The organism is Desulfonauticus sp., assembly GCF_055126295.1.
Genome location: NZ_JBSRHE010000007.1, coordinates 1 through 57,671, shown reverse-complemented (window position 1 = coordinate 57,671; position 57,671 = coordinate 1). Strand labels below are relative to the sequence as shown.

At 38.0% G+C, this 57,671-nt stretch carries 52 protein-coding genes, 1 tRNA gene, 1 CRISPR repeat array and 1 riboswitch (1 of these 55 running past the window's edge); of the genes, 41 read left to right on the top strand and 12 right to left on the bottom strand.

What is annotated here, in order from left to right:
- From dnaG to ACTCIM_RS06055, 6 genes are all read left to right on the top strand, one after another.
- Positions 1-589, top strand: the end of a protein-coding gene (dnaG, locus tag ACTCIM_RS06080; RefSeq protein WP_472314475.1) for a DNA primase. Its footprint begins 1,109 nt before the window's first position; the window shows 589 of its 1,698 coding nt (coding positions 1,110-1,698); its start codon lies beyond the left edge, outside the window; its stop codon occupies positions 587-589.
- A 26-nt stretch (positions 590-615) separates the two neighbouring features.
- The gene (gene rpoD, locus ACTCIM_RS06075; RefSeq protein ID WP_029966576.1) at positions 616-2,367 is read left to right on the top strand and encodes an RNA polymerase sigma factor RpoD; all 1,752 of its coding nucleotides are present in this window, start codon (positions 616-618) and stop codon (positions 2,365-2,367) included.
- Positions 2,357-3,007 carry a thermonuclease family protein gene (locus ACTCIM_RS06070; protein WP_464278991.1) on the top strand — a complete coding sequence of 217 codons (651 nt, stop codon included), beginning with the start codon at positions 2,357-2,359 and terminating at the stop codon, positions 3,005-3,007. Before rpoD ends, ACTCIM_RS06070 begins: the two co-directional genes overlap by 11 nt.
- A 15-nt stretch (positions 3,008-3,022) precedes the next feature.
- Positions 3,023-3,223: a hypothetical protein gene (locus ACTCIM_RS06065; protein ID WP_464278992.1), complete on the top strand. Its 201-nt coding sequence runs from the start codon at positions 3,023-3,025 to the stop codon at positions 3,221-3,223.
- Between the two features lie 186 nt (positions 3,224-3,409).
- Positions 3,410-4,195 carry an HD domain-containing protein gene (locus ACTCIM_RS06060; RefSeq protein WP_472314472.1) on the top strand — a complete coding sequence of 262 codons (786 nt, stop codon included), beginning with the start codon at positions 3,410-3,412 and terminating at the stop codon, positions 4,193-4,195.
- Positions 4,192-4,584: a DUF3568 family protein gene (locus ACTCIM_RS06055; RefSeq protein ID WP_464278994.1), complete on the top strand. Its 393-nt coding sequence runs from the start codon at positions 4,192-4,194 to the stop codon at positions 4,582-4,584. The genes ACTCIM_RS06060 and ACTCIM_RS06055 overlap by 4 nt, the downstream gene beginning before the upstream one ends.
- On the opposite strand, the gene ACTCIM_RS06050 is transcribed toward ACTCIM_RS06055, so the two are convergent.
- Entirely contained in the window at positions 4,555-5,760 is a 1,206-nt protein-coding gene (locus tag ACTCIM_RS06050; protein ID WP_472314469.1) for a BPL-N domain-containing protein, read from the bottom strand. The genes ACTCIM_RS06055 and ACTCIM_RS06050 overlap by 30 nt on opposite strands.
- 150 nt (positions 5,761-5,910) lie before the next feature.
- Between ACTCIM_RS06050 and ACTCIM_RS06045 the strand changes: the two genes are divergently transcribed.
- From ACTCIM_RS06045 to ACTCIM_RS06025, 5 genes are all read left to right on the top strand, one after another.
- Positions 5,911-8,562: a valine--tRNA ligase gene (locus ACTCIM_RS06045; protein WP_472314465.1), complete on the top strand. Its 2,652-nt coding sequence runs from the start codon at positions 5,911-5,913 to the stop codon at positions 8,560-8,562.
- 9 nt (positions 8,563-8,571) lie between these two features.
- Complete coding sequence (gene cobA / locus ACTCIM_RS06040; protein ID WP_472314463.1) at positions 8,572-10,095, top strand: uroporphyrinogen-III C-methyltransferase; 1,524 nt, start codon at positions 8,572-8,574, stop codon at positions 10,093-10,095.
- Positions 10,096-10,773, top strand: a complete 678-nt coding sequence (purN, locus tag ACTCIM_RS06035) for a phosphoribosylglycinamide formyltransferase (RefSeq protein WP_464278998.1) — start codon at positions 10,096-10,098, stop codon at positions 10,771-10,773.
- A 98-nt stretch (positions 10,774-10,871) separates the two neighbouring features.
- A riboswitch (cobalamin riboswitch) is annotated at positions 10,872-11,059 on the top strand.
- A 61-nt stretch (positions 11,060-11,120) separates the two neighbouring features.
- On the top strand, positions 11,121-11,756 hold the full coding sequence (locus ACTCIM_RS06030; RefSeq protein WP_472314460.1) for an anaerobic ribonucleoside-triphosphate reductase activating protein: 636 nt from the start codon (positions 11,121-11,123) through the stop codon (positions 11,754-11,756).
- Complete coding sequence (locus tag ACTCIM_RS06025) at positions 11,741-13,789, top strand: ribonucleoside triphosphate reductase (protein ID WP_472314458.1); 2,049 nt, start codon at positions 11,741-11,743, stop codon at positions 13,787-13,789. The genes ACTCIM_RS06030 and ACTCIM_RS06025 overlap by 16 nt, the downstream gene beginning before the upstream one ends.
- 97 nt (positions 13,790-13,886) lie before the next feature.
- Here ACTCIM_RS06025 and ACTCIM_RS06020 read toward each other — a convergent pair whose 3' ends face one another.
- The 6 genes from ACTCIM_RS06020 to ACTCIM_RS05995 all read right to left on the bottom strand — a co-directional run bounded on the left by ACTCIM_RS06020 (position 13,887) and on the right by ACTCIM_RS05995 (position 20,122).
- A complete protein-coding gene (locus ACTCIM_RS06020) occupies positions 13,887-14,114 on the bottom strand; it encodes a glycosyltransferase family protein (protein WP_464279000.1) in 228 nt (75 codons plus the stop codon).
- Positions 14,115-14,133: 19 nt separating this feature from the next.
- Positions 14,134-15,168, bottom strand: coding sequence for a TIGR04282 family arsenosugar biosynthesis glycosyltransferase (locus ACTCIM_RS06015; protein WP_472314456.1), 1,035 nt, complete (start codon positions 15,166-15,168; stop codon positions 14,134-14,136).
- A complete protein-coding gene (locus tag ACTCIM_RS06010; protein WP_472314454.1) occupies positions 15,165-16,694 on the bottom strand; it encodes a mercuric reductase in 1,530 nt (509 codons plus the stop codon). Before ACTCIM_RS06010 ends, ACTCIM_RS06015 begins: the two co-directional genes overlap by 4 nt.
- Before the next feature lie 2 nt (positions 16,695-16,696).
- On the bottom strand, positions 16,697-17,350 hold the full coding sequence (locus tag ACTCIM_RS06005; RefSeq protein ID WP_472314452.1) for a TVP38/TMEM64 family protein: 654 nt from the start codon (positions 17,348-17,350) through the stop codon (positions 16,697-16,699).
- Positions 17,351-19,372, bottom strand: a complete 2,022-nt coding sequence (locus tag ACTCIM_RS06000; protein ID WP_472314451.1) for a methyltransferase domain-containing protein — start codon at positions 19,370-19,372, stop codon at positions 17,351-17,353. It lies immediately after the preceding gene.
- A 674-nt stretch (positions 19,373-20,046) separates the two neighbouring features.
- A tRNA-Phe gene (locus tag ACTCIM_RS05995) sits at positions 20,047-20,122 on the bottom strand.
- Positions 20,123-20,507: 385 nt separating this feature from the next.
- Between ACTCIM_RS05995 and ACTCIM_RS05990 the strand changes: the two genes are divergently transcribed.
- From ACTCIM_RS05990 to ACTCIM_RS05935, 12 genes are all read left to right on the top strand, one after another.
- Positions 20,508-20,657: a symporter small accessory protein gene (locus tag ACTCIM_RS05990; protein ID WP_464279005.1), complete on the top strand. Its 150-nt coding sequence runs from the start codon at positions 20,508-20,510 to the stop codon at positions 20,655-20,657.
- Positions 20,657-22,258 carry a sodium:solute symporter family protein gene (locus ACTCIM_RS05985; protein ID WP_472314448.1) on the top strand — a complete coding sequence of 534 codons (1,602 nt, stop codon included), beginning with the start codon at positions 20,657-20,659 and terminating at the stop codon, positions 22,256-22,258. The genes ACTCIM_RS05990 and ACTCIM_RS05985 overlap by 1 nt, the downstream gene beginning before the upstream one ends.
- Positions 22,259-22,418: 160 nt before the next feature.
- On the top strand, positions 22,419-22,541 hold the full coding sequence (locus tag ACTCIM_RS05980; protein ID WP_464279008.1) for a hypothetical protein: 123 nt from the start codon (positions 22,419-22,421) through the stop codon (positions 22,539-22,541).
- Positions 22,542-22,606: 65 nt separating this feature from the next.
- Positions 22,607-22,894, top strand: a complete 288-nt coding sequence (locus ACTCIM_RS05975; RefSeq protein ID WP_029969843.1) for an FmdB family zinc ribbon protein — start codon at positions 22,607-22,609, stop codon at positions 22,892-22,894.
- 82 nt (positions 22,895-22,976) lie between these two features.
- The gene (purB, locus tag ACTCIM_RS05970; RefSeq protein ID WP_472314446.1) at positions 22,977-24,272 is read left to right on the top strand and encodes an adenylosuccinate lyase; all 1,296 of its coding nucleotides are present in this window, start codon (positions 22,977-22,979) and stop codon (positions 24,270-24,272) included.
- Between the two features lie 2 nt (positions 24,273-24,274).
- Positions 24,275-24,841, top strand: coding sequence for an orotate phosphoribosyltransferase (gene pyrE / locus ACTCIM_RS05965; protein WP_472314444.1), 567 nt, complete (start codon positions 24,275-24,277; stop codon positions 24,839-24,841).
- Positions 24,834-25,409 carry a hypothetical protein gene (locus tag ACTCIM_RS05960; RefSeq protein WP_472314441.1) on the top strand — a complete coding sequence of 192 codons (576 nt, stop codon included), beginning with the start codon at positions 24,834-24,836 and terminating at the stop codon, positions 25,407-25,409. Before pyrE ends, ACTCIM_RS05960 begins: the two co-directional genes overlap by 8 nt.
- Positions 25,357-26,100, top strand: a complete 744-nt coding sequence (locus tag ACTCIM_RS05955; protein WP_472314439.1) for a L,D-transpeptidase family protein — start codon at positions 25,357-25,359, stop codon at positions 26,098-26,100. The genes ACTCIM_RS05960 and ACTCIM_RS05955 overlap by 53 nt, the downstream gene beginning before the upstream one ends.
- Positions 26,028-26,651 carry a L,D-transpeptidase Cds6 family protein gene (locus ACTCIM_RS05950; RefSeq protein WP_472314531.1) on the top strand — a complete coding sequence of 208 codons (624 nt, stop codon included), beginning with the start codon at positions 26,028-26,030 and terminating at the stop codon, positions 26,649-26,651. The genes ACTCIM_RS05955 and ACTCIM_RS05950 overlap by 73 nt, the downstream gene beginning before the upstream one ends.
- Positions 26,648-27,349, top strand: a complete 702-nt coding sequence (locus ACTCIM_RS05945; RefSeq protein ID WP_464279014.1) for a hypothetical protein — start codon at positions 26,648-26,650, stop codon at positions 27,347-27,349. Before ACTCIM_RS05950 ends, ACTCIM_RS05945 begins: the two co-directional genes overlap by 4 nt.
- Positions 27,315-28,937, top strand: coding sequence for a M99 family carboxypeptidase catalytic domain-containing protein (locus ACTCIM_RS05940; RefSeq protein ID WP_472314436.1), 1,623 nt, complete (start codon positions 27,315-27,317; stop codon positions 28,935-28,937). Before ACTCIM_RS05945 ends, ACTCIM_RS05940 begins: the two co-directional genes overlap by 35 nt.
- The gene (locus tag ACTCIM_RS05935) at positions 28,924-29,781 is read left to right on the top strand and encodes a sugar phosphate isomerase/epimerase family protein (RefSeq protein WP_472314434.1); all 858 of its coding nucleotides are present in this window, start codon (positions 28,924-28,926) and stop codon (positions 29,779-29,781) included. The genes ACTCIM_RS05940 and ACTCIM_RS05935 overlap by 14 nt, the downstream gene beginning before the upstream one ends.
- Here ACTCIM_RS05935 and ACTCIM_RS05930 read toward each other — a convergent pair.
- Both ACTCIM_RS05930 and ACTCIM_RS05925 read right to left on the bottom strand, forming a co-directional pair.
- Complete coding sequence (locus tag ACTCIM_RS05930; protein ID WP_464279017.1) at positions 29,773-30,639, bottom strand: RluA family pseudouridine synthase; 867 nt, start codon at positions 30,637-30,639, stop codon at positions 29,773-29,775. The genes ACTCIM_RS05935 and ACTCIM_RS05930 overlap by 9 nt on opposite strands.
- Before the next feature lie 30 nt (positions 30,640-30,669).
- A complete protein-coding gene (locus tag ACTCIM_RS05925) occupies positions 30,670-32,271 on the bottom strand; it encodes an FG-GAP-like repeat-containing protein (RefSeq protein WP_464279018.1) in 1,602 nt (533 codons plus the stop codon).
- Between the two features lie 89 nt (positions 32,272-32,360).
- Between ACTCIM_RS05925 and ACTCIM_RS05920 the strand changes: the two genes are divergently transcribed.
- The 4 genes from ACTCIM_RS05920 to ACTCIM_RS05905 are packed head-to-tail and all read left to right on the top strand — an operon-like array spanning position 32,361 to position 36,536.
- Complete coding sequence (locus ACTCIM_RS05920) at positions 32,361-33,551, top strand: NOL1/NOP2/SUN domain family protein (protein ID WP_472314432.1); 1,191 nt, start codon at positions 32,361-32,363, stop codon at positions 33,549-33,551.
- Between the two features lie 10 nt (positions 33,552-33,561).
- Complete coding sequence (locus tag ACTCIM_RS05915) at positions 33,562-34,314, top strand: class I fructose-bisphosphate aldolase (protein ID WP_464279021.1); 753 nt, start codon at positions 33,562-33,564, stop codon at positions 34,312-34,314.
- Positions 34,315-35,544 carry a molybdopterin molybdotransferase MoeA gene (locus tag ACTCIM_RS05910; protein WP_464279022.1) on the top strand — a complete coding sequence of 410 codons (1,230 nt, stop codon included), beginning with the start codon at positions 34,315-34,317 and terminating at the stop codon, positions 35,542-35,544.
- 11 nt (positions 35,545-35,555) lie between these two features.
- A complete protein-coding gene (locus ACTCIM_RS05905; RefSeq protein WP_472314430.1) occupies positions 35,556-36,536 on the top strand; it encodes a TIGR00341 family protein in 981 nt (326 codons plus the stop codon).
- A gap of 1 nt (position 36,537) precedes the next feature.
- Here ACTCIM_RS05905 and ACTCIM_RS05900 read toward each other — a convergent pair whose 3' ends face one another.
- Entirely contained in the window at positions 36,538-37,278 is a 741-nt protein-coding gene (locus tag ACTCIM_RS05900) for a class I SAM-dependent methyltransferase (RefSeq protein WP_472314428.1), read from the bottom strand.
- Between the two features lie 6 nt (positions 37,279-37,284).
- Positions 37,285-38,946 (bottom strand): dihydroxy-acid dehydratase, encoded by a 1,662-nt coding sequence (gene ilvD, locus ACTCIM_RS05895; protein ID WP_472314426.1) that lies wholly within the window; start codon positions 38,944-38,946, stop codon positions 37,285-37,287.
- A gap of 198 nt (positions 38,947-39,144) precedes the next feature.
- Here ilvD and ACTCIM_RS05890 point away from each other — a divergent pair, with 198 nt between their 5' ends.
- The 4 genes from ACTCIM_RS05890 to ACTCIM_RS05875 are packed head-to-tail and all read left to right on the top strand — an operon-like array spanning position 39,145 to position 42,558.
- Positions 39,145-39,963, top strand: coding sequence for an electron transfer flavoprotein subunit beta/FixA family protein (locus ACTCIM_RS05890; RefSeq protein ID WP_029967846.1), 819 nt, complete (start codon positions 39,145-39,147; stop codon positions 39,961-39,963).
- The gene (locus ACTCIM_RS05885; RefSeq protein ID WP_472314424.1) at positions 39,960-40,946 is read left to right on the top strand and encodes an electron transfer flavoprotein subunit alpha/FixB family protein; all 987 of its coding nucleotides are present in this window, start codon (positions 39,960-39,962) and stop codon (positions 40,944-40,946) included. Before ACTCIM_RS05890 ends, ACTCIM_RS05885 begins: the two co-directional genes overlap by 4 nt.
- Positions 40,947-42,260, top strand: a complete 1,314-nt coding sequence (locus tag ACTCIM_RS05880; protein WP_472314423.1) for an FAD-dependent monooxygenase — start codon at positions 40,947-40,949, stop codon at positions 42,258-42,260.
- Position 42,261: 1 nt separating this feature from the next.
- Complete coding sequence (locus ACTCIM_RS05875) at positions 42,262-42,558, top strand: ferredoxin family protein (protein ID WP_472314420.1); 297 nt, start codon at positions 42,262-42,264, stop codon at positions 42,556-42,558.
- On the opposite strand, the gene ACTCIM_RS05870 is transcribed toward ACTCIM_RS05875, so the two are convergent.
- The gene (locus ACTCIM_RS05870) at positions 42,497-43,540 is read right to left on the bottom strand and encodes a hypothetical protein (protein ID WP_472314417.1); all 1,044 of its coding nucleotides are present in this window, start codon (positions 43,538-43,540) and stop codon (positions 42,497-42,499) included. The two genes, ACTCIM_RS05875 and ACTCIM_RS05870, sit on opposite strands and share 62 nt — an antisense overlap.
- A 221-nt stretch (positions 43,541-43,761) precedes the next feature.
- On the opposite strand from ACTCIM_RS05870, the gene cas6 reads away from it, so the two are divergent.
- From cas6 to cas2, 10 genes are all read left to right on the top strand, one after another.
- The gene (gene cas6, locus ACTCIM_RS05865; protein WP_472314415.1) at positions 43,762-44,523 is read left to right on the top strand and encodes a CRISPR-associated endoribonuclease Cas6; all 762 of its coding nucleotides are present in this window, start codon (positions 43,762-43,764) and stop codon (positions 44,521-44,523) included.
- A gap of 129 nt (positions 44,524-44,652) precedes the next feature.
- Entirely contained in the window at positions 44,653-46,584 is a 1,932-nt protein-coding gene (locus tag ACTCIM_RS05860; protein WP_472314413.1) for a hypothetical protein, read from the top strand.
- On the top strand, positions 46,574-46,891 hold the full coding sequence (locus ACTCIM_RS05855; RefSeq protein ID WP_472314410.1) for a hypothetical protein: 318 nt from the start codon (positions 46,574-46,576) through the stop codon (positions 46,889-46,891). Before ACTCIM_RS05860 ends, ACTCIM_RS05855 begins: the two co-directional genes overlap by 11 nt.
- Complete coding sequence (locus ACTCIM_RS05850; RefSeq protein WP_472314408.1) at positions 46,884-47,252, top strand: hypothetical protein; 369 nt, start codon at positions 46,884-46,886, stop codon at positions 47,250-47,252. Before ACTCIM_RS05855 ends, ACTCIM_RS05850 begins: the two co-directional genes overlap by 8 nt.
- Positions 47,242-48,435 carry a type I CRISPR-associated protein Cas7 gene (locus ACTCIM_RS05845; RefSeq protein ID WP_472314406.1) on the top strand — a complete coding sequence of 398 codons (1,194 nt, stop codon included), beginning with the start codon at positions 47,242-47,244 and terminating at the stop codon, positions 48,433-48,435. The genes ACTCIM_RS05850 and ACTCIM_RS05845 overlap by 11 nt, the downstream gene beginning before the upstream one ends.
- 1 nt (position 48,436) lies before the next feature.
- Entirely contained in the window at positions 48,437-49,222 is a 786-nt protein-coding gene (locus ACTCIM_RS05840) for a hypothetical protein (RefSeq protein WP_472314403.1), read from the top strand.
- Positions 49,206-51,758, top strand: coding sequence for a CRISPR-associated helicase Cas3' (gene cas3, locus ACTCIM_RS05835; RefSeq protein WP_472314401.1), 2,553 nt, complete (start codon positions 49,206-49,208; stop codon positions 51,756-51,758). The genes ACTCIM_RS05840 and cas3 overlap by 17 nt, the downstream gene beginning before the upstream one ends.
- Positions 51,755-52,258, top strand: coding sequence for a CRISPR-associated protein Cas4 (gene cas4, locus ACTCIM_RS05830; RefSeq protein ID WP_472314398.1), 504 nt, complete (start codon positions 51,755-51,757; stop codon positions 52,256-52,258). The genes cas3 and cas4 overlap by 4 nt, the downstream gene beginning before the upstream one ends.
- A 4-nt stretch (positions 52,259-52,262) precedes the next feature.
- Positions 52,263-53,258: a type I-B CRISPR-associated endonuclease Cas1b gene (cas1b, locus tag ACTCIM_RS05825; protein ID WP_472314396.1), complete on the top strand. Its 996-nt coding sequence runs from the start codon at positions 52,263-52,265 to the stop codon at positions 53,256-53,258.
- 1 nt (position 53,259) lies between these two features.
- Positions 53,260-53,526, top strand: a complete 267-nt coding sequence (cas2, locus tag ACTCIM_RS05820) for a CRISPR-associated endonuclease Cas2 (RefSeq protein ID WP_029687671.1) — start codon at positions 53,260-53,262, stop codon at positions 53,524-53,526.
- Between the two features lie 130 nt (positions 53,527-53,656).
- Positions 53,657-57,669: direct repeats of the CRISPR family, unit length 30 nt; unit sequence GTTATTACATTACCTATGAGGAATTGAAAC.
- Positions 57,670-57,671: the final 2 nt, after the last annotated feature.

Sequence of the window (57,671 nt, the reverse complement as noted above, 5' to 3'; positions counted from 1 at the left end):
GGTTAGAGAAAATAAATCTCCCAGAGAGCAAGCTAGCTGGATTAAAGATTTTCTAAAAAAAGTAAGAGATTTCAAATTAAAGGGGTTTTATCTTTCAGCCATAGCTACAGGTCTTAAGATAAGCGAAAAAGAATTACGAGCAAGTTTAGATATTATAGACAATAAGTTAGAAATTGCCGAGAAAAAGGAAAAAGAACACTTTACCCCCTGGGACAAAGAAGTCCTGTTGATAGGAGTTATTTTCCCCAAGGAAGCCAGGGAATTGGCTGAAGAGGGGGTGGAGCATTTTTTTCAGAGTAAAGAAGCCAGGGTGTTTTGGCAAAAGTTAATACAGGATTCAGATGTAAGGGAATTTACCCCTGAGGAGAGTAACTTTTACTTTCAGAGTAAGTTAAGAGAAGATTTTTTCCAGGATAAAAAAAAAGAACTATTAAAAGAGTTACGCCAGAAAATGCTGAATAAGGATAAAAAATTGCGCAAGCAAAATTTGTTTTTGGCTTTAGCTAGAGCTCAAAGAAGGGGAGATTTAGCTGAAACCAAAAGAATTTTGGGCCTTTTACAAAAAGAATTTGCTGAGCAAGAGGTTTGAAAATTTAAATAGCGGAAGGGGGGAGTATGAAATCTTTAAAGGACGTCCAACAAATTAAAGCTCTTATTGCTGAAGGCAAGAAAAAAGGCTTTTTAACTTTTGAAGAGTTAAATAAAGCTCTTCCCAAAGATGTCAATAGTCCCGAGCAAGTAGAAGAAATTATTTCTATTTTTGACCAGCTGGACATTACTATTGTGGATGAAAAGGCTGGAAGACCCATTTGTGTAGTTCCAGAGGACACCTCTGATATAGTAGAAAGCGTTACAGAAGAAGATTTAGAAGAAGATGTTGGAGGTGGAAAAGACCCTGTTCGTATGTATTTAAAAGAAATGGGAGCTGCTGCCCTTTTGGATAGAGAAGGGGAAGTAGCTATAGCCAAACAGATAGAAGCTGGCGAACTGGAAGTTTTATATGCTTTAGTAGAAATTCCCGTAGTAGTAGAAGAACTTATAAAAGTAGGTGAAGATTTAAAGAAAGAAAAGGTAAAATTAAAAGATGTGGTTAAGACAATTGAAGAGGACGACCCTGCAGAAGAAGAAATGAATCAAAGGCAAAGGGTAATTAAGTATTTAGATGAAATTAAGCAAATTTATAAAAAGAAAAAAACTATTTACGATAGGTTGGATGACACTGCTACTTTAGAAAAGAGAGTTTTTGCCATTCAGCAAAGAATTATAGATTATAAGAAAGAAGTTGTGGATAGGCTATGTAGTATAAAACTGGAAAAAACATTGGTAGATAGATTGATAGAAATGGTTAGAGATTATGTAAGGCAGATGCATAACTGTATGCGAGATATAAGTGCTTATATAATCTCTTTAGGTAAAACACAGGAAGAGGTTTTTAGCCTATTTGAAAAGTTGGAAAAGAGAGAAATAAATCCAGTAGTAGCTGCAGATGAACTTAATATGACAGTAGAGGAATTGTTTTCTTTTAAAGAAATGATTTATGCTAAAAAAGAAATTTTAGAAAGATTGGAAGAAAAATGTAAACACGATGTATACGATTTAGAAGAAGTTTTGTGGAGAATAGAAAAGGGTTATAAAGATGCTTTAAGGGCTAAACAGGAGTTGATTAGGGCAAATCTGCGTTTGGTAGTAAGTATTGCCAAGAAATATACCAATAGAGGACTGCAGTTTCTGGATTTAATTCAAGAAGGTAATATTGGTTTGATGAAGGCTGTGGATAAGTTTGAATATCAGAGGGGGTATAAGTTTTCCACTTATGCCACCTGGTGGATTAGGCAGGCTATAACCAGGGCTATTGCGGACCAGGCAAGGACCATTCGTATTCCTGTGCATATGATAGAGACCATTAACAAATTGGTCAGGACTTCTCGTTACCTTGTGCAGGAATTGGGGCGTGAACCTACTCCAGAGGAAATTGCAGAAAGAATGGATTATCCAGTGGAGAAGGTGAAAAAGGTTCTGCGTATTGCCAAGGAACCCATTTCTTTGGAAACCCCCATTGGAGATGAGGAAGATAGCAGTTTGGGCGATTTTATAGAAGATAAAAAGGCTGTAGCTCCAGCAGAAGAGGTGGTACACACCAAATTGTCTGAACTTATTGATAAGTTGCTATCTGACCTTACTCCCAGAGAGGAGCAGGTCTTACGCAAGCGCTTTGGTATAGGTGAAAAGTCTGATCACACTTTAGAAGAAGTGGGTAAACTTTTTAATGTAACCAGGGAGAGAATTAGACAGATAGAGGCGAAAGCCTTGCGTAAGTTAAGGCATCCCATGCGTAGCAGTTGTTTGAAATCCTATTATGAAAGTTAACAGGCAAAAAGGGGCAGGTCTTTTTTTGGGCCTAGCCCTTATTTTATTTTTTCCTTGTTTTAGTTTTGCCCAGACAATTTGGGTGTTCCCCAGGTTTGCTATTGATGGGGATACGCTTTTTTTAAGCAATGGTTTGAAGTTGCGTTTAAAAAGTATTGATGCCCCTGAACTGGGACATGGAAAAGGCAAAGACCAGTACTTTGCCAGAGAAGCGAAATATTTTTTGTTTAAACTGGTTAAGGGTAAAAAATTAAAGTTAGAAGAAGTGGAAAAAGATAGGTTTGGACGCATAATTGCACAGGTTTACACTGCTGATGGAAATTGGATAAACAGGGAAATGCTGGCTCAGGGCTTTGCCTTTTATTTTGAGCACAAGGGAGTGTTTTATCCCCGGTTGTTAAAAGCGCAGCAAGAGGCGATGAGGTTAAGAAAAGGCTTTTGGGCCAAATTACTGGAGTTGCCTTTAGCCAGGCGTTCTTATCTGGGAAATAGTTATAGTAGGAGATTTCATCAGCTTAGCTGTCCCAATGGCCAGTTGATTTCTTCCAGGCACAAACGCTTATTTTTTTCTCTTTACGAGGCCTTTTATAAGGGCTATGCCCCTGCTAGAGGGTGTACTCCCTGGCCTTTAGTTGATTAAAAGAAGGAGATATTTATGAGTGAAAATTTAACAGATTGGATTTTAGTAAGTAAGTTTCAGGAAAACAATCAGGATTTAGAGCAAGAAGTGTATAGAATCCAGGAAGTGGCTTTGGATGTGGGTTTAAATCCAGAGATGGTTATTGCTGTAAATGAGGTTGAAGATGGCTTTGAGCTTCTGGTCCATCCAGAGTTTTTTTCCTATTTTCAGCGCTAAATTGCCCTTTTGGCGATATTGGCCCTTTGGTCCTGGTTATGAGGCAGGTTTTTGGTTTAGCGTAAGCAAATTTGCCTTTGTAGGACTTATCTTGGGGGTTATTGTTCTTTATTTGCGTTTTCTCTTTGGCCCGAAAGGTATTTTTAAAGAGGATGCGAGCAGGTATTCTAAGTCTGGGAAGCGAAAATGGTTTTGGAACAGGAAATAAAGCCTTTTTTAAAGTGGTTTAAAAAGTACACTAAGAGATTTTATTCTTTAAATCAGAAAGAACAGGAAAACATTCTTTTAAAACAAAAACATTCCTTACGGGTCTATGAGTATGCCTGTAAGATTGCTTTAAAGGAAAAATTTTCTCGAGAAGATGGTTTTGCTTTAAGTCTGGCAGGACTTTTCCATGACCTTGGAAGATTTGAACAATATAAGGTATATAAAACTTTTAAGGACAATATCTCTGAGGATCATGGCAGGTTGGGAGTAAAGATTTTAAAAAAAGAGGGTGTGCTTTCTGGTTTGGATAAAAATATAAAATCTAAGATACTGGTAAGTGTAATTTTGCATAATAAATTAAGTGTACCTGCTAGAGTTCCAGCAGAAGTAAAAAAGATTGTTTTTGCTTTAAGAGACGCTGATAAACTGGATATTTTTGAAGTACTTCTTTCCTACTTAAGTAATGGTAAAAAAAATGAAGTGGTCACTTTAAATCTTTTGGATGAACCAGATAAGATAAGTGCTCAGGTCCTGGCTCCTCTGTACCGACAGGAATTGGTTAATTATAACTCTATGCAGTATGTTAATGACTTTAAGTTGCTTTTGCTTTCCTGGGTTTATGATTTCAATTTCCCCACTACCTTTAGTTTATTTGAGGAAAGGGACTATTTCAATCGGCTAAATACCCTTTTACCTCCCTTGCCTGAGGTAAAAGAGGTAACCAGCAGGGTTAAACAATTTATTCTAGAGAGGGTGGAAAGATGAAAAATAATTTTTTAAAAGTAAAGCTATTGTTTCTCCTGGTTTTAACTTTTGGTCTTAGTGGGTGTTTCTGGTTGCTTGTAGGAGGAGCTGGTGGTGCTGGTGGTGCTATTTATTACAAAGGAAGGATTGTTCATACTGTAAATGCTTATTATACTAAAGTACATAAGGCAAGTTTAAGTGCCTTAAAGGGAATGGGGCTGCCTATTTATAAAGACCAACTTGAGCTTAATAAAGCTAATATAGAATCTAGTTTTCTGGATGATACAAAAATCTGGATAGAAATAGAAGGAATTAGCAGACATACTTCTAAGATTTATATAAGGGTTGGCCTTTTAGGTGATGAGGCCAGGTCCAGAGAACTATTGAAGAAGATTTTGGCTCGTCTCTAGACAGGCTTTGGCTAAAGCCAGTTCATCCAGCAGGTTGATTAGTTCTCCATAAATACCTCCGTAGCCAGGAAAGGAGCCAAAAAGATATTTTTTGAGTTTTTGTTGTTCAGAGTTGGAACTGGCTATGGGGGTGGAGGGCGTTTTGCTCAAAAGGTAGCGTTCTTTAAGAATAAACCTGGTACTTAAGTGCAGGAACTTTTGGCTTAAAGCTTCTATTTTTTGCTTTTGTTCATCGGTCAAAAAGTTTTCAGGCACATCTTCTAAAAAGGACATTAGGGCCAGTAAGAAGTTGAAAAAAGAACCTGGAATTCCTCTTCTCCAGGCCAGTAACCATTTTCGTCTCTTAAAAAGTAGAAAATGGGCTTCTCCCAGGGCAATCAGGTCTAAAAGTTGTTTTTTCCAATGACCTAAGAAGGTGTTTTTAGGGGTAGAAGAGAAAAAGTCCAAATCCGGTATAAAAGCAGGAGATAGGGCTAAAAGCTGTTGAAGATAGGTATTGGCCTGAGGTGAGTTGGGAGTTTCTAAATGGGGGTAGCTCAAAATATATTTTCCCTTTCCAAAATCGCCTCTAATGATACAGGGTTCCTCAGTTAAAAGAAGAGGGTCCAGGTTTATGGCATAGAGGTTTTCCCATTTTTTTAGCTCCCCTGGATTTAAATCTTCTAACTTTAAATCACTTACCCAGAAGTCTGTACCTGGCCTTTGATAGGTAGCTAACACTTCCAGATGGGGATGATGGGATTCCCACTCAAACTGGGAAGGCCACCAAACTGGAAAAAGCAATTCCCTGTCCAGACTGAAGACCTTGCACCAGATATCTCCACTAAAGTTGGGCAGCCTTTGTTTAAATTCTTTGCGTTTAAGCGGGCAAAGGCCCAGGGAGTTGGGAGAGCTTGAAGCCAGGCCTGCTCCGCCACAAAAACCAAGATAGTTCCCACCCTTGGTCAAAAAGCTTTTTATTTCCTGTTGTCCCTCACTTCCCAATTTTTTAAATTTTAAACTGGCCCAGCCTCCAGGCACAATGAGCCATTGGGGTTTTAGGTCGTTTAGCTTGCCCGCAGCAATTTCTTTAGCTGTAATAGGGACAAACTTTGCCCGGGAATGTTTTAAAAAGTGATAGACTAAGATTCCCCAGAGGTGAGATTCATCCCAGAAGAGCCCAATATAAGGTTGCATAGGACTTACTTTAAAGAGGACTGTTAAAAAAGCAAGCATTAAGCCTGGACTGATAAGTTTTTTATTGGTTAATAACTTGATTTTTTAGGCAAGGCACAATAACCAAAGAAGCAATTTGGCAAAGCAGAAACTTCACTTAGGAGAGGGTAGATGGCAGTAAAAGAATTGGCAAAAGGTTATGAACCCAAGGACATAGAGGACAAGTGGATTAGTTATTGGGAAGAAAATAAAACCTTCACTCCAGAAGTGGAAAAGGTCAAAAGACCTTATTCTATAGTGATTCCTCCCCCTAATGTTACAGGTACCTTACATATGGGGCATGCCCTTAATATCACCTTGCAGGACATTTTATGCCGTTTTCATCGCCAATTGGGCTACGATGTTTTGTGGGTACCTGGTACTGACCATGCAGGTATTGCCACCCAGAATGTGGTAGAAAGGCAACTGGCTCAAGAGGGCAAAACCAGAGATGACCTGGGCAGAGAAAAGTTTGTAGAAAGAGTTTGGCAGTGGAAAGAGGAATATGGCAATAAAATTTTAAACCAGGTAAAAAAATTAGGTGCTTCTGTAGATTGGACCAGGCTTCGCTTTACCATGGACGAAGGTCTGTCCAGAGCAGTGCGAGAAGTTTTTGTCCGCCTTTATGAAGAAGGGCTTATTTATCAAGGTGATTACATTATTAACTGGTGCCCCAGATGCCATACAGCTCTAGCTGATCTGGAAGTGGAGCATGAAGATATTGATGGCGGTCTTTATCATTTACGCTACCCTCTGGAGGATGGTTCTGGAGAAGTAGTGGTTGCTACTACCAGACCTGAAACCATGCTGGGAGATACAGCTGTGGCTGTACATCCAGAAGACGAGCGCTATAAACACCTGATAGGCAAAAAGGTGATTTTGCCTTTGGTGGGTAGAAAAATTCCAATTATTGCAGACGAATATGTGGACAGGGAGTTTGGTACTGGCTGCTTAAAGGTAACTCCTGCCCATGATGTGAATGACTTTGAACTGGGACGTAAACACAATTTGCCTTTGGTAAAGGTGATTGATGACTGGGGCAAGATGACTTCAGAAGCTGGAGAGTTTGCTGGTTTAGATAGGTTTGAGTGCAGGAAAAAAATCCTGGAGCGTTTGGCTGAGCAGGGGTATTTGCTAGAGCAAGAAAAACATAGGCACAGTGTGGGACACTGTTATCGTTGCCATACTGTGATTGAACCTTATGTTTCCAAGCAGTGGTTTGTGAAGGTAAAGGACCTGGCCAAAAGAGCAAGAGAGGCTGTGGCTCAAGGTGAGACCAAAATTTTCCCTGAACACTGGACCAAAACCTATTTTGAATGGTTAGACAATATTCGGGACTGGTGTATTTCCAGACAAATCTGGTGGGGACATCGCATTCCTGCCTGGACCTGTGAGGAGTGTGGGGAATTAAGTGTTTCCCGTGAGGATTTAACTCAGTGCCCTGGGTGTGGAAGTGCTAACTTAAAGCAAGAAGAAGATGTTTTGGACACCTGGTTTTCTTCTGCTCTCTGGCCCTTTTCTACCCTGGGCTGGCCAGATAAGACCAAAGAACTGGAAGTGTTTTATCCCACTTCTGTGCTGGTTACCGGGTTTGATATTTTGTTTTTCTGGGTAGCGCGTATGATGATGATGGGCCTGCATTTTATGCAGGATGTGCCCTTTAAGGATGTTTATATTCATGCTTTGGTTCGAGATGCCCAGGGACAAAAGATGAGCAAGTCCAAGGGCAATGTAATTGATCCTCTGATTATGATTGATAAGTATGGAACAGATGCCTTGAGGTTTACTCTCACTGCCTTTGCTGCCATGGGCAGAGATATAAAACTCAGTGAAGAGCGTATTGAAGGCTATAAACACTTTATCAATAAAATCTGGAATGCTTCTAGATTTGCTTTAATGAATTTAGATGAAAATTGTTTTGAATGTGAGTTGGAAAATGTAAAGGGATTAGTGCATGAATGGATTTTACATCGCTTAGAAGAGGTTAAGGAAAAAGTAAAATCTGCCATTGAAAGCTATAATTTTAACGAAGCAGCCCAGGTATTGTATCAATTTGTCTGGCATGAATTTTGTGACTGGTATTTGGAACTTATAAAACCAGTACTGTATGGAGAGGATAAGGAAGCTAAACTAATGGCCAAAACCTGTTTGCGCCAGGTCCTGGGAGAAACTCTTGTTTTACTGCATCCCATTATTCCCTTTGTAACCCAAGAGGTCTGGACCTATTTGCCTGGAGTAAAAGAAGAGAACCTTTCAAAATTGCCCTATCCTCCCTTTAGGCCTGAATGTATAAAGCCTAAGGTAGTAGAAGAAATGCAGTTTTTGCAGGAAGTTATTTCTGGAGTGAGAAATATTAAGGCAGAACTGGGTATTTCCCTGGGTACAAAGGTAAAATTACTGGGCAGAGTTGCTGAACCCAAAGACAGAGAATTTTTAGAAGTTCATAGAGAGCTCATTACCTTTTTGGCCAGACTGGAAGATATGCAGGTGGAGAGCGACTTAAAAGAGCCTGAGGGGTGTGCAGGATTTGTGGCTAAAGGGTATGAATTTTTCGTCCCAGTAAAGGGGTTGGTGGATATTGAGGCTGAGCTTTCTCGCCTGGAAAAAGAGTTTGCCAAGATTGATAAGGAACTGACCATAATAGAGAAGAAATTAAACAATCCTGGTTTTTTAAATAAAGCCCCACAACAAGTGGTGGAAAAGGAAAAAACAAAACAAGCTGAGTATAAGGAAAAAAGGGAAAAGATAGAAAAGCTTTATAACAGGCTTAAAAGTATTGTCTAAGGATGGGGTATGAGTAAAGGAAAGGTATATTTAATTGGTGCAGGTCCCGGGGACCCTGGTTTGCTCACCTTAAGGGGCAAGGAGATTTTAGAGCAGGCTCAGGTGGTGGTTTATGACTATCTGGCCAATGAGGAGTTTTTAAATTTTTGTCCTCAGGCAGAAATTATTTATGTGGGTAAAAAGGGGGGAGATCACACTTTACCCCAGGAAAAGATAAATGAGCTTTTGGTAGAAAAAGCCAGAGAAGGTAAGGTTGTAGCCAGGTTAAAGGGAGGAGACCCTTATGTATTTGGCCGGGGTGGAGAAGAAGCAGAAGAACTGGTGGAAGCAGGCATTGAATTTGAAGTGGTGCCTGGCGTAACTTCAGCCGTGGCTGCACCTGCCTATGCTGGAATTCCTCTTACTCACAGGCGCTTTGCCTCTTCGGTTTCTTTTATTACCGGGCATGAAGATCCCAAAAAGCCCGAAAGTGCAATCAACTGGAAGGCCCTGGTGGAAAGTAAAAGTACCCTGGTCTTTTTTATGGGCGTAAAAAATCTACCTTCGATAGCCAGCAATCTACAACAGGCCGGGATGTCTAAAGATATGCCTGTCGCCCTGGTCCACTGGGGTACTACCTGCAAACAGCGTAGTTTGGTTTCCACTCTGGAAAAAGTGGCTCAAGAGGCCAAGGAAAAGGGGTTTAAAGCTCCTTCTTTGATTGTGGTTGGAGAGGTGGTGACTTTAAAAAATACTCTGGATTGGTTTGAGAAAAGACCTCTGTTGGGTAAAAAGGTTGTGGTTACGCGAGCCAGGCAGCAGGCTAGTGGATTTAAGCAAAAGCTAGCTGCTTTAGGGGCGTGTGTGCTGGAATGCCCAACCATTGAGGTGGTTCCCCTCTCTGATTATAGTCTGTTGCACCAAGCTTTGGCCAATTTAGAGTTTTATGACTGGCTTATTTTTACTTCTGTAAATGGAGTGAAGTATTTCTGGCAAGAACTTAGAAAAGCCAATATGGATGCCCGCAGCCTGGGTGGACTTTTGGTGGCAGCTATTGGTCCAGCCACTGCCCAGGAACTCCAAAAAGTAGGTATTTATCCTGATTTTGTACCTCCCAAATATGTGGCTGAAGAGGTGGTTGCTGGTCTTTTAAAGCTGGGAATTAAGGGCAAAAGGGTTTTAATCCCCAGAGCTAAAAAGGCCAGAGAAGTGTTGCCTGAAGAGTTAAATAAGGCTGGAGCCCGGGTGGATATTTTGCCTGTATATGAAACCAGGCTGGGACAGGGAAAAAAAGAAGAGCTTTTAAGCTGGATAAAAGAGGGAGAAATGGACCTGGTTACTTTTACCAGTTCTTCTACAGTGGAAAACTTTTTTCATTTAATAGGAGATGAGGTATCCAGAGAAGAATTAGCAAAGCTAAATTTCGCTTCCATTGGTCCCATTACTTCCAATACCTTAAAAAAGTTTGGTTTTACTCCCCAGGTAGAAGCTAAAGAGTATACCATTGATGGTTTGTTAGAAGCAATTTTGACCTTTTTTAGAGGAGAAAAGTAAATGCTTTCCCTGGCTGTACTTATTTCTGGCAGTGGCTCCAACCTTCAGTCCATTATTGATAAAATAGAAGAAGAAAAGTTAAAGGCCAGGATAAAGGTGGTTATTTCCAATAATCCTGAGGCCTATGGTCTGGAAAGAGCTAAAAAACATAACTTAAAAACCGAAGTGGTAGAGCACCAGCAATACCCAAGTAGAGAAAGGTTTGAACAGGAACTAATAAAGATTATTAGGGGAGTGGGTGCAGAGGTGGTGGTTTTGGCTGGATTTATGCGCATCCTTTCTCCCCTTTTTGTTTCTACTTTTCCGCACAGGATTTTAAATATTCATCCTGCCTTACTTCCCAGTTTTCCAGGGCTTCATGCCCAGGCACAGGCTGCAGATTATGGCGTAAAACTTTCGGGCTGTACGGTGCATTTTGTAGATGAAAAGATGGATAATGGACCCATTATTATTCAGGCTGTGGTTCCTGCCTTGCCTGAAGACGATGGAGATAGCCTGGGAGCTAGAATCTTGCGCTGGGAGCATCGCATTTATCCCCAGGCCCTTAGCTGGCTGGCTGAGGGCAAATTGAAAATTCAAGGCCGCAAGGTCTTGTTAGAAAAGGAAATGAAACCCTTTCTGGGACCGATAGAGGAACCAGGCCTGGTATCTCCGGGGCTAGAAAAAGATTTTTTTTAATCTTTTGATATAATTTAGAAAAAAATTTTTTTCTTTAACCCTCTGGTTTGTTGACAACTTTTTATTTGCGTAATTTTTTTTATTTGAGTTATGAAAAGCCAATCTCGGGTGCTCCAGGTGCCTAATTTAGGCTTAATAGGGAATCCTGTGCAAATCAGGAGCGGTCCCGCCGCCGTGAGCCCCTCTAAAGGCAAGCTTGTTTACCAGCCACTGTCTCTACAGGTAGAGATGGGAAGGCCAAGCTTGTGGGGTGAGCCGGAAGACCTGCCTGGAGATGGTCTTACTTTTCTCTAAACGAGGATTTAGAGAAAAGCTTGGTTAAACATATTGAAACTATAAGGTTGAACATGAGTGACCTGGCAGAGCTAAAGGGGTTTTTGCCTTTTAGCTTAATTGATTGGCCTGGAAAAATCAGTGCAGTTTTATTTTTTTCTGGCTGTAATTTTGCTTGTCCTACCTGTCATAACTGGCAACTGGCCCAGGAAGGCCACCTTTTACCTGCTTTAGCCTGGGAAGAGGTCGTAAGTAAACTTAAAAAAGACCAAAAGTGGCTGGAGGGAGTGGTTTTAACCGGTGGGGAAGTGACTTTGTTGCCTTATTTGGAAGAGCTTTGTAGGGAGTTAAAAAACCTGGGGTATCTGGTAAAGGTGGATAGCAATGGTTTTAAACCTCAGGTTTTGGAGAAGCTTTTGGCTTTAGACTTGGTGGATTTACTGGCCATAGATGTAAAAGGTCCTTTTGAAAAGTATTCAGCCCTGACAGGTAAAAAGGTAAGCGTAGAAGAAGTAGAAGCTAATTTTACTTCTATCTTTGCGTTAGCTCAAAAATATTCACATAAATTTTATTTTCGTTTAACCAAGGTGCCTTTGTTAACAGAGAAAGATATGGAACTAACCAGAGAATATTTACCCCCAAATTTTACCCTGCATTTACAAGAGTACATAAACCCCAAAGGGAGGAATAAATTATGCCAGAGCAGATAAAAAAAAGAGACGGAAGACTGGAAACCTGGTCTGTAGATAGAATTGCCCAGGCCATTTTAAAAGCTTTAAAGGCCAATCAGATTAAAGACCCTCTTTTGGCCAAAAGATTGGCCTTAAAGGTAGAAGCCAAGCTCAAGGAATTTTCCGTGGTGGACCAGGAACAGGTTCAGGATATGGTGGAATTGGTTTTAATGGAAAACAGGCTCTATGAAGTAGCTAAAAAATATATTTTATATCGAGAGAAACGAAGAGAAATAAGGGAACAAAAAAAGAGTTTTCTGGATGTGTGTCAGGTCATAGATGAATATCTGGAAAAAAAAGACTGGAGAGTGAATGAAAACGCCAACCTGTCTCACTCTTTTCAGGGATTGATGCTGCACCTTTCTGGCTCTGTACAGGCCAGATACGCTCTGGAAAAATATCCTGAAGAAATTCGAGAAGCCCATAACCTGGGTTATTTTCATATTCATGACCTTTCCTTTGGCTTGGCAGGTTATTGTGCTGGTTGGAGTTTAAGGGACTTGCTCCTGGAAGGATTTAACCTGGAAGGCAGGTGTTCAGCAGGCCCTGCCAGACACTTTGATTCTGCTCTGGGACAAATGGTTAATTTTTTGGGTACCTTGCAAAATGAGTGGGCAGGGGCTCAGGCCTTTAACAATGTGGATACCTATCTGGCTCCCTTTGTTGCCTATGATGGACTTAGCTATGAGGAAGTAAAGCAGGCCATTCAAAAATTTGTGTTTAATTTAAACACCACTTCCAGATGGGGAGGACAATCTCCTTTTACCAATTTGACCTTTGACCTGGTTCCACCTGCTCATATTGCCAGCGAACCAGTAATTATAGGTGGCAAGTTGCAGGACAAGACCTATGCTGAGTTTGAAAAGGAAATGGAATGGATAAACAGGGCCTTTTTAGAGGTGATGCTGGAGGGAGACTATCACGGCAGAATTTTTAGTTTTCCCATTCCCACTTATAATGTGACCAGAGATTTTCCCTGGGAAAGTGAAGTGGGGGAATTGATTTTAAAACTTACCGGAAAATATGGGGCGCCTTATTTTCAGAATTTTATTAACTCAGACCTAAAACCAGAGGATGTGCGCTCCATGTGTTGTCGCTTACAGATGGACTTAAGAGAACTCCGCAAAAGAACAGGTGGGCTTTTTGGGGCAGGAGATTTGACTGGCTCCATTGGGGTTGTGACCCTGAACTTGCCTAAACTGGCTTATCTTGCCCAGAATGAAGAAGACTTTTTGCATTTGATTAGCGAGTATGCTGAATTGGCCAAGGATTCTTTGGAATTTAAACGCAAACTTATTGCAGACAACTTAGAAAAGGGCATGTTTCCCTTTACCAAGCGTTATCTAAAGGTGGGATATAAAAATCACTTTAGTACCATTGGGCTGGTGGGAGGTCACGAGGCCTGCATGAATCTTTTAGGCAAAGGTATTGAAACCGAAGAAGGCGTAAATCTGATGCAAAGAGTATTAAAACATCTGCAAGAACTTACCAGAAAATTCCAAGAAGAAACTGGAAATCTATATAACCTGGAGGCTACTCCTGCTGAAGGCACTAGTTTTAGATTGGCTAAAATAGATAAGTCTCTTTATGCCAATATTTATACTTCTGGTAATGGTGTTCCTTACTATACCAATTCCACCAATTTACCAGTTGATTATACCACTGATATCTTTAGAGCTTTAGAGCATCAGGATAAATTACAACCTCTTTATACAGGTGGCACTGTTTTTCATGTTTATTTGGGCGAGGCTGTTTACGATAAAGAAAGTTTAAGAAAGTTTATTGTTAAATCCCTTTCCAATACTAAATTGCCTTATCTATCCATTACTCCTACCTTTTCTGTATGCAAGCAGGATGGATATCTGGAAGGGGAGCATTTTACCTGTCCAAAATGTGGACAGGAGGCAGAAGTTTATACCAGAGTGGTGGGATATTATAGGCCTGTTCAACTGTGGAATAAGGGAAAACAGGCAGAATATACTTTGCGTAAACAATTTGAACTTGTAAGCTAGAGATAAAAGCTGATAACTTTTGATTATTTGATTAAGAGAGGCTGGGCTGGAGTATAAATTTTTTGTGTTGTGCTTATAAAAAATTTATTAGCTTATCCTACAGGTTAAAAAGAGGATTTTTGCCTGATAGGTAAGCCTTTCTTATTTGTTTAAGGTCATAGCCTAAGAAAGCTGCTAAAAGTACGCATTGATTTAAGTAGGTGGTTTTCCATACTCCATATTTTTTCCACCTTCTGCCTGATGTTAAGAGATATTCATCTGCACAGGCTATTTTACCTCTGCTTTTAGCTTTTTTTACAAAAAGTAAGTCTTCCAGGATTGGCACCTCAGGAAAGCATCCCAGTTTAAAAAAAATCATCTCTTTTAAGGAAAAAACCCTGATCGCCATATGGCTTTTTTAGCAGGTTGGCTCTGATATTTGTGCCAAATTCAATAAGTGCTTTTCCTTTAATGTTTTCGGCTATTTTAAACTTAAAAAAACCAAGCAGGGGTTGTTTTTTTTCTATAGTTTCCCGAATGCAGATATCCCAGTTGTCAGGTAAGATAGAATCAGCATGGGCAAAAAAGAGTATATCGCCACTTGCTATTGCTGCTCCTTTATTCATCTGCTTGGCTCTGCCAGAGGGGCTAACAACAACTTTACACTTCATTTGCCTTACAATGCTTAGGGTATTGTCTTTGCTACCTCCATCTACAATAACAGGTTCCACATTAAATCCATTTTTTAGCTGATTTAAAAGGCAGGCAATATTTTTTTCTTCATTTAAGGTGGGGATAATTACAGAGATTTTTTTAGGTATATCTTCAAATTTATCTACATCGCTTAAAGTTTGCAGAAGTTTGTAGTTTTTAACTTTAGCTAGGGTTTGTTTTAGTACTTTTCCGGTTCCCCAGTCTATGTTTTCAAATAGTTCCGGAATAGGTTGGTTTAATCCAAGCAAATAATAACCACCGTCTTTAGCAGGCCCAATTACACAGTTGTATTTAGCAAGCAGTTTAAAGGCTTTTTTAAGCAATTTGGCTCGCAAGTTGGGACAATCACTTCCTATTAAGACAATGTTTGTAAATCCTTCTTTAAAACCTTCGGCAAAGGCCTGTTTTATTTTTTCACCCAGGTCTCCCTTACCCTGTTTAGAATATACAATATCTTCTCCCAGCCACTCCTGCATTTCCCTTTTTGTCCCGCCAGTGTACTTGATTTTAAAAGGTAGGTTTGTTTTTTTTACCTGAGAAACTACAAAGGAAGTCATCACTCTTTGTAGATTGGCTGCACCTGCAGGGCCCAGCTTGGTAATTAGGCGTGTTTTTGTTTTTCCAGGAACAGGATAGCGAGTAAAAATTATAATAAGGTTTTTGTGGTTTTCAGCAGAGAAGCTCATCTTCTTTGAAACTTAAGCCACCACTTTAAAATCTTTGCTACCAGCGGGGTGAGTCTGCTTTTCTGGTAAAGACTTGCCATCCGTTTTATGGCTTCACTTTGAGTTGGGTAGGGATGTATTACCTTTGCAAGTTTCCTAAGCCCCAGGTTATAGGTCATAGCGATAGTAAGTTCATTTATCATTTCACCTGCGTGTGCTGCTACGATAGTTGCTCCCAGGATTTTGTCTGTTCCTTTTTTAACCATTACTTTTACAAAGCCAAGGGTTTCACTTTCAGTTTGTGCACGATCATTTTCATGCAGGTCAAATTTAAAATATTCCACAGCCAAACCTTTGCTTTTGGCCTCTTCTTCATACATTCCCACATGTGCCACTTCAGGGTCAGTATAAGTACACCAGGGTATGACAAGAGAACTCAAGCGTTTTCTTCCCTTAAAAAGGGCATTTTGAACCACAATCTGAGCTGTTGCTTCTGCTGCATGGGTAAACTTCCACTTCAAACAACAATCACCTGCAGCATAGATGTTTTTATTGGTGGTTTGAAGAAAGTCATTAACCTTTATTCCCTTTCTTAAATCGTATTCTACCCCTACTACATCTAGATTCAGGCCTTCTACATTGGGAGCTCTTCCTGTAGCTACCAAGATTTCATCAGTTTCTATGTTTATCCTCTCCTTGTCTTTAATCTTTTGGACAGAGACCACTTTTTTGCCATTTTTTATTTTTTTTACTTCAACCACTTTTGACTCACTTAACATTTCAATACCATCTTTTTTTAAGACACCTTCTACTAGTTCTGCTGCTTCGATATCTTCTCTTGGTAAAACCCTTGAATATTTTTTTACCATTGTTACTCTGGCGCCCAACCTGCTAAGAGCTTGGGAAAGCTCACATCCAATAGGACCGCTACCAATGACAAGAATATGTTCAGGAAGCTTTTCTAGGTTAAAGATAGTTTCGTTTGTTAAATAACCACTTTCTTTTAATCCAGGGATATCAGGGACAACAGCCCTTGCTCCAGTGGCAAGGACAGCTTTTTTGAATTTTAAGACTTTTCCATCCACTTGGACTGCATTATCCCCAACAAAGCACCCTTCTCCTAAAAACACATCTACACCGAGTTGAGAATACCTTTTTACAGAATCATTATGGCTGAGATTAGCTCTTATCCTTCTCATCCTTTCCATCACTTTAGGAAAAGCTGACTTTGTCACCTGCTGGCTTTCAAAACCATACAGCCAGGCATTTTTTAATGTGTGGGCTATTCTGGAAGACTTAATAATGCTCTTGGAGGGTACGCAGCCCACATTAAGACAGTCTCCACCCATCAGGTCCTTTTCAATAAGAGCAACCTTTCCTCCAAGAGAGGCAGTGATAATGGCACTTATTAGACCAGCTGTACCTGCACCAATGACAACAAGGTTGTAAATTGGCTCAGGTTCAGGGTTAAGCCAATCTTCTGGATGCACATTGCTTAGAAGTTTTTGGTTATAAATATCCTTTGGAGATAAACTTAATCTAGACATAATTATTCCTTAATCTTTTTTCTTGCTCTTTTAACTACAAAAAATAGAATTATAAATATTAACAAAACAATAAGTATGAGCACCCAGGGTACCTTGCCTTCCTGGATAGAGGTAGTAACAGCATCAGTTCCAACCACATAAAGTATTGTTCCTGGCAACATGCAGATAAAAGACCATAATACATAAGTTATAAAAGGAACTTTGGTGAGTCCAAAACCATAATTGAGCAGGTTAAAAGGGAAGAGGGGTACAAGTCTTGTAATGGCAACTATTATGGCGCCATTCTTTTCGGTCATATCGTCTAGCTTTTTAAATCTTCCGTTCTTTTCCAAAAGCGATGCAATAAAGTCTCTGGCAAGATATCTTGAGATTAAAAAACATAAGGAAGCTCCAATGGTTGCTCCAAATATAACTGTTATTACACCTACAACTGAGCCAAAAATAGCTCCAGCCATTATTGTTAATGCTGAACCTGGTATTGCCATTACAGTTGCTATAGCATAAACACCCATAAAAATAATGGGGCCCAGGGCTCCTTTTGAGGCAACCCATTCTCTAAACTCTCCCAGTCTGTTCCCAAGTCCAAGTGCTTTACCAGCAAATACAAGGGATAAGATAATTAAAATAGCTAAAAGGGGTTTAATATATCTTTTCATTTAACATCCACAAGTACTTTTAAAGTTATCACTATCCTGTTTTTTAGCACAGTCAAACAATCCATAATGATGCGAACGGTCTCCAATCACTTTAAAATGTTTTGCATATCTTGTCTGAGATAATATTGATGCTGTATTGCCACAAACAGGCACTGGTTTGCCTTTTTCAAAGAGATGATTGGCATCTAGTTTAAAGAAGTGGGGCTCCTGGGGTATGGTGCCAAGATAAATGGCGATTTGTCCGTAATCTTCACATCTATCTTCCAGGTCATTGAGTTTAAATACCCTTAGAGTTTGGGAGTAGAGTTTTACCCTTCCAATTTTTTGCTTTATTTCTGGATTGGTTATTTCTATCTCTCTGGAAGAGACAATCCTGAGATCAGGATATCCAAGTTTTGTAACTTCTCTTCTAAAATCTTCAATATAAAAAGCTCCTGCAATACATTCACTTATAAGTACAGGGTTGTTTTTTAATTCTACAGGTATTCTTCTGGAGGCAAATACATCAGAAAAATAAAGCTCTCCACCTGGCTTTAACACTCTAAAAATTTCCTTTAAGAGCCTTAATTTGTCAAAAGAGAGGTTTACCACGCAATTGGATATTATTACATCTACAGAGTTGTCTTTTATCCCCAGCTTATCAAGTTCTTCAATATAACCTTTTTTAAATTCAATATTAGGTTTTTCAAAACCAAATTTTTTGGTCATTATGTCTATGTGTTTTTGAGCTATCTCAAGTTGTTCATCTGTCATATCAATACCAAGTACTTTACCTGACTCACCTACAAGCTTTGATAAAATATAGGCATCTCTTCCTGTTCCACAACCAAGGTCTATCGCTGTACATCCTTCCACAGCTAGAGGAATAGGAGAGCCGCAACCATAAAATTTATCTAGAATCTCTTCTTCAATCTCCAGAAGTATACTTTTTACATAATCTGGAACATCTTCAGTAGAGCAGCAGGCAGATGTTTTTAAATCCCTTTTGGTTTTTAAAACTTTACCATAATATTTTTTTATATCATCTCTATCAACAGATTCTTTTTGAATAAGGATGCTTTTTTTATTTGTTATTTTATCTGACTTATTGATAATTTCGCTACAAGAAATACCATCAGAATAACAGATAAAACATCTATGGTGCTTAAGAGCTACTTTTGCCTGCATTGTTTCCTGAAGTGAACTTCCCAAAGCATACTCCTCGTCATCATCCACCAGAGTGCAAGCATATACACTTACTTTTCCCTTCTTTTTTAAAATCATTTTACTGTAGCTACACATGAGGCTTTCTATTTCTTCTCTGGTTTTAGTAGAGTAAAATTGATTTTTGGTTATTTCCGGTACCTTAAGGTTCGCATGGGGACGCTTTAAATCCACAAAAGTTACAACTTCTGTTTGCTCAGGCAGGCCTATTTGCTTAAAAAGTTCACGGAAATTTTCACTTATTGACTTGGAAGTTTTGTTTAAGTGGGCCTGACAGGCAACAGATACTTTAAAGCCCATTTCATGTAGTTTTTTTATTAACCAGGTTGAGAGCTTAAATTTGCCTTTACCTCTATTCTTATCATGAAGGGATTCTTCATAGGAATCAAGACTTACTCTAAAACTAAGCTGGTTGGGCTTACGGGCAAGGGATTTTATCTGGTCTAAATTGTTAAGTAGAGGCTCTGTAGCATTGGTTAAAACCAAGCAATCCCTGAACTCCAGCGCATAATCAAGTATTGCCCCAAACTCTTGATTAACAAAGGGCTCTCCACCAGTGAAAGCAAACTTTTCTACATTAAGCTCTATTGCTTCCTGCACAAAGGGTTTAATATCAGCAAGGGCTAATTGTTCTATTCGATTGTTTCTGGGAGATGAGCCTTCAAAACAAAAAGGACACTTAAGATTACAAATTGTACCTGTATGAAACCAGAGCTCTTTTAATTTAGCTGGCTTTACATATGCTCTAATTTCACCACTTTTAGTAAAGTTCCAGCTATACTCTTTTATAGAATTAACAGATTTTGAAAGTTTTTTCATATTTTCTCCCTGACATGAGGTTGTGTGTTTATTTAGTTTTTTATTTAACTTTTACAATTTACTTATAAAAATTATCCTTTTGCCAGAACAAAATAAGTAAAGAAAAATAAAAAATATATTTTTACAGCAATAGTTGGTGCTAAAATAAAGAAAAATAGAAACATATTTATAAAGTAAAAAAGTTAAATTTTAATTCTAGTTATAAGATTTAGCTATAGATGTTATTATAGAATGCTTAACCTTACTAAATTCAGGGTTTCTTTTGATTTGAATTTTCCTTTATGGAAAAAATGTAAAAATATTATTTAGTTGTCAACAGGTTTTGACAAAAAAAATAGAAACATTCCATATCTTATTTATGGATATTTTTTTGTTTGCTGGAAGAGCTAAGGTTTTTAACTGTAAAGATATTTTTTGTGCTTATATAGTTAGAATGATGTCTGATTGTCAGGATGGGGTTTGTTTTTAGCAAAAACAGTTGATGGTTCTGTGACTAATGTGAATATACTAATAATCTTAAATAGTTACCAGGTGAGACTTGTTTGTAATTTTAGCGATAACTTAAGAGATCTTTTGGGGTTATAGCCTATTTTTTATGGGTGTTATTTAGGAGAAAGTTTTAAATAAAAAAAGGATTGCAACTAGAGTTTGCAATCCTTTGAGGTTCAAAAAAATGGTGCCGAGGGACAGAATCGAACTGCCGACACGGGGATTTTCAGTCCCCTGCTCTACCGACTGAGCTACCTCGGCACCAGCGAGGAATACTTCCTATAGAACTTTTTTTCTTTTGGCAAGTTTTTTTTAAGGGTTTTGGTGTTTTTTATTTTTTTATTTTTTCAAAGAAAGTTTCAAATCTCTAATCTTTGTTTTTTGTCCTTTTAACGAATTAAGCTGGAAGGTTCTGGAGTTTTGGGTTTTTAGTTGAGCTTAAATTTTGGGGTAATAGTGCATTATGTTTAAAAACCTATTTTTCTTCTTTTTTAGTTTTATATTTTTCTTTTTTGGTCGCTTAAAGCCTGCGGCCAGAAAAGGGGGATAGGTTTACCCCAAAAGAAGCGTGAGGGTAAAAAAGGCCGCAGGAAAAACCTAGCGGCCTTTTTTTTTGACTTTTTAAATAAAAGGGGAGGTGTTTTTTATGTTGGGTATGGGAAGTGTAGAGATGGCTCTAGCTTATTTACTTTGTTTGGCTGCGTCCGCCTTTTGTGTGGGATATGGAATCTTGCACTGGAATGATAAGGGAAAAACTGTTGAGCAGACCATTCTGGTTTCCAAGGAGGAGAAGTAATGACTTACAAAATCTTAGCAATTTTGGGCTATCTGGGCGTAGTACTGTTTTTAGGGTATAGAGGTTATAAGCAGACCAAAAGTAGCCAGGACTATCTCTTGGCTGGCAGAGAAATGAATGCCTTTATCATGGCCCTTTCTTACGGAGCTACTTTTATTTCTACTTCTGCTATTATTGGTTTTGGCGGAGCAGCTGCTCTTTTTGGCTTTCCTTTGCTCTGGCTTACTTTTTTAAATATTTTTGTGGGTATTTTTGTGGCCATGGTCTTTTTTGGTAAAAGAACCCGATTGATGGGGCTGGCCTTGGATGCCCATACCTTTCCGGAATTTCTAGGAAAAAGGTATGGCTCCAGGTTTATTCAAAACTTTTCAGGATTGATTATTTTTCTTTTTATTCCTCTTTATGCTGCTGCGGTTTTAATTGGTATTTGTAGGATGTTAGAGGTTTCTTTTGCTGCATTGGGAATAAGTTATGAAGCGTGGTTACTCATAGTTACCCTTTTGGTGGCAGGATATGTAGTCACTGGTGGCTTAAAGGCCGTTATGTATACGGATGCCTTTCAGGGATGTATTATGGCGGCAATGATGCTCTTTTTAATTGTCTTTACCTACTCTAAACTGGGTGGGATTATAACTGCTCATCAAACCCTAACAGATATGGCCCATTTGGTTCCTGCAAAATTAAAGGCCGGAGGCTTGCTGGGCTGGACCCAAGGGGCAAAGGTGGGAAGCCCTCTCTGGCTGGTTATTTATACCACCATTATCTATGGAGTAGGTATTGGAGTTCTGGCTCAACCCCAGCTGGCTTTACGCTATATGACTGTCCCCTCTGATCGGGAACTCAATCGAGCTGTTCTGGTGGGAGGTATTTTTATCCTGCTTATGACTGGAGTAGCTTTTACCGTAGGAGCCCTTTCCAATGCAGTATTTTTTAAAGAGTTTGGCAAAATCTCCATTGTGATGGCTAAAGGCAATATGGATAAAATAATTCCTCTTTATGTTGAAAAGGTTATGCCTTCCTGGTTTTCTGGGCTTTTCCTGATTGCCATGTTTGCTGCGGCCATGTCCACTCTTTCTTCCCAATATCATGTGGGAGGAACTTCTCTGGGGCGGGACTGTATAGATAGCTGGAGAAAAAAAGGCACTTTTACCTTTAAAAGTAGTCAACTGGGAGTTTTTATAACTGTATTTGCAGCCCTTGTTTGGGCCTGGATACTCCCGGGCTCCATCATTGCCAGGGCGACCGCCTTCTTTTTTGGGCTTTGTGCAGCTTCTTTTTTACCCATTTACTTTCTTGGCCTTTACTGGAAAAAAATGACTCCTGTGGCAGCCAAAGTATCTTTGGTGGGAGGTTTTTGTAGTTCCATGTTCTGGCTTTTGTTTATTCACCTAAAGGAAGCTCAAGCCATTGGGCTATGCAAATTTTTAACTGGCCAAGACACTTTGGTTTCCCTTGCTCCTAAGGGCTCCTGGCTCTGGCTTTTGCAATGGGTAGATCCCAATGTGGTGGCTTTGCCTGTATCCCTTATTTTAGCCATAGTTTTTAGTTTGTTTTCTAAAAGTGACTTAGAGAGGACGCAATTGGCCTTTAAGTATTTTTAAAAACTGAGTTTTAATATTTTATAATATTTTTTCTAGATGAATCAGGCCAGGATGGAGTTGTATCTAGCCAGAATTCCTTCAGGCTCACCGCTGGACAAGAGTGCTGTTTTGAGTTATAAATAATAGTTTGAACTTTGAGGGAAATCGAAAGGAGGAATTTATGGCTAGACATAAAAAAATTGAGCGTAGAAAGGAACTGGATAGGAGAAGAAAAAGAAGAGAAAAGAGATTAAAACAGAGAATTAAAGAAGCCATTGAGGCTGCCAAAAAAGGTAAAAAATAATCTAACTTGACAGTTCTGATTCCGGTTTTATTTGTTGCTGCAAGATTATTGCTGGAGGTGCGAACATGCCTATTTATGAGTATCAATGTCAACAGTGCGGGCAAGTTTTTGAAGAGTGGCAGAGTAATTATGAAGAAAAAGAACTTAGTTGTCCTGTGTGTAATGGGGTAAGTAAGCGGCTTATCTCCAATACTTCTTTTATTTTAAAGGGGTCTGGCTGGTATGTAACTGATTATAGTCGGGGCTCTTCCAATGGTAGCAGGACCTCAACTAGTTCTTCTGCCTCTAAAACTAGTACCTCTAGCACGAGCAGTGGATGTAGTACTTCATCTGGTGGCAGCAACAAGGGATGAGGCATTTAATAGGCAGCTAGTTTTAGCTGCCTTTTTTATTTTTTCAACTGGTTAAATCTGGAGAAAGGGGAGAAAAGCAGCAATGATAGATCGGTATACTCGTCCAGAAATGGGAAAAATCTGGACGTTAGAAAATAAATTTAGAACCTGGCTGGAAGTGGAAATAGCTGTTTGCGAGGCCTGGCACAGGCTGGGAGTGATTCCTGTGCAGGAGATGGAGGAGATAAGAACAAAGGCAGACTTTGATTTAGAGAGAATTTTGGCAATTGAAGAAAAGACCAAGCATGATGTGATAGCCTTTTTAACTGCTGTAGAAGAAAAGGTAGGACCTGCTTCTAGGTTTATTCATCTGGGTTGTACCTCTTCGGATATTGTGGATACAGCCAATAGCTTGCTCCTTTACCGCGCTGGAAAGCTTATTGCTCAGGCCTTAGAAGAGCTTTTAGAGGTTTTAAAGGAACTATCTTTTAAGTATAAAAATCTTTTGGCCATGGGTAGAACCCATGGGGTGCATGCTGAGCCCACCACCTTTGGGTTAAAATTTGCTGGATTTTATGCAGAGTTTAAAAGGCATCAAAAAAGATGGCTGGCTGCTTTAGAAAATATCCGCGTGGGCAAGATTTCTGGAGCTGTAGGCACCTATGCCCACCTGACCCCGGAGGTAGAGGCCATTACCTGTGAGCTTTTGGGTTTAAGGGTGGACCCCATTTCCACCCAGATAATTCAGCGAGACCGCTATGCTCATTATTTCACCACCTTGGCGCTTATGGCTGGAGGTATTGAGCGGCTATGCGTGGAGCTTAGGCATCTGCAGAGGACTGAAGTGCTGGAGGTAGAAGAAGGTTTTAGTAAAGGCCAGAAAGGTTCTTCAGCCATGCCCCACAAGAAAAATCCCATTTCAGCAGAAAATTTAAGTGGCCTGGCCAGATTGGTTCGGACCAACTCCCTGGCTTCCATGGAAAACATGGCTCTCTGGCATGAGCGGGATATCAGTCATTCTTCTGTGGAGCGGGTGATTATGCCTGATTCCACCATTCTTATTCACTATATGCTGGGCAGGTTAAAAGGTGTACTTAGCAATTTAAGGATAAACGAGGAAAATATTGCCAGGAATTTAATGGCCTCCTTTGGTCTTTTTTATTCCCAGCGTGTGCTTTTGGCTTTGATAGATAAGGGGTTAAAAAGGCAGGAAGCTTATGAACTGGTACAAAAAGAGGCACTTGCTTGCTGGGAAGAAAAGGTGCCTTTTGAGGATAAGGTGCGCAATAGCAAAAAGATAGTAGAAATTTTAGGGGAAAAAGAACTGGATAAACTCTTTGATCCTCAGTATTACGCCAGGCACGTGGATTTAATTTTTAAGCGAGTATTTGAGGGATAAAGGTGGAAGAATTAAAGATAGCTTTGGCCAAATTACTTTATGTAAAATCCTATAAAGAAGGCAAGTTTGTTTTGACATCTGGCAAAGAAAGCGATTATTATTTTGATTGTAAACAGACTGCCCTGCACCCCGAAGGTGGCTACTTGATTAGCAAGATTTTTTTACACCTGTTAAAAGAGCATTGTCCTCAGATAAAAGGTATAGGTGGCATGACCCTGGGAGCAGATCCTTTGGTAAGTGGAGTCAGTGTACTGTCTTATGTGGAAAAATGGCCCCTGCCAGCGTTTATTGTGCGCAAAAAAGCCAAAGGGCATGGCACCAATCAATACTTAGAAGGGCTGGCTAACTTTCAAGTCGGGGATGAAGTGGCCCTTCTGGAAGATGTGGTAACTACAGGTGGCTCTGTGCTTACTGCCTGCAAGCGGGTCCAGGAGGCAGGTCTTAAAGTAAAACACATCTTTTGTGTTTTGGATAGGGAAGAAGGTGGACAGGAAGCCTTGTCCCAGGCAGGTTATAGCTTAACAGCTATTTTTACCCGAAGTAAACTTTTGGAATTGGTCAATGCTTAGAAAAATTAGTTTTTGTCTGGTTTTTCTTTTGTTCTTGGGCGGGTGTAGTAAGGAGAAAATCCCTCAGGTTCTGTGGCCCAAGGAAGAGAGTAATTATTATCAGTTGAGTAAAAAGTGGACCAAAGAAAAGGTATTTTATCTGGGGTTAGATGGTAGTACCCAGGTAATGGTCCTTTATAAGAGTGCAGAATGGCTGGAAGGTTTCTCAGAATTTTGGGGCAAGACTTATTTGCTGTCTTCAGCCGAAAAAGAAGCTTTTACCGAGCGCTTGCTGGCAGAAAATAGAGATTTTTTTTCTTTTGTTGTGGGTCTTTCCTCTTCTCTTGAGGATGTGGACAGGTTGAAATTACCTTCTTCTTTGTGGAGTTTGTTTTTAGTACAAAAGGGAGTAAAAACTTATCCTCTGGAGATTAGGCCCCTAGAATGGCCAAGAGCAAAAATAGAGATTTTTTATCCTTTAAGTGAGCCCTGGCAAAATCTTTATGAAGTTAAATTTGAGAAAAAGGAAGAGCATTTTGAACAATTGGTCCTGGCAGGCCCACAAGGACAAGCTCTATTTACTTGGTAGCCTAATCTTTTTTTTTCTGGCCTTAGCACCTCTTATGGCTGAGGCTAGCTGGTCTCCCTCTCTAAAAGGCAATAAGTTCCTTCCCTCTCTTTTTTTTGTGGTCAATAAGGATACTCAGAACCTTTTTCTCTTTTCCAATCAAAGTCCTCTTCAAGAGGTCTGGCATTTACCTTGTACTACAGGACAAGTTAGAGGCGATAAACTTAGAGAAGGGGATAAAAAGACTCCAGAAGGCGTATATTTTTTAGAAAGTAAACTGACTCAAAATTTGGATTATTTTCTTTATGGAGGGGTAGCCTTTACTTTAAATTATCCTAACCCTATTGATCGTTTAAAGGGGAAAACAGGGCATGGAATCTGGATTCATGGTAGGGGACAGGAAATTCAGGCTTTCAATACCCAGGGTTGTGTAGCGGTTAATTTAAAGGATATTCCTTTAGTAGAAAAACATATAGTTTTTGCTCAGACCCCAGTAATTATTACTAAAAACTTTTCCTGGGCTCCTGGCCCAGAAAAAGACCAGGAAGCTCAAACTTTGGTTAAAAAAATAGAAGCCTGGGCTAAAAATTGGAGATTGAAAAGTAAAGACTTTTTTCCTTTTATGCTCCAGTTGCTTATATTGAAGGGAAAAAGTCTTTTAAATCTTTTCAGCGCCAAAAAGAGAGACTATTTGCGACCTATCCCTGGATAGATGTATATTTACGAGATATCAAAGTGGTTTCTGGGCCTGATTACAAGGTTACCTATTTTAAGCAATATTTCCGTTCTCCCAATCTGACTTCAACAGGTATAAAAAGACTTTATTGGCAAAAACAAGGACAGGAGTGGAAAATTTCAGGGGAAGAATGGAGAAGTCTGCCTTCTAAAGAACTTGAAGAAGAATATTTGCAAACCAGGCGAGGAGAAATATTGAACTGGCTTGTTCGATGGGTGCAAAGTTGGCAGAAGGGAGATCTTGAGAGTTATATTGCTTTTTACGATCCTCAAGCTAAACAAGGAAACTTAATAGGACGTAAAAAAATATATGAGCATAAGCAAACACTTTGGCAAAGTGATGCTCCGAAAAGAGTTTATCTGGGGAATCTAGAAGTAACTTTGCATCCCAGGGGGTTTAAGGTTTCTGGAATTCAAGAATATGAGAGTCTTAAAGGTTATAAAGATAGAGGAGTAAAAAAAATAATTTTAGTTCCTTCTGGATTAGAGTTTAAGATTTGGCAAGAAGATTGGAAAAAGATTAAATGAAATTAAAGAAAAATATATCTTACAATATTATAGTCCTTAGAGATGACAAGTCTATTACCACATTTAGAGTAAAAAAGTGGCATATAAATAGTGTAGTTACTGTTTTAGTTATTGTGTTTCTATATTTTTTTATTTCTCCTTATTTTTTGTTAAATATATCAGAAAAAAATAAAAAGAATTTAAAAGCCTTGGAAGAATGTACTTTTAGTTTAAGCCAATCTCAATTTGAACTAAAAAGATTGAATAACGTAAAAAAAATATTAGATAAATATGATGAAAACTATTTACAAGAAATAATAGCTGGAATATCTGAAAATAAAGAAAAGAAGTCTATAGACTTAAAGAGTGTATTTAAAATTGTTGACTTAAATATAGTAAAAATAGATAATGTTCAATGTTTAAAAAGAAAAGACAGATATGTTCTTATTTTTGAATTAAACAATCTAGAAGCAGAGAAAGAGTCTAGGGGAGAAGTGTTTATTGATGCCATTACCAGAAGTGGAGAAGTTTATCCTCTTTCCATTCGAGACGAAGACTTAAAATTCGTGATTATTCGTTTTAAAAGAGTTGAAGTCAGTTTTCCTTTACCTAACTACTTAAAGGAAGAGGAACTCTTTGCTTTCAGGTTAACAGTAAAAGACAATAATCAAAAAGTAGTATTCTGTGAGACATATCTTTTGGATAGTATTCTTATTTAGTCTTTGGACTTCTGATTGTCTTTGGGCTTTAACAAAAACTTACTTTAGTCCTACTTTTTTCCCTTTAGATGTTTATTATTTACAAGGAGAACTGCCTGGTCCAACAGTGATGGTTCAGGGTGGTATCCAGGGAGATGAGCCCAGTGGGGTAGTTTGTGCACAAATTCTTACTCTGGCTAAGGTAAAAAAAGGTAATTTAATTATTGTTCCCAGAGCCAATTGGCCCTCTTTACTCTTGTACAAAAGGCAGATTAATGTAGATTTGAATAGAAGATTTGATAAGGATTATCATCAGTATTATGAAGATACCCTGGCTAAAGCTATTTCCTATCTATCCAGCATAAGTGATGGTCTTATTCACTTACACGAAGGAAGCGGTTTTTATTCTCCTACTTATATCAATATAGAAAGAAATCCCAGAAGATATGGGCAATCGATTATTATAGATACTTCTACCTATCAGCGTTTATACCTGGCTAGTCTGGCTGAAAATGTTTTAAGCACAGTAAACAATCAATTACATCCCCCAGACTATGCCTTTTCTCTTTTTAATATGAACACCTTTTCCAGCAACACCCTTTATCCAGAACAAAAGAAGTCTTTAACCTATAATGTCTTAAAAAAATATCAAAAACCAGCGTTTGCTGTAGAGGTGAGTAAAAATATCAAGGACCTTGCCTGGAAAGTCCAACATATGCTTTTAGTAGTAAAAAAATTAGCTAAAGAAATGGGAGTGGAAATAGATGTAAGTGGTCTGGATGTTTCTTCTCTGGTTAAAACCTGGTATAATGTGGATGTAGAGGTCCAAAGGATAGAAAAAAGTAGATATTCTTTTCAGATAGCTCATACTTACCAGGGTCTGGCTAAGAGTGGGGTGGTTGTGGATGGAGTGGAGTATGATTTTAGAAACCAGGAAATTGTTCTTTTCCCAGGAGAAAGTAGAAAGGCTTGGTTAGTGCTTGATGGCAAACGGATAAAAGAGTTTTCCTTTTCTACTTCTAAGGTTAATTTTATTCAAGCAAATATTCTGGTTTATGCTCTAGATGGAAAAATTCACTTTGCTTTACCTGGAGAGACTATTTTAGCAAAAGAGGGACAGAGTTTTATTGTTTATGGTTTGTGGCCAAACAAAGAAGCAGTTATTAACATTAAGGGATATGTTGGTTTAAATGTACGTAAAAATGAAGGCCAGGATGTGGATGAAAATGTTTATTTAACTAGAGGAGCTTTTATTCCCCGATATTTAAAGGAAAGTTCTGATGGCTGGAAGTTTCAAATTGTGCGAGAAGATAAATTTCAAAATAGTTTAAAGTGGACAGTAAAGGTAGAAAAAAGGAAATTAAAAGATATATTTTTGCTCAAGATTGATAACAATACTATTTATAAACTGGATAAAAAAATTCCTTCAGGAAAGTATATATTGAAAACTAATCCAGAAAAAGATGTTATTTTAATTCTTGATAAATATCCTCTTCCTTACTATAGTGGAGATGTTTTGCCTTTAGATGCTGGAAAACATCATTTGTGTTTTCGGGATAACTATACCTTCCAAATAGTAAGAGAAGAGGATATTTATGTCTCTCCTTAATTTTTTTGTTAATCTCCCTGTCCGTTATATTTATGACCAGAAAAACTACCTTTCTTATTTTTTAAAAAAGCGAGTTCAGCCTGAGCTGGGTTTGGATTTTTTGAGTTTAGATGAATTTCCCATTAACTGGCACAAGGAAGTGGCTCAATGTTTTCAGGCTGAAGATTTAAAAGTAGCTGTGCACTTTCCCTTTTTGGATTTGCGGCCTGGAAGTATGGACCCCATGATTTTAAAGGCCAGCAGGGAAAGGTTAAAAAAAGCTGTGGAAGTGGCTTTTTATTATCAGCCTGTACATGCCATAGCCCATGTGGGTTATTTTTCTGTAGATTATGATGATTTTTATAAAGAATGGCTGGAAAACTCTGTAGAGACCTGGGAGGAGATAAGCAGGCATATTGGGGGAGAGTTTCCCCTGTTTCTGGAAAATGTCTGGGAAGAAGAAATAGAGCCTTTACGGGATTTTTGGGAATATATTTCCGTAGATAACCTGGGTTTTTGTCTGGATGTAGGGCACTGGTTTTCCTTTGGAAAGGGCAAGGAAAAGGAAAACCTTAGCCAGTGGTTACAAAATCTTGCCCCTTACCTCAGGCATTTACATCTTCATGACAATGATGGTCTAGAGGATAAACACTTAGGCTTGGGGGAAGGAGAAATTCCCTTTAGTGAACTTTTTGCTGGTCTGGAGCTTCTGGAGTTAAAGCCTAGTTTTACCTTAGAGCCGCACACTCAGGAAGACTTTTTTGCTTCCTTGCATTTTATTGATCAGCATAGACGCTGGTTTAGCTATTTGGGGGTTAAGGAGACTAACTTTAAGCGTTATATGGCTGAAACCAGTTTAGATTAACTTTTTAAACCTTTCTTGCCAGTAGGGTTTGGGCCAGGAAGGATAAGAGTATAAGGCCTTGGAAGGTAGTTTTAAGTAGTAGGCGTGGAGAGCCAGAAAAGGGGTAGTAAACTCCTTAAATTTTTTGTCCCCTAAGAGGGGGTGATTTCTTAATCCCAGTTGAGCTCTTATTTGTCTGGTCCTGCCAGTTAAAATTTTTATCTCCAGCAAAGTAATCTGCTTTGATTTCAAGAACAAAAGGGGTTTTACCCTGGAGATGGCTTTTTTCCCCTGCGGGGAGAAAACTATTTTATGGGGAGTTTTTAATAGATAATCTTCAAGGATTGTTTCTTTTTTTATTTCTCCTTTTACCCAGGCCAGATATCTCTTTTCTACCTGGGACCAGTTTTTCTGCAGAGAAGTAAGGGTAGCAAAGTTTTTGGCCAATAAGAGAAGGCCAGAAGTCTCTTTATCCAGTCGGTGAACAGGAGTAGGGACAAAGTCTTTATCTGCAAAGTGGTTTAAGAGCATCTCCTGGAGGGAGCAGGGCGTTTTACTTCCTTTGTGTAGGGCCAATCCTGCTGGTTTTTCCAGAACTAATAAGTTTTTATCCTCAAAAACTATATGCAAAGAAAAGGGAGGAGCAGTTTCCTTTTGACTGGCATAATAGGGAGGTATGCGTACTTCATCGCCTGCTTGTAAGCGATAAAAGGGTTTACTTCTCCTCTTATTTACACGTACTTCTCCACGGCGGATAAGGCGCATCAAAGCTGAATAGGGAATTTCACCTTTGGTTTTTTGTTTGAGAAAAGAGATTAGTTTTTGCTGGGCACAGGCAGGAGGAACAATGAGAGTTTGTACCTCTTTTTTGACGGTCATAAGACTCAAAAGGGGGAAGATTTCCCCCTTTTATTTTTGGGTAGAGCTAGTTTGCAAAGGATAACTTAAGATAATGGTCTTAATTTGACTCAGACCTGTTGCTCCGGGATAGGTGTTGATACAGACCACTAGCTCGGGTTGTCCATTGTTATCTAAGTCATAAAGGCCATAATCCACAATGGTGCCCTTAATTACTCGAGTTTTCCAAAGTAGATTTAAGCCAATGCCATCCCAGAATAAACAGTGAATTTCTCCTTGAGGAAAGGTGCGATAATTGGAGAAAAATTGGGCTGAAACAGAAATGGGACGGCTGACAATAAGCTCAAACTTGTCATCTCCATCCAGATTGGTAGGAACCAATCTTCCTGAAATAAAATACCTGTAGGGCTCTACATCAGAAGCCTTGGGTTTACCCAGGCCTGGACTGGTCTCATAGTAGGAAAAGCCAATACTGGTGGCAGCGTAGATTTCCTCTGTTTTGGCCTGAAGGGCATTGGTGGAAGAATAGGTATAAAGATGGTCGTCATGGTTGACAATAAGTTTGTAGTCACTTCCCTGAGGTAGATAGGTAAAGTTAAAGACGTCAGCAAAGGGCGGCAGTTTGACCTTTCTGGCTGCTTGAAATTCTCCCTGCATTTGTACCAGTTCGTACACACTGTCTGGTTCAAATAAACGGACCAGACCAAATTTTTGTCCAACCAGAGTAGGCTGGTAAGCAGGAGGCATGCGGACAATATTGAGTAAGTAGGGAATGCGTTCTTTTACTATTTGCAATTTTTTATCTTTAAAGTTGAGCATAAAGGAGCGGACAAATTTGTCCTGGGTGGCTGAAATGATGATTTCAGCATAGCCATCCCGATTGAGGTCAGCCAGGTTGATGTTTAGCAGTTCAAAACTAAGGGGAGCTTCATAGGTAGCAAGAGGTACTAGATAGGTGTCTTTTTTATGGAAAATATGCACTTTGTTTTTTTCCATTAAGACAATTTCCACCTGGCCATCATTATCCACATCCCCGGCTACCATGCCCCTGGCTACAAAGTTAAGACTTTGACTGCGCCAGCGATGGAGTTGCTTAAGCCCTCCCAGGTGTTTAAAATTGGGGTTGAGGTAAAAGGAGGTTTCTGAACTGGTTTCATTATAGATGAAGTCGCTGTTTACAGGGACTTTAGTCTGTTCTTCAGTTTTTACCTGCTCTTTGCGGGCAAAGACTTCCTGGTTGATTTTTTGGGCCACCTTTTCCAGACTGGGAATAAGGTTGTCCAGAGAAGTCTGCACACTTTGAGGAAAGGATTTATCCTTACTTATGGCTTTTACATCCAGGCTACACTTATCTCCCAGAATGGTGATGCTGCCTAAAATGAGATAGTTTACCTCTTCTTGGGCTAAAATTTTTAAAGCTTCAGCCTGGTTTTGGGGAAAGGGATAGGAGTTATCTGTTTCTTTAGCCACAAAATGACCAGGCCAGGTAAGCCTGGTGGTGAGCATGGTTTTAGCGCCTTTAGCTAGATATTGATATTCTTTAGGGCCTGCAATTTCAAAGGGTAAGACCAAGAAACTCTTTTCTTCTTGAGCGTAAGCTCCAGAAGTAAGAGAAAAGAAAAGTAAAAGCAAAAGGAAAATTTTTTTCAACATAAAGCCCCCTTTGAGCGTAGTTGCCTTTTGACATAAGCTTTTTAAGTTCATAAGTAAACTTTTTATTTTTTAGAAAAGAGGTCTAACTTTTGCGCTATTTTCGTTTAACTTCTTCTAAGTATGCCACTTACACTCTGGAGTTGTTAGAAGCAGAAGGCTTTAAAATCCAGGAAGGGTTTACTTTTCCTGTTTTTGGAGCAGTAAAAGAACCCTTTGCCCTGGGTAGTTCTTTGGCCAATTTTTTTGGCCTTATCTATTTGCAGGACAAGGCTTCTTTTTTGCCTCCTTTGGTTTTAAATCCTCCCCGGGGAGCAAGGGTTTTGGACCTTTGCGCCAGCCCAGGAAGTAAAACAGGCTTGCTGGCACTTTTAGTGGGTTCAGAAGGTCTGGTCGTGGCCAATGAACCCAATAAGAGTAGGTTGTTTACCCTTAGCCAAAACTTGGGGCGTTGTAATCATTTAAATGTAATAACTTCTGCCTATGCTGGAGAAAAGTTTCCTATAAAACTACAGTTTCAGTACCTTCTTTTAGATGTGCCCTGTAGTGGTTGGGGCACAGAAGAAAAGAATCCTAAAGTAAAAAAGATTTGGAAAGAAGATAGAGTTACTTCCTTAATAAACTTGCAAAAAAAACTTTTAGCCAGGGCAGCAGAGCTTCTTTTACCTGGTGGTTATTTGCTTTATTCTACCTGTACTACCAATGTGCAGGAAAATGAAGAACAGGTGGCCTTTGCCGTGGAAAACCTGGATTTGGAAGTAAAAACTCCTGAACTGGATTTTACTTTTGCAGGTTTAAAAGAAGGGGGTTATCCCGGGACTCTGGCTATTGAAATGTTGCCAGGAGAACAACAGGGTTTTTTCCTTGCCCTTCTTCAGAAAAAAGGTGAAAAAGAAGAAATTTTTCCAGGTTCAGAAAAACAGAACTACTCTGCTTTTGCCCTGTCTGAAGTGGAAATAGAAGCTAGGGGTAAGTGTTTTTTGTTTGGAGAAAACCTTTACTTTGTACCTCACCTGGCTTTGCCCTGGTTGAAGCATTTGCAGTTTAAGGGATTTAAAGTGGGAAAGGTAAAAAAGAATAATTTTATTCCTTTCCCGCGTTTTCGAGCCTTTAGTGCCTGGCAGGGGGAGAGGATAGTGTTTACAGAAGTGGATAAGCTTAAGCGTCTGTTGCAGGGAGAAGAATTTAAATATAAGGGAAAGGGTTATTTGCCCTTTTTTTATAAAGACCTTCCTTTGGGCTGGTTAAAAATACACAACAATAGACTTATTTGGCAAGGTTAGAGGAGAAACTATGCTGGGAGTTTTTCGCAAAAGAAAACAGTTGTTGAGTAAAGGCAAGGTGATGTTTTTACCCCTGGACCACGGGGTAAGTGAAGGTCCTTTGCCTGGGCTGGAGCGCTTGGATTTATTTTTCCCCCAACTGGAGCAAAGCGGCCTTAGCGGCGTGATTGTGCATAAGGGGATTGCCAAAGAGTGGGGAGAATATTTGCCTTTGGATTTAAAGTTGATAGTCCACCTTTCTGCTGGCAGTAAGCACGGCCTTCCCCCTTATAATAAGACCCTGGTTTGCTCTGTGGCTGAGGCCCTGCGTCTGGGTGCAGATGCTGTTTCTGTGCATGTAAACATTGGCAATGATTTAGAAGATAAAATGCTACAGGACTTAGGCATGGTGGTAGATGAAGCCCATCAACTGGGTATTCCGGTACTGGCCATGGTTTATGCCAGAGGTGGGCAGATAATCAATGAATATGACCCTTCTTTGGTTGCCCATTGTATTCGTTTGGGAGCAGAATTGGGGGCAGATTTGATTAAAGTACCCTATTCCGGGCATAAGGAAAGCTTTAAAAAGGCTGTAGAAGCTTCTCCAGTGCCAGTACTTATAGCTGGTGGACTCAAGAAAAGGTCCTTTGCTGAATTTTTGAACATGGTCAAAGAGGCTTTAGATACAGGTATAGCTGGGCTCAGTGTGGGCAGAAATGTTTTTCAGCACAAAAATCCCCTGGAAGCGCTAAATAAACTGGCCAAACTTCTGGGAGTAAAATAAATGGAGTTTTTTAAGGTCTTAAGTTTAAAGGAAAGTTATGAGCTTTTACAAAAACAAAAGATAAAAAGAAAGGTAGAGGAAGTTGAGCTTGCCAAGGCTTCCAATAGAATCCTGGCGCAGGAAATAATAGCCCGGGAAGATTGGCCCTTGGCTGCTCGTTCTAGCATGGATGGGTATGCTTTAAGGGCAGAAGATACCTTTGGCGCCAGTGAAACCAATCCTGCTTATTTGCATTTTAAGGGAGAGATTTTAATCGACAAACCAGCGGACTTTTCCCTTAGCAGTGGCGAGTGTGCCAGTATTGTGACTGGAGGGATTTTACCTTCAGGTGCAGATAGTGTGCTCATGGTAGAGCACAGTGAAAGGCTAAGCGCAGAACTGGTAGAAGTGAGAAAGGCGGTTTTTCCTGGTGAAAATGTCCTTTTAGCTGGAGAGGATTTTAAACAGGGAGAAGTTGTTTTTAAAAGTGGGACTCCTCTGGACTTTAGACAGATAGGGGCCCTGGCTACCCTGGGCTATGCCAGGGTCAAGGTCTTTTCTATGCCTTCAATAGGCATCCTTTCTACTGGAGATGAACTGGTGGAAGTGAGTAAAAAACCTGAACCTGGACAGGTAAGGGATGTAAACACCTATACCCTTAAGGCCCTTTTAACCAAGTATGGATTTTTCGCCAGGACCTATAACTTTGTGCCAGACGATAAAGAAAAGTTAAAAGAGGCGATTAAACAGGCCCTGGCAGAGGTAGATGTGCTCTTACTTTCTGGTGGTAGTTCTGTAGGTACCAGGGATTTGACTTTGGAGGTCTTAAAAGACTTTCCTGGTAGTGAAATCCTTTTTCATGGTCTGGCCTTAAGCCCAGGTAAACCCACCTTAATGGTTAGGTGGCAGGACAAGTTTGTACTGGGATTACCCGGTCAGGTTACTTCTGCCCAGGTGGTTTTAATGGTTTTAGGCCTTCCCTTTTTGCGCTTTGTGGCAGGAGAAGAAGGGGCTTTTGCCAATCCCTGGCCTTATAAAACCAGAGCCAGACTTACCCGCAATATTGCCTCTAAACAGGGCAGGTTTGATTTTGTTCGAGTGAAGTTTGATCCAGAGACCAATACAGTAACTCCTGTTTTGGGCAAGTCTGGATTGATAAAAACCCTGCTTTTGGCTCAAGGTCTGGTGCCAATAGCAGACAACCTGGAAGGATTGTTAAGCGGCCAGGAAGTAGAAGTATGGCTTTTTTAAGGGAGTTGTAAGTGGCTTTACGGCTGGTGCAAGTCTCCTTGCCTTTAGAAGCCCTGAGCAAAGCCAAAGAAGTGCTTTGGCCTGAGGATATCTTTTACCTCTATACCCTCAAGACCAATGAGAGTTTTGGGCTCATAAGCATAGTGGTAAAGGGAGAAAAGGTAGAAGAGGTTTTGGACCTTTTATCCTCTCACTTTGCCATGTACGAACAGTTTCGGGCTTGGGTCTTGCCAGTAGAAGCCAGTTTGCCTGCTTTAGGAGAAGATAAGAAGGAAAAGGGATTTTGGCAGGGGGTACTGGGGCGCTTGAGTCGAGATGAGCTTTATGCAGATGTGTTTAAGGCCAGCAGGTTAAATCTGGTTTATGTGTTGATGGTAATTTTGGCTACTTTAGTGGCTGTAGTGGGTATTTTTAGAAATGAAGTTGCAGTGATTATTGGAGCCATGGTCATTGCCCCTTTTTTAGGCCCCAATATGGGACTGGCTTTGGGCTCTGTGCTTGGCGACCTGAAGTTGATAAAAAAGTCAGGAATTACCTTGCTTCTGGGTTTGTTTTTGACTTTAGGATTGTCCCTGGTTTTGGGCTATTTTCTGGAGGTGCCCTTTACTCCTGCCCTGGTTTCCAGATTACAGGTAAGTTCTGTGGATGTTTTACTGGGGCTTAGTGCTGGTATTGCAGGCACTTTGGCCTTTAGTTCAGAGATCCCCAGCGTAGTGGTAGGGGTCATGGTGGCAGTGGCCTTACTTCCTCCTCTGGTAGTAGCTGGTCTTTTGCTGGGGCAGGGGCTTTTTAGGGAAGCTGGCAAGGCTCTTTTGCTTTTTTTAATCAATATGGACTGTATAAATCTAGCAGCCATAAGTACCTTCTTTTTACAGGGGTTAAAACCTAGGACCTGGTGGGAGGAAAATAAGGCCAAAAAATCTACCTATCTGGCTTTTTCTATCTGGCTGGTATCCCTGTTGATTTTAATTTGGTGGCTGGGAAAGTGGTAATTTAACAGGGTGGGCAGGGGCTTTTTTCTGTCACCAGAAGGGGATGGCAACCAGCACTCATCTTGAAAAAATCTATACGCAGGCCAATAAAACTTCCCAACCAGGGTGGTAAAAAAGTATAGTGCAGCGGCCTTAGGTATTTCCGATTTTTCCAGAGACAGGTAGTCCCGGGTAAAGTGGATTTAGCAGTAAGTTCAGCTACTGGCAAATTGTGTTTACACATTTTTTTTATTTCCAGCCAACTATACCATCTGGCCTGGCGCAAGGCATTTTTAGGGCTTCTGGGCCAGGGAAAACCTTTTTGTAAGTAATAAAGGGAATACTTGTTTAAAGAGGCTAAGATAAGCCCCTTTTTTACTATTCGACAGGCCTCCTGCAATACCTTTTCTGGATTTTGAGTAAATTCTAAAACCAAAATTAGGGCCCCAAAGTCAAATTCATTATCTTCAAAGGGCAGGTGCTCTAAATCAGCCAGGGTTAAAGGTATTTTGTTTCTGGTACGTTCTCTGGCCTGCTTTAACATGTTCTGGGATTTATCCACTCCATGGACTTCAAAACCTGCTTTCCAGAAAAAGTTTAAAAAGGTCCCTGGCCCGCAGCCCAAATCCACCAGGGTTTGTTTGCGTCTGGGCCAGGGAGAAATGAGGTAATTTAAGAGTTTTTTTTCCTGCCTTAAGGCAAAACGCCCTTCTGGGCTTTCTATCCAGGCAAGATAGTTGTTTACTCTTTTTTTACTCCACATACCTATCTAATCTCTAAATACAGCCCCCTGGCTGGCTGAACTGGCCAGTTTTCTGTATCTTCGCAAGAAAGGAGAAGTTATGGGTTTGTCCAGAGGTTTAAAGTTTTGTTTTCTTCTTTGCAATTCTTCTGCAGAAACCAGGAGTTCTAATTTGCGCTTGGGAATGTCAATTAAGATTTCATCCCCTTCTTCTACCAAACCAATGGGACCACCTTCATAGGCTTCTGGCGAGATATGCCCAATGGCTGCTCCCCTGGTTCCTCCACTAAATCTACCATCTGTAAGTAAGGCCACGTCTTTATCCAGGCCCAGTCCAGCAATGGCTGAAGTGGGAGTTAACATTTCCCGCATGCCAGGTCCGCCTTTAGGGCCTTCGTACCTGATGACCACCACATCCCCTTTGTGGATACTTCTATTTAAAATAGCCTGAGTGGCTTCTTCTTCGCTATTAAACACTCTGGCTTTGCCCTTGCGCTGCATCATTTCCTTGGCCACAGCAGATTGTTTGACCACTGCGCCCTCTGGAGCCAGGTTGCCGTAGAGAATGGCAATGCCTCCTTCTGGTGAGTAAGGGTTGTCTATGGGCCTGATTACCTCTGGATTGGAGTTTTGAACATGCTTTAAGAGTTCTTTTAAGGGAATATCCAGGACAGTATTGGCTTCTAGATGGACCAGGTCTTTTTGGGCCAGTTCTTTTAATACCGCATAAACCCCACCTGCCAGGTGTAAGTCTTCTAGGTGGTGTTTGCCTGCAGGGGATAAGCGGCAGAGATTGGGAGTTTTTTTGCTTACTTCATCAAAAATGCTTAAATCAATGTCCAGTCCTGCTTCCTTAAAAATAGCTGGCAGGTGAAGTACCGTATTGGTGGAGCAACCAAGGGCCATATCCACTGCAATACCGTTGTAAATGTTTTCTTTTTGTAAAATATCTTTGGGCCTTAAATCTTTTTTTACCAGTTCTAGAACAGTAAATCCTGCCCTTTTGGCCAGGTGAATACGTTCACTACTTACAGCTGGAATAGTACCATTACCAGGCAGGGCCAGGCCAATGGCTTCACTCAGGCAATTCATGGAATTGGCAGTAAACATGCCAGAGCAAGAACCGCAGCCAGGACAGGCCTTTTCTTCGAGCAAGCTTAGCTCTTCTTCGCTCATTTCTCCTGCTTTTACCTTACCCACGCTCTCAAATACAGAAATTAAATCCACGGTTTTCCCTTTAAACTTGCCAGCAAGCATGGGGCCACCGCTAATAATCAGGCTGGGCAGGTTTAGACGAAGCATGGCCATAAGCATTCCCGGGATGATTTTGTCGCAATTGGGAATAAATACCAGGCCGTCAAAGGGATGGGCAGTGGCCATTATTTCTATGGAATCAGCAATGAGTTCTCTGCTGGGCAAGCTATAATGCATACCTTCGTGGTTCATGGCAATGCCATCACATACGCCAATTACTGGAAACTCTATGGCTACTCCTCCAGCCATTTGAATCCCGGTTTTTACTGCCTGGGCAATTTTGTCCAGGTGAATATGGCCAGGAATTATTTCATTGGCTGCATTGACTACGCCAATTAGTGGTTTTTTTAGCTCTTCTTTGGTCAGACCAAGAGCGTGCAACAAAGAACGATGAGGCGCCTTTTCCAGGCCTTGAGTGATTTTTTTACTTCTCATTGTACGCATCCCCTTTTTTATTTTTTCTCCTCTAAGGTAATGATTTTTAGACAAACTTACAACCTTTAAAAGGATAGGGGAAATTTGACTTAACTCAAGGAATTCCTAGTAGAATGGTGAGAGAAGGGTAAGACAAAAGGGGTTTACCTGGAAAAAGATTTTCTCTAGGAAAGGGTTTTCTTTGTTTTGGAGGGAAAAATGGGATTAGAATGTCTAGTTTGTATAAAAATGGTACCAGATACCACCAATATTCGCATCAATCCAGAAACAGGTACGCTTATTCGGGAAGGGGTTCCTTCTATTATCAATCCTTATGACCTGCACGCTTTAGAAGCGGCCATTGCCTTAAAAAAGGAATATGGAGGAAGAGTTACAGTTGTGAGTATGGGTCCTCCGGGAGCTAAAACTTTATTGCAGGAAGCTGTGGAGCAGGGTGCTGATAGAACAGTCCTCCTTTCTGACCGCAAGTTTGCTGGCGCAGATACCCTGGCTACCAGCTATACTCTGGCCAGGGCCATTGAATATTTAGCCAGGGAAACACCCTTTGACTTTTTGTTTTTTGGCAAACAGGCCATTGATGGAGATACTGCGCAAGTAGGGCCAGGTGTGGCTACGCGTTTGCATTTGCCCCTGGTTACCTATGTTCAGCAGATTCGCTCTGTTTCCCTGGAGAGTAAGACCTGTGTTTTGGAGAGAAAGCTGGAAGAAGGCATAGAAGTAGTGGAAGCCAGGTTTCCCCTGGTTCTCACCTGTGAAAAGGAAATAGCCAGAGAAAGCTTTGCCCCTCTGGTAAATTTGATTCGGGCCAAAACCCATGAACCTTTGGTGTTTAGTGCCAGTGAGCCTGTAGCCTATGAACCCGGTAAACTGGGCCTAAAGGGTTCTCCCACCAGAGTGCACAAGGTCTTTACTCCAGAGCTCAGGCAAAGCGGAGAAAAATACAAGGTGGAAGAAATTGGAGTAGAAAAGGCCGTGGATTTAATTGTGGAAAAGCTAAGGGAGTTGGGAATATTATGAGCAAGAAAATCTGGGTAATTGTAGAGAGTAAGGAAGGTAAAGCCCATCCTGTTTCCTGGGAGCTTTTGGGTAAAGCCAGGGAACTGGCTGATCCAGAAGACGAATTGGGAGCAGTAGTAGTGGGGTATAAAATAGATTCTGTGGCTCAGGAGGCTTTAGAATACGGAGCAACCAGGGTGTATGTGCTCGATGCCCCTGTTTTTGCCTATTACCGCAATTTACCCTTTAGAGAAGCCATTGTGCAACTGGCTAAAAAATATACTCCTGACATTATTTTACTGGGCGCCACTACCCTGGGTAGGGATTTGGGCAGTGCTGTAGCTACCTCTTTGGAAACAGGTCTTACTGCTGATGCTACAGAGCTGGCCCTGGATGAAAAGGGACACCTTCTGGCCACCAGGCCAGCTTTTGGGGGCAATATTATGGCCACTATTTCCTGGCCTGAACACAAACCCCAGATGTCTACAGTACGGCCCAGAGTGTTCCCCTTGCCTCAAAAGGTAGCTACCCCGCAGGGAGAAGTGATTCAAGAAAACATTGAGTTAAAAGAAGAAGATATACCCGTAAAGCGACTGGAATTTATACCCAAAGAAAAAGGGGTGAATCTGGAATACGCAGAAGTAATTGTAGCTGGTGGAAAGGGTATAGCTGAGAAAAAGGATTTTGAATTACTTTTTGAACTGGCCAAGCTTTTGGGCGGAGAAGTTGGAGCTTCTAGGGCAGCAGTGGATGCAGGATTTATTGGTTATGAGCATCAAATAGGCCAGACCGGGAAAACAGTAAGGCCCAAGGTTTATTTAGGATTTGGGATTTCTGGAGCAGTCCAGCATCGAGTGGGAATGCAGGAGTCAGATTACATCATTGCCGTCAACCAGGACCCCTTGGCACAAATTTTTAGTATTGCGGATTTGGGCTTGGTTGGGGACCTGTACCAGATATTGCCTTCCCTTTTGAAAAGGATAAAAGAACTCAAGGAGTCTTAAATGAGCACTCTTAAATATGATGCCATTGTCATAGGCGGAGGGCCTGGAGGAATTGCTGCAGCTATTACTCTGGCCAGAAAAAAGATGAGGGTGATTTTGCTGGAGCGAGGCAGGTTTTGTGGGGCCAAGAATCTTTTTGGCGGAGTCGCTTATACCAAAAGCCTGCTCAATCTTTTTCCAGACCTGGAACTAAAAGATATTCCTAAGGAAAGGTGGGTAACAGAAGAAGGATTCTGGCTGTTAGCTGAAGAAGATATTATCAAGATTACCTATGGCAGTGCCCAGGCTCCCAGAGGCTTTACTGCCTTTAGAGCCAAATTTGACCCCTGGCTGGCTGCAAAGGCAGAAGAAGAGGGCGTTCTGGTTATTGCCAAGACTACTGTTGTGGACTTCTTGCACAACAAAAAGGGACAGGTTCAGGGCGTAGTTACGGATCGACCAGAGGAAAACTCCTCCCAACCAGAAAAGGTGTTTGCACCTCTGGTGATTATTGCTGAAGGTGTAAACAACCTTCTGGCCCAGAAACTGGGGTTGGCCAGGGATTTTGAGCCAGAAGATGTGGTTTTGGCTGTAAAGGAAGTCCTTTCTTTGCCCAAGGGAAGTCTGGAAAGCCGTTTTGGCTTGCTTTCTGCAGAAGATGGTCTGGCTGTGGAGATTTTGGGTGAAGCCACCTGTGGTTTACCTGGAAATGGTTTTTTATATACCAACTCCAAGACCCTTTCTCTGGGGGTGGGAGTATTTTTAAAGGTATTGCAAACCCAAAATTTAAAACCCTATGAATTACTGGCCAATTTAAAGAATCATCCCAGATTAAAAAAATACTTACAAGGAGAAACAACCCTAGAGTATGGAGCACACTTAATCCCTGAATGGAGTGTGGATAACATGCCCCAGGTCTATGGGCCTGGAGTACTTTTGGTGGGAGATAGTGCTGGCCTGGTTAACCCCTTTTCTAGAGAAGGCACCAACCTGGCCATTTACTCTGGCTTATTGGCTGGAGAAGTGGGCGCTTTGGCCAGGGAAAAAGACAATTATTCAGAGGAATTTCTGGCACTTTATAGGGAAAAATTGGAAGAAAGTTTTATTTTAAAGGATTTACGCAAGATAAGAAAACTAAAAAAACTGCTTTTAACTCAAGAGCACCTTTTTCACTATCCCTATCTTTTAAACCAGATGGCAAGTATTTACTTCCATGCTGACCACAAAGAAAAGGAAGAGGTTTTTAGGGAAATAAAAGATGTAATTAAGAAAAATAGAGGAGTTCTGGGCGTAGTAAAGGATTTAAGCAAGCTTTTTTGGGCTTTAAGGGGGTAAAATGAAAAAATTACCTTGGGTAGATATAGAAGAAAAGATTTTTAGTGTGAAGTTTTATGTGGACGAGGAAAACTCTCATCTAAAGATAAAAGAGCCTGAACTTTGCCAGGAGTGTCATAACCATCCCTGTCTGGATTTTTGTCCTGCAGGAGTTTATTCTTTGGATAAACAGGGGCAGATTCAGATAAGTTATCAGTCCTGTCTGGAGTGTGGCTCGTGCCGGGTAGCTTGCCCCTTTAAAAATATCGCCTGGAGATATCCTCGAGGTGGCTTTGGCCTGGCTTATAAGTTTGGTTAAGTTTTTGTTTGAGTTTTAAAAGGGCCTTTTTGAGTTCAGCGTCCTCTTCTTCCCAAAGATAGACCTTGCTGTGGGAAGGAACTCCTTGAAGAGACAGGTTTAATTGTCCCTTGGCTGGAATGTACTTGGGCACAGTAAAAAAGAGTTCTTTTTGCTCAGGAGTTATAATTAGCACTTTTTCTCCAGAGTAAAGTTCTTTTCTGGGTCGTAAAAATTTATATTTTTTTCCGCGTAACACTCCTAAAAAATACAAGCGTTCTTCTAAGGGTAAAAAAAGCTTTTTACTGGCCTGAGGTAAAAAGAAAAAAGAAGTGCTTGGCCTTATCCTGGCCTTATCTAATATTTTTAATCCCATTTTTTCTTTGGTAGTTAAAAAACTTTCATAGGCTTTATATAAGTAGTAAGTGGAAGTAAAAGATTGACCTAAGCTATTGATTAGGCCCCAAGTTAAGTTGGGTATTTTAGCTAATTTTTTGATTAAAAATCTTAGGCCAAAATCTGCGCACTTAGGATTGTCTTGTCCACAAGGAAATTTAGAATTTAAGGTAGAGAAAAAAGCACATAGTCTTCCATGTACTAGATAAGCAAATTCTTTTTGGGGAAATCTTGTACAGATTTCTTTTAACCGGTCTAAATTTAAATAAGCAGGTAAAAATATTTTTTGTATATAGTCTTCGTTTAAAAGACTTAAGTTATCTAGAGAAGATAAAAAAATATTTTGAGGTAGAAAAGAGTTGTCTTTTATCCTCTTTTCTTCAAATATTATTTTTTCTTTTTCAGAAGAACATTCTACCTTTTCTCCAAATATAAAATATTCCAGCCCTAGTTTTTTAGCACTTAAAATCAGACCATTTGTTTCCTGTAAGGAGATATTGTTGGTGTCAATGATTACCGCCTTGCTCCCAGCCAAAGAGGCTGCCAGTAGATGATCCAGAGAGTTAAGTAAAATAGCTAGAGAAGGCTTTAGTAAGCAATTGCTCATAGGAGTTTTCCTTTTGGTGTATCTATATTTTATGATTCTTGTTTTTCCTTGGCAAGGGGTAATATCCTGAAAGTAAAAAGTAATATTTTTTTACTATTTATAAGTTTTAAGAAAAAGATTGTATATTTCTGTGATTTTTTTATATATTGACATTTTTTATTTTTTTATGTTATAAAAAAGAATGTTTTTTAAATTTATAAGGTATAAAGAGGATTTATAATATGCGACTTAAGGTAGAATTGGTTTCTAATAGCTCTATTAAGCTTAAAAAAGGATTTTTAAGAACTTTGCAGGGGCTTATTTATAATCTTTTAGACGCTCCTTATGCTTCTTGGTTACATAATAAAGGATTTCAGTATGAGAAAAGGAAATTTAAGCTTTTTACCTTTTCTTCTATCCTGGAAAAGGGGAGACTGGATAAGAAACTCAATGTTTTTTCTTTTCCTGCAAAGGTAAGTTTTTATCTTTCTTCTCCTGTAGATTGGATTTTAGAGCAGGTAGCCAGGAATTTTGTGACCGGAGAAGAGCTTTTTTTGGGTAACAATAGGGTTTTTTTGAATTCTATTGCTATTTTACCTGCCAAAAAATTTTCCTCCCCAATTAAAATCAAATCCATGAACCCCATAGCCATGCGCTCTACTGGAGATGATGGAAAGTATAAACTTTGCGAACCAGGAGAGAAATTTTCTCAGGCAATTAACAGGAATCTGCAAAAAAAATGGGTTGCCTATAAAGAGGAAGATTGTCCCTATGAATTAAAAATTGAGCCAATTCAAATCAAAAGGACTGCCACCTGGTACGGAACCAGAGAAAAGGGGGCAGTAATCGAAGGCTGGCAGGGAATATTTGAACTTTCAGGTGAACCAGAATTTTTGAAATTTGCCTATGATGTGGGACTTGGAGAGCGTAATTCCATGGGGTTTGGGATCTGGGGGGAGGTAGATGAGGGTAGAAAAAATGTTAATGAGTTGTATATATACTAAATGTTACAAGTTTTACAGAACTGATATTTCTTTTGACTTGAATTAATAATGCTGGTTCTAAAGAGTTTAGAAAGGGTTTTTACTACCAGTATGTATTAACTTGTTTTTTTCATTCAGGTTGGAGGTAAAATGCTTAAGGAAATTGTACAATTTACGGATTTATTGGAAGAAAATGGTATTATTGATGAGGGGAAAAGAAGATTAAAGACTATGGATAATCCTTTTTTAATTATTCCGATTAATGAAGAGAAAAAACAGATAGAAGCTAATAAAATGTATTTTGTTATATACAGTAAAGAACAAGATAAAGATGATAAGGGGAAAAAGAAAGAATTTTGGCAATTAGATGAGAGTTCAAAAGAATTATTGGAAGTGATTTCAATTCCACAAGATATTCCAATAAAAATAATTAGCGAGATAGACGACGATTTAAAAGAAATTATTTATGATTTTAATAACTTGACCAAGAAACTGGGAGGAGACTCTAGGGGCAATAAAAGCATCGGTGGTAACAGTGGTACCAATTCGTACAATTTATTAATGTTTAGTTTTAAAAAAGAAGTTCTTAAGGCAAAAGATAAGTTCTCAAAGTTAAAAAATACTTATAATAATGAAGAAAATATAAAAAATGCACTTCCTGAAAATATAAGTGATGACGAAATAAAAAAATGGTCAGGTTTATTAAAATTGACAGACGAATTTGTTGATACTGCTTTTGATTTGATAAATAATTTTTTGTCAATAGAATATAGGGAAAAGAATAAAATTAAAAAAATAGAAAAAAAACTTAAATCCATAAACTTTATTTTTTTAATCAAAAACAAAAATAATTATAGTATATGGTACAAAGAATATTTGAATAAAAAAATATTTAAAAAAGAAGACTCTAGTTATATTTATAATGGCCAATGTCCAATATGTAAAGCAGACAAGCAAGAACTTTCTTTGCCTGATACATTCCATAATTTGAATGATAAAAAGCCCTTTATTTTACATATAGACAAAAAATCAAGATTTAATACTGGTGTTTGTAGAGAGTGTGCTTTGAAATTACATTATTTCCAAGTGTACTTTCTTGGCGCTCTTAGAGTTAATTTCTTTCCATTATTTATTACCCTTGATGGAAAAGTAGATAATGATCTTAATAGAGAAAATATTGCTCTTTTTAAAGAAGAAAATGGAGAGCTACAAAAGATTTCCTTTAGAGATATTATGAAGAAGGTTTACGAAAAATATAACGATGCAATTTATGATTTTTATCTGGTGATGTATAACGGCAAATCAAGATTTATAGATGTAGATTATGTTACTGGGTATCGATATAAGTATAGAAATATGAGTGTGTTTGAAATAGAAAATTTACTTAGTTCACATCTAATTATTGGATATACTATTGATGGAAATGATAAAAAGAAGGTGAATATAGAAAACAATTTGCTGACTCAGAATTATTTTTCAGAGAAAGTTGATACAGGTGACAAGATTCTTGATGGATTATTATGCGAATATAGGACTAGGATATTTGAATTTGTTTATCGTGCAAAATATAGTACATTACACAAAAAAGATTTTCAAGATATCTATCTCAGAGTGTTACATAACATGTTGAGAGGTGCTTATCGAGTGGAGATTGAAGAAAATGTATATAAAAAATTATGTAATGCTTTTCTCAGGCTCGATGAAGAATTTTACGGAGATTTTAACCGAAAATTAGGTAAAATTAGAAAAGCCCCTTGTTTCTCAGAAGAAGCATTAATGTATAAACTGGGTAGTCAGGTGCGTTTTTTGTACAAAAAAAACAAAAGAGATGAAAACAAAATAAATCCCTCTGATGTAGAACCATATTTTTATTATTCTCGTATAAGTCAATACATGGAGATGTTTATAAACCTTTTTCATAGAGTAAAAAACGAGTTGTCTTTTGAAAATATTTCTCTAAAAAAAGAACTGGCAGAACTTTTCAAAATGTTTGGAAAGTTTTTAAACAACGAAGTTACCGATAGTTTAAAAACTTTTTTTTATCTCGGATATTTCAGAGTGGGAGAATACAATGAATATTAATGACGACAAAGAACTTGGAATTGCTATGGGAAAGCTGGCACGCTTAATAAGTCTTGCAAAGAATGAAAATAGAAATTTATCAATTGGGACATACACACAATTTGTTAATATATTGGTAATGATTGATATATTAAGAAAGTCGATTTGTGCGTTGGAGTCGAAAAAAATAGATATACAGGAAATGGTTGTTATGTTTAACGAGGTGTGCGAATATTTACATAATACTAAAATAAAGCTCGTTAATGAAAATATCAAAAAGGGATTTTATATAGGATATTTCCGTGAAAAGGAGGAAAATAATGAGTGACTATAAAGAAAAAGATCCAAACTATGATTTTGGTTATCAGGCCGGTCAATTGGTGTATTACTTGTTTTATCAGTCCGAAGCTGAGGGTAAAACACATGGGATGTTGGAACCTTTTAGGGATATTCGCGATGTGAAAACACTTTTTAAAAAACTTGAGGAACTTTTTCAAAACTATAAGCACAAGATATGGTTGGGAAACAGAGAATTTAACAGCATGTTTGCAAAGGTAGCGGAGTATGTAGCCTCTAACGAGAACCAGTTGTTTGATAATAAAATAAAAGCCGGCTTTTATGCAGGCTATTTTGATGACAATAAATTGTTTTCAAAAAACACAGAAAAAGGAGATAAAGATGAGTATTAATCAAAGCAAAGCTGCTCAAAAAAATAGCGATCAAAATAATAAACAAGCAACACAGTTCGGTAGTGGTAATAACACTGAATTTAAAAACAGAGTCTATGGCCTTGTAATTATCAAAAGTGAGCTTAGCAATTGGAACGCTGATTTTACAGGATACCCGAGGCGTTTGCCGGATGAAGACGCAACCATCTATGCAACGGACAAGGCATTAAAGTATGCAATCCGTAATTATTGGGTAGAGAAGGGAAAAACTGTGTTTGTGTGGAGATCAAGGTTGTCAGATGGGAAGTTGATGACAAGAGATCAGAGAATGGAATACATAAAATCCATTATTTTACCTCATGAATTTAGTAAGCAAATTGAAGAAATTATAAATGATAAGTCCTTTAAAAAAGATCTATATACTAAAAATAAGGATAAAGATGAAAAAGAAATAGATAACTTATTTAAAAGTGAGGGTGGAAAATATCTGTTAAATAAGTTAAAAGAAGTAAAAGATGATTATAAAGATAACAAAGAGCTAAAGAATACTGCTAAAGAAATTCTTGCTTTGTATAAATTTGAGAATAATCTTAAAATATTTTCATCGTGCATTGATACAAAACTATTTGGAATAACTTTTACAGGAGAAACTCCAACTGATTTAACCGGTCCTGTTCAAATAAGCTATGGTATTAATGGATTAGTCAATAACACTGTGTTTGTAGATGGTATTTTAAGTCCATACCCCACAGGGGATGACTCTACTCAGGGAGGCTCTATAGGTAAAGAGAGTAAAGTCCTTGAGTCTTATTATGTATATGATTTTTCCGTCAACCCCAAAAACCTCACAACCCACTACGAGGATAATGAGACTTTAAAATCTATGTTAAAAATCACAGAGGAAGATATTTCCGACCTCAAAGAAGCATTAAAGAAAGCCGCTACAAACCTTAATACAACATCAAAACAGGGTTCGGACAATGTAATGCTCTTGTGGGTTGAGGTAGATGATGACAAGGTTTTGCCAAACATGAAAAGCCTTGTAAAAATCACTAAAGGCAACGATGGTAAAGCCATAGTAGATTTATCCCAAGTGATGGAAGTTTTGGAAAGCAAGGGAGTAAGAAATAATGCAGAGGTCTATGCGGAAAAATCGTTGATAGATGTTGTAGGAGTTGAAGGAAAAGATGTAGAGGATCTGTAAAATGAAAGCTTTTTCTATTGACCTAGTAGGTGACATGGCTTTTTTTAAGAAAAATGATACCAATGACATGATTTTTATGAGTTATAATTTTATCCATCGTCCCGTGATACTAGGTATTTTTGGAGCAATAATAGGATATAAAGGATATGGACAATCCGGAGGCCAATTTCCGCAATATTATAACAAATTAAAGCATCTCAAAATAGCCATACAGCCTCATTACAACAAACCTTTAAAAAAAGTAATTACTGTACTTAACAATGCCTCGGGGATGGCGTCTGACGAAGAAGGAGCATGGCAGGTAAGAGAACAAGTTCTGGTAGGAGAGCCTTATATTCGCTACACTGTTTATGTGCTTTATGACCAAGCTGATGAGGAATGCCAGAAATTAAAGGAAAATCTTAACGCTGGTAAAGCAGTTTACCTTCCCTATTTCGGAAAAAACGAATTTCCCGCTTATTTTGAGAATTTTCAGGACCACAAAAGTGTGTCAACTCTCAAAGGAAATGATTACCGAATCTTTCATTCCATTGTGCTCTCTGATAGTGTTGAAAAAAAAGAATCTTCATGGGGTGATATGGATTTCTTCAGTGCAAAAAGCGAGGAGTTTGCGATTTACGAAAACCTTCCTGTGGATTTTGATCAAAACGGCTATTATCGTAAAGAACTGGCTGTCTGGACAAGCCGAAAATTAAAGCCCAAAAAAAATAGAGAGAAGCCTGTCCTATTTTATTCTGTAGATGATAAAAATCTGCAATTTATAGGAGGTTATGTTGACTCTCTTTGATAAAAAAGCAGATTTTAGTAAATACTACGCTCATTCCAGCAAGGAAAAAGAAAAAGAGCCTTTTGTAGAGCATGCAGAAAGGACACTTAAATATTGGAAGAAAATCAACCAATTATGGGAGACAGAAAACCTTTTCCGATCATTACTTATTTCTTTGTTACCCAAAGAAGATGTTGATTCTGTTTTTGACATATTGGGAGAAATTGTCAGGTGGCATGATTTGGGAAAACTTACTTTTGATTTTCAAAAAAAGCTTGATGGAGAAGAAAACAATACAACTCACAGTGATAAGAGTTTTGTCACCTTATTATACTTGCTTGCTTTAAAATTGGACAATCAGGAATTGAGCAAAAAAAGTTTTATTCTTTTAACTATTCTTTTATATTCGGTATATAAACATCACGGGAGCCTAAACAATGTCGTGCTTGATTTACAGGAAATGCGATTTAACAAAACAGATAAAGAACAAATAAAACATATACTCAGTGTATTGGGCATTGAGATTGCAGAAGGAGATTCAATATTCGAGGCACTTTTTAACGGTATTTTCTGTAAAAATCTCAGCAAAACATTTGAAGCCCAGAGTTCAAAAGACTTGTTAAATAATTTTGATATGTACACTTTGCTCAAACTCTTCCATTCCACATTAATCAGTGCGGATTATTTTGCAACAATGGAGTATCATCGTGGAGAAGAATTTGCTTTTAATGTTATAGATAAAAAGCTTTTTGATAATGCTTGGAACTCTTTTCATTCAGTAGAGAAAATAAATGGGAAACACAACTTTAACCCAGCCATAAAGAAAGAATATGATGAGCTGAAAAATATAGAAATTGAACATATTGAAATAAATAATAGTAAATCAGAAGCCTTAAACAAAGTCCGCTCCTGGCTCAATGTACGAGCGGAAGAAAATTTAAAATCAAATTTTAATAATCAAAGCAATGTTTATTTCCTAAATATCCCTACTGGCGGAGGAAAAACCAATATATCATTAAGGCTTGCGCTGAGGATTATAAAAGAAAAGAAGAATATTAAAAAACTTTTTTATGTATTTCCTTTTATAAATCTCATTGATCAGTCTTATGATTATATTGCCGGATTTTGGGGACAGTATAATGTCGCAAGACTGGATTCTCAGTTTATACCGCAAAACAATAAAGAAGATGACGATTATAGTTTTGCTTATGCAAGGTATATTGATCAACTGTTTTTTAATAAACCGGTTTTGTTTTTAAGCCATGTAAAATTCTTTGATTTGTTTTTAAGAAATGCAAAAGAACCCAACTACAATTTTTATCAACTTTCCAACAGTGTGGTAATTATTGATGAGATTCAGGCCTACAATGACAAAGTATGGACAGAAGTTATAACACTTTTAAACGAGGTTGGGAAAAGGCTTAACACCTATTTTATAGTTATGAGTGCCACCTTGCCTCAGTTAGAAGACTTACTGGAAAATGAGAGCAAAAATATTGTTTATCTTTTTAATAATGATTTAAGGGAGCAAATATTTAATCATGAGGTTTTTAAGAGAACCAGGATAAAAGTCAATATCAAGAATCTTAAAAAAGACAATCTGATAGAAAAAATGGATAATTTTATACAAAAAGATCAAAACATAAAAAAAATTCTCATTGTCTTTAACACCGTAAAGGATTCCAGAGAGTTTTTTGAGGAAATAAAAAACAAGTTTGATGGTTTTAAGAAATTACTTTTAAATTCTACCATTTTAAAAGACAAGCGAGAAAGAATTATAAAAGAATCAAAAGACGATACAAGGATGATTCTTGTATCCACACAGTCTGTAGAAGCCGGTGTGGATATTGACTTTGACCTGGGATTTAGAGAGTATGCTCCTCTTGATTCTATCATGCAGGTAGCTGGAAGAATAAACAGAAATAATAAAAAAAATATATGTGACTTGTATGTGTTTAATGATGAGAGAGAAAATAATCTAAATACTTCAACAATGGTTTATCGCGGAGTGAAGAAAGGAAAAATTACAAAAGAGATAAGAGAATATTGTAAAAATATAGAAGATATTGAAATATCAGAAAACTCTGTAGAAGAATATTTTGCAAACATCGTAGGAGAAATAAAAAAACAAAATAAAAATATATTTGTAGAAAATTCTGCAGAGAATATCAAAGATATGAAGACTCTTTATTTTAAGAATATTGATGGAAAAATAAGGTTGATAGAAGGAGATAATATTTCTCTTTTTATTCCTTATGATGATAATGGAAAAAAATTATGGGAAGAATATGTAAGCCTATTTGAATCCAGCGAGAATGACCCAATTAAAAGAACAATAGAAATAAAAAACAAGCAAAGAAAATTGATTCCTTATGTAATCAACATTTTTAATTCTTGGATTAATGGAAAAATTAAAATGGGAGCTTTATTAAAATCCGAAATTCAATATGGGTTTTATTATTGCAATGATTGGAGGAAATATTATGATATTGAAAAGGGACTGGATTTAGAAAAATTTAAAGAACAAAAAATCGGAAGAGAATTTGAGATTATATGAAAAATGAACTACAAATCACTTCTTCTATTATAGAAGCCTATATTTTTTGTAAAAAGCAAGCCTGGTTAATGTCGCGTCAGATTTCAGGAGATCAATATAATGATTTCCTGGCTATAGGTAGATTAATTTCAGAAGAAAGTTTTAAGAGAGATAAAAAGGAAATTTTGATTGATGGTGGGAAAATTGATTTTGTGAGAAATGATGATGGAGTTCTTACACTGGTAGAAGTTAAGAAAAGTGAAAAATTTTTAGAGGCTGCTAAAATACAGCTATTATATTATCTTTTTCGTTTAAAAAATAAGGGATATATTGTAAAAGGGGAGATACATATCCCAAAATCAAAGAAGGTTTTTCCCGTAGAGATAAATGAAGAAAATGAATTCAATTTAAAGAGAATACTAAAAGAAATAAATGAGTTATTAAATAGAGAAAAATTACCTGCAATAAAATTTTCTTCTAAATGCAGGAATTGTTCCTATTTTGAATTTTGTTGGAGTTAATAGCATGCTAGAAACTCTTTATATATTTACAAGTGGGCATCTTAAAAGAAAGGACAATACTATATTTTTTGAGACAGAAGAAGGAAAAAAGAGGTTTATACCAGTAGAAAATACAAAGGAGATTTTTGTATTTGGAGAAGTTTCTTTTAATACAAAACTTTTAAATTTTTTGACTCAAAAAGAAATAATTCTTCATTATTTTAACTATTATGGATACTATTCTGGAAGTTTTTATCCTAGGGAGCATTATAATTCTGGCTTTATGATTTTAAACCAAGCTAGAGCGTATGATAATTTTGATATGCGTTTGTATTTGGCAAAAAGGTTTGTAGAAGGTGCAATTAAAAATAGCTTAAAAATACTTAAGTATTATAGAAGGAGAGAATACGATCTGGACAGCGAAATCGAAATGTTGGAAGATGTTTTATTAAATATAGAAAAGTGCGTAAATATTGATGAACTTATGAGTTTTGAAGGTAAAGCAAAAGGTGTTTATTATAATAGTTTTAATAAAATACTTAATAATAAAGATTTTTATTTTGAAAAAAGAACTCGTAGACCACCAAAAGATCATTTAAATGCTCTTATTAGCTTTATAAATAGTTTAATGTATACTTATGTCTTAAGTGAGATATATCAAACCCATCTTGATCCCAGAATTGGTTTTTTACATGCGACTAATTTTAGAAGATTCACTCTTAACTTAGATATTGCTGAAATATTTAAAGTAGTTATTGGGGATAGGCTTTTGATTTCTCTTATAAAACATGGAGTGATATCCAAAAAGGATTTTGATAAAAGTGTTGGGAGATTGATATTGTCAGATAAAGGAAAGAAGAAAATTTTAGAAAAAATGGAAGAATTTTTGTCCAGAACTATAACTTATAGAAAAATAAATAAAAAAGTTAGCTATAGAAGACTTATAAGGCTTGAGCTGTATAAATTGGAAAAATATCTTATTGGTGATGAAGATTATAAACCTTTTGTGATGGAATGGTAAAATGTTTGTCATTTTATATTATGATGTTAACCAAAAAAGATGTGGAAGGATGCTAAAATTATGCAGAAGGTACCTGGAATGGGTCCAAAATTCTGTTTTTGAAGGAGAGATTACGAGGGCTAGGTTGGAAAAGTTGAAAAGTGAGATTAAAGAGGTCTTGGTAGAAGAAGAGGGTGACTCAGTGATAATTTATTCTTTTAGAAGTTTACTTTATAGTCATCGGGAAGTGCTAGGGAATGATAAAAAGGAAGATACGCAGTTTTTGTGAAATTCTGTCGGGTTGAGATGGTGAGAAAAAGTGCTTGGTATGACAGAAAAAATGTAATATTTAGTTCTTAAAGGAGGCAAAAAAAAGATTTTCTTGAAAAATAAAAAAATTTTTTTTAAATATTTCGTTGGTTATTACATTACCTATGAGGAATTGAAACATAGCTAGCTTTAATGGAGAATTATATAATAACTTTGTTATTACATTACCTATGAGGAATTGAAACTCAATTTAATGTATTATTAGAAAAACCTATTATTAAGTTATTACATTACCTATGAGGAATTGAAACAAGAAGAAAGTGATGTTACTGGGTATAATTGGTTTGTGTTATTACATTACCTATGAGGAATTGAAACTTGTTTTTTAACAACACCAAGCCTATAAAAAAAATCCCGTTATTACATTACCTATGAGGAATTGAAACAAGTTATATTGCGGCAAAGCCAAGATCTCTTCTTTTGTTATTACATTACCTATGAGGAATTGAAACTTCTCTCCCTTGCTTTTTCCAGAGCTTCCCCTAATTCGTTATTACATTACCTATGAGGAATTGAAACATCTATAATCACACTTACAAGTAATTTAGAAGTAGCAGTTATTACATTACCTATGAGGAATTGAAACAAAGATATTGAGGCTATAAAAACTAATTATGAATCTAGTTATTACATTACCTATGAGGAATTGAAACTTTAACTTTTTAGCAGCGTTGACCTTAAACCCCCTTGTTATTACATTACCTATGAGGAATTGAAACCCATATTTAAAATCCCACAATTCTTTATTATGACACCCGTTATTACATTACCTATGAGGAATTGAAACATATCAGCTAACACTAGTCCAAAACTACTTATTCCTAGTTATTACATTACCTATGAGGAATTGAAACTTATAATATCGCCTTTTCTTTAATACAAGTAGTTTTGTTATTACATTACCTATGAGGAATTGAAACTTGATATAAATATCTCCATCAATATGGCATTTAACCAGTTATTACATTACCTATGAGGAATTGAAACTTCTTCTAGTATTGTTAATCTTTGCTGCTAACTTAACGTTATTACATTACCTATGAGGAATTGAAACATAGCCGCCTTGATAGATGATTGTCTTTGGATAGAAAGTTATTACATTACCTATGAGGAATTGAAACAAAAAATCCCTGGCATATTTATTTAAATCTAATTTAGTTATTACATTACCTATGAGGAATTGAAACTAGTGATAATATCAACCCCACTTTCCCACAAATCCCAAGTTATTACATTACCTATGAGGAATTGAAACGTTATTATTGCAAGAGACTAACCAGAATATTTTTGCAGTTATTACATTACCTATGAGGAATTGAAACTTCTAAGTCTTCTAGGATTTTCTCAGGTGTCATTTGGTTATTACATTACCTATGAGGAATTGAAACAACTTCCAGAAATATCCTTCTTCTTTTATATTGTGAGTTATTACATTACCTATGAGGAATTGAAACCCGACAGCATCTTTTCCAAGTGTAAAATTGGAACAGGGTTATTACATTACCTATGAGGAATTGAAACAGGTCAAAGCCTTGAGGATGTCCCTCGTCCCATACCGTTATTACATTACCTATGAGGAATTGAAACATGGCCGCCTTGATAGAAGATTGTCTTTGGATAGAGTTATTACATTACCTATGAGGAATTGAAACACAGTTATTTTAAAATATCTTCAAATAATATTAAAGTTATTACATTACCTATGAGGAATTGAAACTGGTTTCGGGGAAAACAGATAAAGCAAAAGATGTTTAGTTATTACATTACCTATGAGGAATTGAAACATATTATCCATGTTTATATGGAATCAAAGGTGAAAGGTTATTACATTACCTATGAGGAATTGAAACACCCAAATATTCTTTAGGAAAAGGTATAAGAGAATTGTTATTACATTACCTATGAGGAATTGAAACAGTTTTTGTTGTCCCAGTTTTATTTTCTAAGGGAGCGTTATTACATTACCTATGAGGAATTGAAACAGATAAGTAGTTGAACTAAATACAACACAAGAGGAAGTTATTACATTACCTATGAGGAATTGAAACACGTTTTCTCTATAATACTGGGAAACCGCATTTACAGGTTATTACATTACCTATGAGGAATTGAAACAGAGTCGAATAAGGCATATTATCCCCTTTAGACCGGGGTTATTACATTACCTATGAGGAATTGAAACAGGTTAAAGAGGGCACAGGTATCGCACTTTTTAGCGGTTATTACATTACCTATGAGGAATTGAAACGACCTTAAAAGGCCAGGAAGCTCCTGCTGCTGGCTGGTTATTACATTACCTATGAGGAATTGAAACCTGTATTGTATTGGTTTTCTGGCTTCGTGCTTTGCGAGTTATTACATTACCTATGAGGAATTGAAACAACTACATATTGAGCACAAGAGACAGCAGGAAAAGCGTTATTACATTACCTATGAGGAATTGAAACATATCTGATATTGATGATTATAATGCTTGAAATAGTGGGTTATTACATTACCTATGAGGAATTGAAACTTGTTACAGTCCCAAATAACAGGCGTTCCTCTTAGGGTTATTACATTACCTATGAGGAATTGAAACAAAGATTCCGTTGCTTGGAGATGCTGATTGGGTAAAGGTTATTACATTACCTATGAGGAATTGAAACCCATTTTGACAATACTCAACTAGAAGATTAGCCACTGTTATTACATTACCTATGAGGAATTGAAACAAAGAAAGGCCAGATTTACACATTTTAACTGTAGAAGTTATTACATTACCTATGAGGAATTGAAACATCAATTCCTCCATTAACTTCTTTACCTTTTTAATCGTTATTACATTACCTATGAGGAATTGAAACTTATAACCCGTAGCATATAAACCATCTGCCTTTAAAGTTATTACATTACCTATGAGGAATTGAAACCACTTCCTTTAGGGGCTGGAGGAAGCAACATTTCTTGTTATTACATTACCTATGAGGAATTGAAACATCGGTCTATATTGTGGATTTATGCTTTTAAGAATAGTTATTACATTACCTATGAGGAATTGAAACTTTGTTTAATATCCTGTGCTACCAAAACCACCTCTGGTTATTACATTACCTATGAGGAATTGAAACAAAATTAGAATATGTTTTTTCTTCTCCAAAGGACTAGTTATTACATTACCTATGAGGAATTGAAACTGTAAAGTTTGTAATTTTCTCCATAATTTGTATTTTGTTATTACATTACCTATGAGGAATTGAAACACCAGCTTTTCGTCCTTGTAGTACTTTTTGTTTGTGGTTATTACATTACCTATGAGGAATTGAAACGGTCTATCTGCGGACCTAAAGTCACAAACACTTCTAGTTATTACATTACCTATGAGGAATTGAAACTGCACTTAAACAGGCCAAAACCGCTATGGTTTCCAGGTTATTACATTACCTATGAGGAATTGAAACGCGCTTGCATTCCTGGAAAAGTCCTGAACAATATCGGTTATTACATTACCTATGAGGAATTGAAACTTGGTTGGCAGCCTGCATTATAAGATTTATGCCAGGTTATTACATTACCTATGAGGAATTGAAACTGCATTAAACTGTTTGAGGTTGCAGGATATACCAGCGTTATTACATTACCTATGAGGAATTGAAACAGACTCTTACTTGGAACAAATAAACAAATTGACAATGTTATTACATTACCTATGAGGAATTGAAACCTGTTTTGACTCAAAATTATATCTGTAAAATCTAAAGTTATTACATTACCTATGAGGAATTGAAACGTGTTAATTGGAATATCAACCCGCTTAGCCATTCCAGTTATTACATTACCTATGAGGAATTGAAACATCAATTCCTCCATTAACTTCTTTACCTTTTTAATCAGTTATTACATTACCTATGAGGAATTGAAACACACTATCTATTATTTCCGTTATTTTTTTAATACTTGTTATTACATTACCTATGAGGAATTGAAACATGCTCGTTAATTGAGTATTTAATTTGTCTAAGTTGCGTTATTACATTACCTATGAGGAATTGAAACCCGACTGAGCTATATTCTGGCCTCGACATCCCCAGGGGTTATTACATTACCTATGAGGAATTGAAACCT

Excerpts from the sequence above, each read along its gene's own strand:
- rpoD (WP_029966576.1), top strand. The coding sequence starts at position 616 with ATGAAATCTTTAAAGGACGTCCAACAAATTAAAGCTCTTATTGCTGAA.
- ACTCIM_RS06070 (WP_464278991.1), top strand. The coding sequence starts at position 2,357 with ATGAAAGTTAACAGGCAAAAAGGGGCAGGTCTTTTTTTGGGCCTAGCC.
- ACTCIM_RS06065 (WP_464278992.1), top strand. The coding sequence starts at position 3,023 with ATGAGTGAAAATTTAACAGATTGGATTTTAGTAAGTAAGTTTCAGGAA.
- ACTCIM_RS06060 (WP_472314472.1), top strand. The coding sequence starts at position 3,410 with ATGGTTTTGGAACAGGAAATAAAGCCTTTTTTAAAGTGGTTTAAAAAG.
- ACTCIM_RS06055 (WP_464278994.1), top strand. The coding sequence starts at position 4,192 with ATGAAAAATAATTTTTTAAAAGTAAAGCTATTGTTTCTCCTGGTTTTA.
- ACTCIM_RS06050 (WP_472314469.1), bottom strand. The coding sequence starts at position 5,760 with ATGCAACCTTATATTGGGCTCTTCTGGGATGAATCTCACCTCTGGGGA.
- ACTCIM_RS06045 (WP_472314465.1), top strand. The coding sequence starts at position 5,911 with ATGGCAGTAAAAGAATTGGCAAAAGGTTATGAACCCAAGGACATAGAG.
- cobA (WP_472314463.1), top strand. The coding sequence starts at position 8,572 with ATGAGTAAAGGAAAGGTATATTTAATTGGTGCAGGTCCCGGGGACCCT.
- purN (WP_464278998.1), top strand. The coding sequence starts at position 10,096 with ATGCTTTCCCTGGCTGTACTTATTTCTGGCAGTGGCTCCAACCTTCAG.
- ACTCIM_RS06030 (WP_472314460.1), top strand. The coding sequence starts at position 11,121 with ATGAGTGACCTGGCAGAGCTAAAGGGGTTTTTGCCTTTTAGCTTAATT.
- ACTCIM_RS06025 (WP_472314458.1), top strand. The coding sequence starts at position 11,741 with ATGCCAGAGCAGATAAAAAAAAGAGACGGAAGACTGGAAACCTGGTCT.
- ACTCIM_RS06015 (WP_472314456.1), bottom strand. The coding sequence starts at position 15,168 with ATGAGCTTCTCTGCTGAAAACCACAAAAACCTTATTATAATTTTTACT.
- ACTCIM_RS06010 (WP_472314454.1), bottom strand. The coding sequence starts at position 16,694 with ATGTCTAGATTAAGTTTATCTCCAAAGGATATTTATAACCAAAAACTT.
- ACTCIM_RS06005 (WP_472314452.1), bottom strand. The coding sequence starts at position 17,350 with ATGAAAAGATATATTAAACCCCTTTTAGCTATTTTAATTATCTTATCC.
- ACTCIM_RS06000 (WP_472314451.1), bottom strand. The coding sequence starts at position 19,372 with ATGAAAAAACTTTCAAAATCTGTTAATTCTATAAAAGAGTATAGCTGG.
- ACTCIM_RS05990 (WP_464279005.1), top strand. The coding sequence starts at position 20,508 with ATGTTGGGTATGGGAAGTGTAGAGATGGCTCTAGCTTATTTACTTTGT.
- ACTCIM_RS05985 (WP_472314448.1), top strand. The coding sequence starts at position 20,657 with ATGACTTACAAAATCTTAGCAATTTTGGGCTATCTGGGCGTAGTACTG.
- ACTCIM_RS05980 (WP_464279008.1), top strand. The coding sequence starts at position 22,419 with ATGGCTAGACATAAAAAAATTGAGCGTAGAAAGGAACTGGATAGGAGA.
- ACTCIM_RS05975 (WP_029969843.1), top strand. The coding sequence starts at position 22,607 with ATGCCTATTTATGAGTATCAATGTCAACAGTGCGGGCAAGTTTTTGAA.
- purB (WP_472314446.1), top strand. The coding sequence starts at position 22,977 with ATGATAGATCGGTATACTCGTCCAGAAATGGGAAAAATCTGGACGTTA.
- ACTCIM_RS05960 (WP_472314441.1), top strand. The coding sequence starts at position 24,834 with ATGCTTAGAAAAATTAGTTTTTGTCTGGTTTTTCTTTTGTTCTTGGGC.
- ACTCIM_RS05945 (WP_464279014.1), top strand. The coding sequence starts at position 26,648 with ATGAAATTAAAGAAAAATATATCTTACAATATTATAGTCCTTAGAGAT.
- ACTCIM_RS05935 (WP_472314434.1), top strand. The coding sequence starts at position 28,924 with ATGTCTCTCCTTAATTTTTTTGTTAATCTCCCTGTCCGTTATATTTAT.
- ACTCIM_RS05930 (WP_464279017.1), bottom strand. The coding sequence starts at position 30,639 with ATGACCGTCAAAAAAGAGGTACAAACTCTCATTGTTCCTCCTGCCTGT.
- ACTCIM_RS05925 (WP_464279018.1), bottom strand. The coding sequence starts at position 32,271 with ATGTTGAAAAAAATTTTCCTTTTGCTTTTACTTTTCTTTTCTCTTACT.
- ACTCIM_RS05915 (WP_464279021.1), top strand. The coding sequence starts at position 33,562 with ATGCTGGGAGTTTTTCGCAAAAGAAAACAGTTGTTGAGTAAAGGCAAG.
- ACTCIM_RS05910 (WP_464279022.1), top strand. The coding sequence starts at position 34,315 with ATGGAGTTTTTTAAGGTCTTAAGTTTAAAGGAAAGTTATGAGCTTTTA.
- ACTCIM_RS05900 (WP_472314428.1), bottom strand. The coding sequence starts at position 37,278 with ATGTGGAGTAAAAAAAGAGTAAACAACTATCTTGCCTGGATAGAAAGC.
- ilvD (WP_472314426.1), bottom strand. The coding sequence starts at position 38,946 with ATGAGAAGTAAAAAAATCACTCAAGGCCTGGAAAAGGCGCCTCATCGT.
- ACTCIM_RS05890 (WP_029967846.1), top strand. The coding sequence starts at position 39,145 with ATGGGATTAGAATGTCTAGTTTGTATAAAAATGGTACCAGATACCACC.
- ACTCIM_RS05885 (WP_472314424.1), top strand. The coding sequence starts at position 39,960 with ATGAGCAAGAAAATCTGGGTAATTGTAGAGAGTAAGGAAGGTAAAGCC.
- ACTCIM_RS05880 (WP_472314423.1), top strand. The coding sequence starts at position 40,947 with ATGAGCACTCTTAAATATGATGCCATTGTCATAGGCGGAGGGCCTGGA.
- ACTCIM_RS05875 (WP_472314420.1), top strand. The coding sequence starts at position 42,262 with ATGAAAAAATTACCTTGGGTAGATATAGAAGAAAAGATTTTTAGTGTG.
- ACTCIM_RS05870 (WP_472314417.1), bottom strand. The coding sequence starts at position 43,540 with ATGAGCAATTGCTTACTAAAGCCTTCTCTAGCTATTTTACTTAACTCT.
- cas6 (WP_472314415.1), top strand. The coding sequence starts at position 43,762 with ATGCGACTTAAGGTAGAATTGGTTTCTAATAGCTCTATTAAGCTTAAA.
- ACTCIM_RS05860 (WP_472314413.1), top strand. The coding sequence starts at position 44,653 with ATGCTTAAGGAAATTGTACAATTTACGGATTTATTGGAAGAAAATGGT.
- ACTCIM_RS05855 (WP_472314410.1), top strand. The coding sequence starts at position 46,574 with ATGAATATTAATGACGACAAAGAACTTGGAATTGCTATGGGAAAGCTG.
- ACTCIM_RS05850 (WP_472314408.1), top strand. The coding sequence starts at position 46,884 with ATGAGTGACTATAAAGAAAAAGATCCAAACTATGATTTTGGTTATCAG.
- ACTCIM_RS05845 (WP_472314406.1), top strand. The coding sequence starts at position 47,242 with ATGAGTATTAATCAAAGCAAAGCTGCTCAAAAAAATAGCGATCAAAAT.
- ACTCIM_RS05840 (WP_472314403.1), top strand. The coding sequence starts at position 48,437 with ATGAAAGCTTTTTCTATTGACCTAGTAGGTGACATGGCTTTTTTTAAG.
- cas3 (WP_472314401.1), top strand. The coding sequence starts at position 49,206 with ATGTTGACTCTCTTTGATAAAAAAGCAGATTTTAGTAAATACTACGCT.
- cas4 (WP_472314398.1), top strand. The coding sequence starts at position 51,755 with ATGAAAAATGAACTACAAATCACTTCTTCTATTATAGAAGCCTATATT.
- cas1b (WP_472314396.1), top strand. The coding sequence starts at position 52,263 with ATGCTAGAAACTCTTTATATATTTACAAGTGGGCATCTTAAAAGAAAG.
- cas2 (WP_029687671.1), top strand. The coding sequence starts at position 53,260 with ATGTTTGTCATTTTATATTATGATGTTAACCAAAAAAGATGTGGAAGG.